The sequence below is a fragment of the Streptomyces parvus genome (assembly GCF_014648875.1).
In the GTDB taxonomy this organism is placed as follows: domain Bacteria; phylum Actinomycetota; class Actinomycetes; order Streptomycetales; family Streptomycetaceae; genus Streptomyces; species Streptomyces parvus.
This window is the reverse complement of the sequence record NZ_BMRY01000001.1, coordinates 231,304-288,974: the sequence shown is the minus strand read 5'-3', so window position 1 is coordinate 288,974 and position 57,671 is coordinate 231,304. Positions and strand designations below refer to the sequence as shown.

Sequence of the window (57,671 nt, the reverse complement as noted above, 5' to 3'; positions counted from 1 at the left end):
GAGGCCGATGACCACGACGCCGCTGATCCAACGGCCGACGTGGCGGACGGGAATGGCCTTGATGTTCTCCGGGGCCGTGGTGGCGGCCTTGGAGACGGACACCTGGCCGGCCGGTGCGGCGGCCGGTGTCTTGTCGAACTTGTCAGTCATCGTGACTGCCCTTCAGTGGAGCGTCCGGTCACTTGCCGCCGTTGATGGCGGCCTTGTCGATCGCTCCCGTACCGGCGCCCCACTTGTCGAGGACCTTCTGGTACGAACCGTCGGCGATGATCGCGTCGACGGCCTCCTTCAGGGCGTCCCGGAGGCCGGTGTTGCCCTTCTTGACGGCGATGCCGAACGGACCGGCGTCGACCTGCTCGCCCACGACCTCGAACGCGTTGCCGCCGTCGGCCTTGCGGGCCAGGTCGACCGCGACCGGGTAGTCGTTGACGCCGGCGACCGCACCGCCGGACTTCACGCGGGTCTGGGCCTCGGTGTCGTTCTCGAACGGCTCGATCGTGATGGCCTTCTCGCCGCCGTCCGTACAGGCCTTCGACTGCTTCTTGAGGGCCTCCTCGTACGTGGTGCCGCGCTGCACCGCCGCGCGCTTCCCGCACAGGTCCTCGATGGACTTGATGTTCTGCGGGTTGCCCTTCTTGGTGTAGACGGCGGTGCCCGCGAGGAAGTAGTCGACGAAGTCGACGCCCGGACCCAGCTTCTTGCCGGCGTCGTCCAGGCCCTCCTGGCGCTGCTTGTTGTCCGTGATCGACGACATCGCGATGTCGTGGCGGCCGGAGTTCAGGGCGGTGATGAGGCCGTCGAAGGAACCCGAGGTGAACTCGAACTTCACGCCGAGCTGCTTGCCGAGCGCGGCGGCCAGATCGGGGTCGACACCCACGATCTTCCCGTTCTCCACGGACTCCATCGGGGCGTATTCGGCATTCGTGCCGACCTTGATCACACCGGACTTCTGGTACTTCTCCGGCAGCTTCGAGAAGAGCGGAGCGCCGCTCTTGGTCTCCTTGCCGCTGCCGCTCTCCTGGGAGGCGCTGTCGGTCTGGTCGCCACAGGCGGTGAGGAGCAGTGTGCCGGCGACCGCGATGGCGCCGACCGCCGCGATCCGGGCCCTGGCGGTCGTACGACGCGTGGTGCTTGCGGTCATGTCGGGATCCTCCGGCAGGTGAGGGTGAGGTGCTGGTGGGGCGGCTTGGCACGCACCTTCGAGTGTCGCCACCTCGTGTGAACGGCATCCTGCCATTCGGACTGGCCCATTCAGGGGTCCTGCCATGTCAAAATCGGATAACGGGCGACCCCCGAACATCAACGGCCGGTACCTCGGGGCCGGACCTTCTTTGGGGATTCATTCCTCACGCCGGAGAATCTTCGGCACGTCTCGACTGGTGGACGGCATTTATGCCGGTTTGCCGACTTGTCCAGATATTCGACTATGAGTCACGTCACCGCGTCGATATGGACTCGTCCGTAACACCGTCCGTCCGGTAAGAAAGACGTTTACACCCCTCATCCGGGGCTCAGGGCGCGTGTGCGGCGCGCCCGCGCGTACGTACCTCTCCCTGCCAGGGCGGGCCAACCGCTCGGTGCGGGGCGCGTACGCGGTGCCCGCCCACCCCTCCTCAACCAGGAGTGGCCACCCTCAAACGATGAAGACTTAAGGGGTCAACACCATGGCAGCGGAGATCGTCAATCCTCGCAGCGACAGCACCATCGACAGCGCCACCGACCGTGGCATCGAGCGCACGAGCGCGGCGGACACGGGGGCCGACGAGCCCTTCGATCCGGCCTTCGCCCTCCACCGGGGCGGGAAGATGGCCGTGCAGGCCACCGTCCCGATCCGGGACAAGGACGACCTTTCCCTGGCGTACACGCCCGGAGTGGCGAAAGTGTGCAGCGCCATCGCCGACCACCCCGAGCTCGTCCACGACTACACCTGGAAGTCCCAGGTCGTGGCCGTCGTGACGGACGGCACCGCCGTGCTCGGCCTCGGCGACATCGGGCCCGAGGCATCCCTCCCCGTGATGGAGGGCAAGGCCATCCTCTTCAAGCAGTTCGGCGGCGTCGACGCGGTGCCGATCGCGCTCGCGACCACCGACGCCGACGAGATCGTCGACACCGTCGTCCGGCTCGCCCCGTCCTTCGGCGGCGTGAACCTGGAGGACATCTCGGCGCCCCGCTGCTTCGAGATCGAGCGCAAGCTCCAGGAGCGGCTGGACATCCCGGTCTTCCACGACGACCAGCACGGCACCGCCGTCGTCACCCTCGCCGCCCTGCGCAACGCCGCGAAGCTCTCCGGGCGGACGCTCGGCGATCTGCGCGGCGTCATCTCCGGCGCGGGCGCGGCGGGCGTGGCCATCGCCAAGTTCCTGCTGGAGGCGGGGATCGGCGATGTCGCGGTGGCCGACCGCAAGGGCATCGTCAGCCGCGACCGCGACGACCTCACCGAGGTCAAGCGCGAGCTGGCGGAGCTGACGAACAAGGCGGGGATCTCCGGCTCACTGGAGCAGGCGCTCGCCGGTGCGGACGTCTTCATCGGCGTCTCCGGCGGCACGGTCCCGGAGGCTGCGGTGGCCTCGATGGCGCCCGGCGCGTACGTCTTCGCGATGGCCAACCCGAACCCGGAGGTCCACCCGGAGGTCGCGCACAAGTACGCGGCCGTCGTGGCGACCGGGCGGTCGGACTTCCCGAACCAGATCAACAACGTGCTCGCCTTCCCGGGCATCTTCGCCGGCGCCCTCCAGGTCCGGGCCTCCCGGATCACGGAGGGCATGAAGATCGCCGCGGCGAACGCGCTGGCGGATGTCGTGGGCGATGAGCTGGCGGCGGATTACGTGATCCCGTCCCCGTTCGACGAGCGGGTCGCGCCGGCCGTCACGGCGGCTGTGGCCGCGGCGGCGCGGGCGGAGGGTGTGGCTCGGCGCTGAGGTTGTTGCCGAGCGATGCGTGAGGGGCGGGGCCTGTACTGGTACGGGCCCCGCCTTTGCGTTTCCGCCCTGCGGCGATCCCTGCGGCGATTGAGGCCCGCACATCAAGCCCCTGCGGCGATTGAGCAGCGGGGGCCCGAACCACCAGCCCCTGCGGCGATTGAGCAGCGGGGGTCTGGGGGCGGAGCCCCCGGGGCGCTGCCCCGGACCCCGCTCCTCAATCGCCGGAGGGGCTTAGGTGGTGCGGCCCAATCGCCGCAGGGGCTTGATGTGCCGCCGGAAGGGCTGAGTGGTGCGGGCCGTCGCTGCTCAATCGCAGCAAGGGCTAGTGCGGCCCGAGGCGCCGGGTGCGAGCACACCCGGTTGGTGTGCGTCACACGCGGAGGCGGTTTCGTGGGCGGGCCGGCCCGCCTATCGTCGACCCATGTTCGCCGCCTACGCAGCCCGCATCGACCCCGACCAGCCCCTCGACGGCCTGGAGCTGGGTGATCGCCCGGCCCCCGAGGCGCGCCCCGGGTGGTCCACCGTCACCGTCCGGGCCGCCTCCCTCAACCACCACGACCTCTGGTCCCTGCGTGGCGTCGGCCTCTCGCAGGACCGGCTGCCGATGATCCTCGGCTGCGACGCGGCCGGCGTCGATCAGGACGGCAACGAGGTCGTCCTGCACTCCGTCATCGGGCAGTCCGGGCACGGAGTCGGGCCCAAGGAGCCGCGCTCCATCCTCACCGAGCGCTACCAGGGCACCTTCGCCGAGCAGGTCACCGTTCCCACCTGGAACATCCTGCCCAAGCCGGCGGGGCTCAGTTTCGCCGAGGCCGCCTGCCTGCCGACCGCCTGGCTCACCGCGTACCGGATGCTGTTCACCAACGCCGGGGTGCGGCCCGGGGACTCCGTGCTCGTCCAGGGCGCCGGAGGCGGGGTCGCCACCGCCGCGATCGTGCTCGGGAAGGCCGCCGGGCTGCGGATCTTCGCCACCAGCCGGGACAAGGCCAAGCGCGAGCGGGCGGTCGAACTCGGCGCGTTGGAGGCGTACGAGCCCGGCGCCCGGCTTCCGCAGCGCGTGGACGCCGTCATCGAGACCGTGGGGGCCGCCACCTGGTCCCACTCGGTGAAGTCGCTGCGCCCCGGCGGCACCCTCGTCATCTCCGGGGCCACCAGCGGCGACCGGCCCACGCACGCCGAGCTGACCCGCATCTTCTTCCTGGAGCTGAAGGTCGTCGGCTCCACCATGGGGTCCAAGGACGAGCTGGAGGACCTGCTCGCCTTCTGCGCGACCACCGGGGTGCGCCCGGTCATCGACGAGGTGCTGCCGCTCGACCGGGCCCGCGAGGGGTTCCAGCGACTGGAGTCCGGCGACCTGTTCGGGAAGATCGTGCTCACGCCGACCGCTTAGGGCCTGTCGGAGGGCCGGCAAGAACTTCTCCGCTCCGCATACTTGAACAAGTCTCAGCTTTGCTGGTGAGATGCCGCCCATGCGAACGGGCAGAGCACTCATGGCACTTGTCGTCGCGTCCGTGCTCGCGGCGGGGGCCCTCGCCCCCGCCGCCTCGGCGCGCCCAGCACCCGGCTCCTCGTCCCCGATCCCGGATCCGGCCCCGTCCTCCTCCTCGTACGAACGCACCATCCCACCCCTCACCGACGACCGCGGGCGCACCCTCACCCTGCGCGGCTGGAACGTCGAGGACAAGGCGAACCGCGGCGAGGACGCCCTCAGCGCCATCACCGAGCGGCACTTCCGCGACCTGCGGGCGAACGGCTTCAACTTCGCCCGGCTGCTGGTCTTCTGGGACGACCTGGAGCCCCGGCGCGGCCAGTACAGCGCGCGCTACCTCCACAAGATCGAGCGGATCCTCGACTGGGCCCGCAAGCACCGCGTCCATGTCCTCATCGACGCCCACCAAGACGTCTTCGGGCCCGCGTTCGGCCACCGGGGCATCCCGGAATGGGCCACCAGGACCGACGGGCTGCCGTTCACCCCGAACCCCGACGACTGGTTCTCCGAGTATTTCCAGCCGGCCGTGCAGCGGGCCTTCACCCACCTCTACGAGGACCCCGACCTCCAGCGCGCCCAGGCCGCCATGTGGCAGGTCCTCGCCGAACGGTTCGGCCGCCACCCCGCCGTCATCGGCTACGACCTGATCAACGAGCCCATGGGGGAGCTGCGCGAGGGCGAGGACCTGCCGACCGCCGCCCGGCGGATCGAGGCCGAGCACCTCACGCCCATGTACAACCGGCTCGCCCGCGCCGTCCGGGCCGAGGACCGCTCCACCTGGATCTTCGTCGAGCCGACCCCCATCGTCGGGGAGGGGGTCCCCACCGGTCTCGGGCGCATCGAGGACAGCCGGACCGTGTACGCCCCGCACTTCTACAACACCGCCATGGAGGCGGGCGCTGACTACGACCCGGACGCGGGCTGGATCGAGGCGTACGAGGCCGCCGTCACCGCGTACCCGGCCCGCCACCGGATGCCCGTGGTCGTGGGGGAGTGGGGGCCTCTCAACAACGCCCTCCCCAACATGGGGCGCTTCTACCGTGAGGCCGTCGCCTCCCTGAACCGCTACAGCTCCGGCTGGGCGGGGTACGTCTGGTGCTACGGCGGCGGCTACTGCGCGGTCGACGAGCGCGGCCGTTTCCGTACGAACAAGGAGCAGACCGCCACCCCGTACGCCCCGGCCGTCGCCGGAACCGTCCGCTCCGACACGTACGACGCCGGTACGCGCACCTACCGCCTCGCCTACCGGGCTTCCGTCCGGCCCGGGGTGACGGAGCTGTCCCTCCCGCCCTCCTCCCGGGGGTGGCGTCTCTCCGTCACCGGCCCCGCCCGCGTCCTCGGCAACGGGGCACGCGGTGGGCGGCCGGTTGTCGTGGCACGGCCCGGTTCGGAGGTGGTGGTGACCGTGCGGGAAGCTGGCCCGTATGGACGAACTGACCACCCCTGAAGGGTTTCTGCTGCGCCCCTGGCTGCCCGACGACGCCTCGGCGGTGCTCCGGGCCTTCGCCCCGGCCGAGATGGACCGCCAGACGGACCGGCCCGTGGACGACCGGTCCGGGGCGCTCGCCTGGGTCGCGGAACGCGCGCGCGAACGAGGGGCGCGCACCGGCTACTCCTGGGCCGTCGTGGGGGAGGAGGGCGAGGCGCTCGGCTGTGTGGCGCTCAACGTCGTCAACCGGACGCACGACAGCGGCTGGGTCTCCTACTGGACCACCGAGTCGGCCCGCGGCCGGGGCGTCGCCCCGGCCGGGGTGCGGGCCCTCGCCCGCTGGGCCTTCGACGAGCTCGGGCTGTACCGGCTGGAGCTGGGACACCGCACCGACAACGTCGCCTCCTGCCGGGTCGCGACCCGCTCCGGATTCGCGTCCGAGGGCATCGAGCGGGCCAAGCTGCGGTACGGCAGGGTCCGGTACGACGTCGAGCGGCACGCGCGCCTCGCCGACGATGTTGTCAACTTTGATTGACGGGCGAGTGGTGTCAATGTAGGTTGACGCGATGACCGAAGCAACGGATCTGGCCGCGCGCGCCGGTGACCGCGACCCGCGCGTCGGGCTGCGGGCGGTGGCCGCGCTGCGGCGGCTGCTGGAGCAGCTCGAAGCCGTACAAGTAGGAAGTGCCCGCGTGCAGGGCTGGTCCTGGCAGGAGATCGCCGCCGAGCTGGGCGTCAGCCGACAGGCCGTGCACAAGAAGTACGGGAGGCGTTGATGTTCGAGCGATTCACCCGAGGGGCCCGCGCGACCGTGAAGGGAGCCGTGGCCCGGGCCGAGCGCACCGGGGCCGGCTCGGTCACCGAGGAACACCTGCTGCTCGCGCTGCTGGAACAGGACGGCGGCCGGGCCTCGTTCGCCGTCACGGCCCTCGGCCTCCACGACCGCCGGTCCTCCCTGGAGGCATCCTTCGCCGAGGCCCGCCGCCGCTCCGGGCTGACCAGGGCCGACACCGAGGCCCTCGCCGGCATCGGGATCGACGTCGACGCGATCGTCTCCCATGTCGAGGGAACCCACGGCGAGGGGGCCCTCGACGCCGACCGCGGTGGCCGCCGGTGGTGGCGGTCCGGGCACCGCCCCTTCACCCCGGGCGCGAAGACCGTGCTGGAGAACTCGCTCCGGTTGGCCCTCGGCCGCGGCGACCGGTTCATCGGCGAGGAACACCTGCTCCTGGCTCTCACCGCGAAGCCCGGATCCGTCGCCGACGTCCTCGCCGAGCACGGCGCGACCTACACGGCCGTGCAGCGCGCGCTGTACGGCTCCGACGACGGTGCGGCGGGCCGGGGGCGCGCCCAGGCCGGGTGAGCGGAGGGGTGGGGCCGCTGCCCCACCCCTCCTCAGCCCTGCTTGCCGTCCTCGTCCTCCGCCCTCAGCAGCGCCTCGATCTGCGTCGCCGCCTCGCCCAGGTGGCGGCGGGCCTCCGCGAGCCGCGCCTCCGTCACCCCGTGATCGCGAGCCGTGTCCCGGATGCCGTCACGGAACCGGTCCAGCAGGCGGTCCAGATCGCGCACGGGGTCGCCCGTCGTCGGCACGTCCTGCCACCGGTCCGCACCGGGAGCCGGGTCCTGGACGGGCGGCTCGGTCTCCGGCCCGGGCTTGCCGAACGGAGGCCAGGCGCCGGACCGGGCGAAACCGCCGAGCTGGCCGGTGATCTCCGCGAGGCCCTCCCTTACTCCGGAGGGCCAGTCGCCCCGGGCGAAGTGCTCCTGCACCTGGCGGGCGGCGTTCTGCATCTGCTCCCGCGCCCTGTCCTGGGCCTCCTTGGCCTGGCGGCGGGCCTGCTGGGCGTCCTCGCGGGCGCGCCGGGACTCGTCCTTCGCCCGGCGGGCCTGCTCCTTCCACGCCTCCTTCGCCGTGCGCCACGCCTCGCTGTCGCCGAGGTCGCCCAGATTGCCGAAGTCGCCGAAGTCCCCGAAGGGGGACGAGGATGCGCCCTTCCCCTTCGCCTTGCCGGACCCCGCCTTCGCGCCGTGCCGCGACTCCGACGCCGCCGCCCGCACATCGCTGCGGAGCCGGCCCGCCGCGCCCCGGACGTCGTCGCGTATCTCGGCGGCCAGCTCGGAGAGCGAGTCGCGGATCTCCAGCTCCAGATCGGCCAGTTCGCCGCTGCGGCCCGCCAACTCCTCGCGGCCGGCGTCGGTGATCGAGTAGACCTTGCGGCCGCCCTCGGTGGCGTGGGTGACCAGGCCCTCGGCCTCCAGCTTGGCCAGCCGCGGGTAGACCGTGCCGGCGGACGGGGCGTAGAGGCCCTGGAAGCGTTCCTCCAGCAGGCGGATGATCTCGTAGCCGTGGCGCGGGGCCTCGTCCAGGAGCTTGAGGAGGTACAGGCGCAGACGGCCGTGGGCGAATACGGGGGGCATGTCAGAGAACCTTTCCGGTCGGCTCGGCGGCGTACGCGTCGTCCTCGGCGGGCGGCCTGCGCAGGAGGGCGATCGAGCCGGACACGGTCGTCGCCCGCAGGGTCCCCGTTCCGGCGCCCAGCGTGCCGGTGATCTTCTTCGCGCCCCACTGCCCGCCGACCCGCAGGTCCTCGAAGGCGTTGGAGACGGCCCCGCTCGCGGTGTTCGCCTCGACCCTGGCGTCCGCCGGGTGCGGCAGCCGGATCGCGATCTCGCCGGACACCGTGGTCAGCCGGATGTCCGTGGGCTTCCCGGACGGGTCGACGTCCAGCACCATGTCACCGCTGACCGACTCGGCCCGGACCGAGGCCCCCGCCCCGTCGATCACCGTCAGATCACCGGCCACGGACTGGAAGCGGAGGTCCCCCGTGACGCTCTGGGCCTCCAGGCTGCCCGACACGGACTCCCCGCGCACCGCGCCCGTCAGCCCGACGAGCGTGGAGTCCCCCGTGATGCCGCGGACCTCGGTACGGCCGCTGATGCCCGAGACGACGGCCCCCGCGCCGATCACGCCGACCTCGACCGACGACGCGGCGGGCACGACGAGCGAGACGACGGCGCTGCGGCGGCGGCCCTTGGGGTCGAGCCAGCGCAACAGGTCCTGCCAGGGCAGATCCTCGTACGCCACGGTGAGCCGGCCGTCCTCCTGGGTCACGATCAGAGGCGGCCCCTCGATCGCGGAGACCTCCAGCCGGGCGCCCGGCTCGTCGGTCCCGACCACGTTGACCGTGCCGTCGACGACACGCACCTGGAGCGCCGTCACCGGATCGTCGAAGGAGAGCTTCCGCGGCTCATCGATGGTCCATGTCGACACAGGCATGGATATGACCTCCCGGGAGCGTGGCAACGCAACATATCGCGTCTCGTGAAGAACACGATATATCGCGGATGGGGGAAGTCAAGGGATGTCGTGCTCCGGGGGGCGGCGTGAAGGTCAGCACCATGCCTGCAAAAACGATCAAATGCGGAGATATTGCCCTAGCGTATGAGCCATGAACGCGACACCCACCGGGGCCCTCCTGCTGTGCCGGGCCGATCCCGAGACCGTACGGCCGCTCGCCCACCTGCTGCGCGAGCAGATGCTGCTGGCCCGCGCGGGCGCGGAGTGGAGCGTGCTCGTCCCGGAGGGGAAGCCCTGGCGGGCCGGGGGAGCGGAGCAGGACGCCGAGCCGGTCGACCGGGTCCTCGGCTGCTGGGCCACCGCGCTCGCCGTCGGCTCCACCTGGCCGGTGCTCGCCCTGTGGTGGGACGCCGACCGGGCCGGCTACACCCTCGCCGCCGGATTCCGCCGGACCGTGGGCTACGTCTGGCTGACCGACGGCACCCCGGTGGGCGAGGACGAGGCCATGCGCACCTTCGCCGTCCGGCTCGGCCTCGACCCGGTGCTCGACGTACAGGCGCTGGAGGCGCTGACCCGCCCCGATCCGGAGACGGACGCGGAGGCCCGGCTGCGCGGACTCCTCGCCGTCCTCACCGGCACCGGACTGGCCCTGCCCGCCGGACTCTCCCCGGGCGAGAGCGCCGACCGGCTGCGCAGCGTCGCGGCGGTGCAGCGTCAGGTGGACCGCGTCGAGTGGGCCGGCTGGCGCGATGCCGTACGGGTCGAACTGGACGCGGTAGAGAGCAGCCGGGTCGGCCCGTGGGTACGCGGCCCCCGCGCCCGGGCCGTCGCCGCCGTCCAGCTCGCGGCCGGGCTCCCGCTCCTGCTGTGGGGCGCGCGGCGCCGCAGCGGTGGCTGGGCGGCGGCCGGGGCGGTGCTGCTGGCGCAGGGCGCGCTGGGGCTCGCGTACGAGCGGGCCAGGGCGAGCGCCGAGAACTGAGGGCCTTTCGTTTGGATCAGGTCGGATCAGGGAGCAGGACCCGGACCTTACGCGTCCTCGTCGTCCTCGTCGTCCAGCCGGGCCAGCCAGGTCGCGAGGCGCTCGACGGGCACCTCGAAGTCGGGGTTGAGATCGACGAACGTCCGCAGCTGCTCGGCGAGCCACTCGAAGGTGACCTCCTCCTCGCCGCGCCGCTTCTCCAGTTCCTCGATGCCACGGTCCGTGAAGTACATGGGACAAGGATATCCAGCGGGGAAACGCCGGGGACCCGGCCCCGCGACAAGCGCGGAACCGGGTCCCCGGGTGTTCGGCGTTACGGTCCTCAGGCTTCGAAGACCTCGTTGACCAGCTGCGTCTGCTCCGCCTGGTGACGCTTGGCCGAGCCGACCGCCGGGGACGAGCCGTGCGGCCGCGAGATGCGGCGCAGGCGCTCGCCGTGCGGCACGTCCGCGCCGACCGCGAGGTCCAGGTGGTCGATCAGGTTGAGCGCGATGAACGGCCACGCACCCTGGTTCGCCGGCTCCTCCTGCGCCCACAGGTACTTCTCGGCGTTCGGGTACTTCGCGATCTCGGCCTGGATCTCCGCACCCGGCAGCGGGTACAGGCGCTCCAGCCGGATGATCGCGGTCTCCGTGTCGCCCCGCTTCTCCCGCTCGGCGTCCAGGTCGTAGAAGAGCTTGCCGGAGACGAAGACGACCTTGCGGACGTCCTCCGCCTTGACGCTGTCGTCGCCGATCACCGGGCGGAAGCCGCCGGAGGTGAACTCCTCGATGGACGAGGCCGCCGCCTTCAGACGCAGCATCGACTTCGGGGTGAAGACGATGAGCGGCTTGTGGTGCGGGTTGTGCACCTGCCAGCGCAGCAGGTGGAAGTAGTTCGACGGCAGGGTCGGCATCGCGACCGTCATGTTGTCCTGCGCGCACATCTGGAGGAAGCGCTCGGGGCGGGCGGAGCTGTGGTCCGGGCCCTGGCCCTCGTAGCCGTGCGGCAGGAGCAGCGTGACGCCGGAGGTCTGGCCCCACTTCTGCTCGGCCGAGGAGATGAACTCGTCCACGACGGTCTGCGCGCCGTTGACGAAGTCACCGAACTGGGCCTCCCAGATGACCAGCGACTCCGGGCGGGCCAGCGAGTAGCCGTACTCGAAGCCCATCGCCGCGTACTCGCTGAGCAGCGAGTCGTAGACGTTGTACCGGGCCTGGTCGTCCGCCAGGTACAGCAGCGGGGTGTAGTCCTCGCCGGTGACCTGGTCGACCAGGACCGCGTGGCGCTGGCCGAACGTGCCGCGGCGGCTGTCCTGGCCGGCGAGCCGGACCGGGGTGCCCTCCATCAGCAGCGAACCGATGGCCAGGGTCTCGCCCATGCCCCAGTCGATCGTGCCGTTCTCCACCGAGGCGGCGCGGCGCTGCATCTGCGGCAGCAGACGCGGGTGCACGGTGATCGAATCGGGGATGTTGACCTGGGACTCGGCGATCCGCTTCACGACCTCGGCGGAGACGGCCGTCTCCACGGCCACCGGGAACGCGGCCTGCGGCTCCGGGACGTGCGGGGACGCCGGCTGCGAGGTGGCCTCGCGGACCTCGGCGAACACCTTCTCCAGCTGGCCCTGGAAGTCCTGGAGCGCCTGCTCCGCCTCTTCCAGCGTGATGTCGCCGCGACCGATGAGGGACTCGGTGTAGAGCTTGCGCACCGAGCGCTTCTTGTCGATCAGGGTGTACATCTGCGGGTTGGTGAACTCCGGGTTGTCGCCCTCGTTGTGACCGCGGCGGCGGTAGCAGATGAGGTCGATCACGACGTCCTTGTTGAACGCCTGCCGGAACTCGAAGGCCAGCCGTGCGACGCGGACCACGGCCTCCGGGTCGTCGCCGTTGACGTGGATGATCGGCGCCTCGATCATGCGCGCCACGTCGGTGGCGTACATCGAGGAGCGCGAGGACTCCGGGGCGGCGGTGAAGCCGACCTGGTTGTTGATCACCACGTGCACGGTGCCGCCGGTGCGGTAGCCGCGCAGCTGCGACATGTTGAGCGTCTCGGCGACGACGCCCTGGCCCGCGAAGGCCGCGTCGCCGTGGAGCGCGACCGGCAGGACCGTGAAGTCCGTGCCGCCCTTGTTGATGATGTCCTGCTTGGCGCGGGCGATGCCCTCCAGGACCGGGTCGACCGCCTCCAGGTGCGAGGGGTTGGCGGCCAGCGAGACCTTGATCTGCTCGCCGTCCAGACCGGTGAAGGTGCCCTCGGCGCCCAGGTGGTACTTGACGTCGCCGGAGCCGTGCATCGAGCGCGGGTCGAGGTTGCCCTCGAACTCGCGGAAGATCTGCGCGTACGACTTGCCGACGATGTTCGCCAGGACGTTCAGGCGGCCGCGGTGGGCCATGCCGATGACGACCTCGTCGAGGCGGGCCTCGGCGGCGGAGTCGAGGACGGCGTCGAGCAGCGGGATGACGGACTCGCCGCCCTCCAGCGAGAACCGCTTCTGGCCGACGTACTTCGTCTGCAGGAACGTCTCGAACGCCTCCGCGGCGTTCAGCCGGCGCAGGATGCGCAGCTGCTCCTCGCGCTCGGGCTTCGGGCGCGGGCGCTCGACCCGGTCCTGGAGCCACTTGCGCTGCTTCGGGTCCTGGATGTGCATGAACTCGATGCCGGTGGTGCGGCAGTACGACTCACGGAGCACGCCGAGGATGTCGCGGAGCTTCATCATCGTCTTGCCGGCGAACCCGCCGACCGCGAACTCCCGCTCCAGGTCCCACAGGGTGAGGCCGTGCTCGGTGATGTCCAGGTCGGGGTGCTTGCGCTGGTGGTACTCCAGCGGGTCGGTGTCGGCCATGACGTGGCCGCGGACCCGGTAGGAGTGGATCAGCTCGAAGACCCGCGCGGCCTTGGTGACGTCGTCGTCGTGCGAGGCGTCGATGTCCTTGAGCCAGCGGACCGGCTCGTAGGGGATGCGCAGCGCCTTGAAGATCTCGTCGTAGAACTCGTTCTCGCCGAGCAGCAGCTGGGAGAGAACGCGCAGGAACTCGCCGGAGGCGGCGCCCTGGATGACCCGGTGGTCGTAGGTCGACGTGAGCGTCATGACCTTCGAGATGCCGAGCTTGTTGAGGGTGTCCTGCGAGGTGCCCTGGAACTCCGCCGGGTAGTCCATCGCGCCGACGCCCATGATGAGGCCCTGACCGGGCATCAGGCGGGGCACCGAGTGGACGGTGCCGATGCCGCCGGGGTTGGTCAGCGAGGCGGTGACGCCGGTGAAGTCGTCCATGCCGAGCTTGCCGATGCGGGCGCGCCGGACGATGTCCTCGTACGCCTGCCAGAACTCGAAGAAGTTGAGCGTCTCGGCCTTCTTGATGGCCGCGACGACCAGCTGGCGGTCGCCGTTCGGCTTCACCAGGTCGATGGCCAGACCCAGGTTGACGTGCTCCGGCTTGACCAGGGTCGGCTTGCCGTCCTTCTCCGCGAAGGAGTAGTTCATCGACGGCATGGCCTTGAGGGCCTGCACCATCGCGTACCCGATGAGGTGCGTGAAGGAGATCTTCCCGCCGCGGGCGCGCTTGAGGTGGTTGTTGATGACGATGCGGTTGTCGAAGAGCAGCTTCACCGGGACCGCGCGGACGGACGTGGCCGTCGGCAGCTCCAGCGAGGCGTTCATGTTCTTCGCGACGGCGGCCGAGGGGCCGCGCAGCGTCACGTACTCCGGTCCGGCCGGGGCTTCGGTGGACTCGTCCGCCTTGGCCTTGGCGGGCGCGGCGGCGGGCTTCGCAGCCGCGGGCTTCGCCGGAGCCGGGGCGGTCTTCGCCGGAGCCGGAGCGGCCTTGGCCGGGGCCGGCTGCGCGGGGGCGGCCGGAGCGGCGGCGGGCGCGGCCTTCGCCGGAGCCGGAGCGGCGGCCTCGGTCACCGGGGCCCCCGAGGCCCCGGGAGCGGGCTTGTCCGCCGTGCCGGAAGTACCCGGCTTGTAGTCGGCGAAGAAGTCCCACCAGGCGCGATCGACCGAACTGGGATCCTGGAGGTACTGCTGGTAGATCTCGTCGACGAGCCATTCATTGGCGCCGAAAGCCGCGGCCGGGTTGGTGCCCGGGCTGGCTTGGTCGGTCGAGACGCTTGAGTTACTGGGGGACTGAGACGACACGGCGGCAACCGCCCTCTTCCGCTTCACAAGGTGATGGACAGCGGAAATCAAGGCTACGCCCCCCGAACCGTTCCTTGCAGGCCGGGCCGGTGCTTCGTCGTGCACATCACATCGAAGGGCGGGTTTCGGCGCAGGAAATGGCGGGAAACAAGCGAGGTTCCACTGCACTTCGGGTACGCAGGACCGTGGACGCGGCCCTGTGACCGCATCCCCTTGAGGCCCCTTGCTGGAAGGACACGTATGAACGTGCCCTTCCGGTTCGACCCTATGCCAACACGACCGTCAACCGCGCTGCTCGGGGATTCCCGGAAGGGTGACCTGGATCCGGCAGCCTCGCACGGATTCGGCCACACCGATCCGGCCGCCGTGCAGATCGACCGCCCAGCGGGCGATGGCGAGGCCCAGGCCCGTACCGCCGTCGCTGCCCGGACCGTGCGGGGAGGGCGCCTGGCCCCGGTTGAAACGCTCGAACACCCGGTGGCGCTCCGCTTCCGGAATGCCGGGCCCCTCGTCCATGACTTCCAGCTCCAGCGACTCGGGGTGGGCCCCGCGCCGCGCCAGCACCGTCACCCGGCCGTGCGGCGGGCTGTGCTTGACCGCGTTGTCGATGAGGTTCGCGACCACCTGGTGCAGCCGCTCGGCGTCCGCGTGCGCGGTGAGCTCCGGCGGCGAGACGTCCAGATGCAGATGGACGTCCGTACGGGAGTGATTGCCCGAACCCGACGACAGGCGTCGCTGGGAGGCGGCGAGATTCGCCTCCTTCAGTACGCCCGACAGATACGGCCACACCTCGAAACGGCCTGCCTTGAGTGCGACGACCCCGTTGTCCAGGCGCGACAGGTCCAGCAGCGTCTCGACCAGCCGGCCGAGCCGCTCCGTCTGTTTCAGCGCGGTGCGCATCGTCTCCGGATCGGCGGCGGACACACCGTCCACCACGTTCTCCAGCACGGCTCTCAGCGCCGCGATGGGCGTGCGCAGTTCATGGCTGACATTGGCGACCAGCTCTTTGCGATGCCGGTCCTCCGCCTCCAGGTCGTCCGCCATGCGGTTGATCGTCTGCGCCAGATCGCCCAGCTCGTCCCGCCGCCCGGCGCCGCTCACCCGCCGCGTGTAGTCGCCGTGCGAGATGGACCGGGCCACCGCCCGCATCTCGTCCAGCGGCGCGGTCAGACCGTGCGCCACGAACTGGGTGATCAGCAGCGTCGCGATCACCGAGAACACGGTGATGAACTGGAACTCGGTCCGGGTCCGCAGGGCGACGATCAGCAGCCCGGTGGTGATGAACACCGAGACCACGACGAGCGTGCCCAGCTTGGCCTTGATGGAGAAGGGCCGCATTCCGGGCCCTGGCCAGGTCATGGCGCCGGAGTCTCCAGGGCGTAGCCCACGCCGTGCACCGTACGGATCCGCTCCGCACCGATCTTCCGGCGCAGCGCCTTGATGTGGCTGTCGACCGTACGGGTCCCCGAGGCGTCCGCCCAGTCCCACACCTCGGCCAGCAGCTGCTCCCGGGAGAGCACCGCGCGCGGGGTGTTGGCGAGGCAGACCAGCAGGTCGAACTCGGTCGGCGTGAGGTGGACGTCCTCGGCGCGCACCCGGACCCGGCGCTGCGCGTGGTCGATCTCCAGCTCACCCAGGCGCAGTATCCCGCTGCGCGGGGTGACGGCGGCGAGCGCGGCCCGCTCCACCCGGCGCAGCAGCACGTGCACCCGGGCGGCCAGCTCACGCATGGAGAACGGCTTGGTCATGTAGTCGTCGGCGCCGACCCCGAGCCCGACCAGCATGTCGGTCTCGTCGTCGCGTGCGGTGAGCATCAGCACCGGCACCGGACGCGCCGCCTGCACCCGGCGGCAGACCTCCAGGCCGTCGAAGCCCGGGAGCATGATGTCGAGCACCATCAGATCGGGCTGCCAGGCCTCGGCCGCGTCCACGGCCGCGGGGCCGTCCAGCGCGGTCTGCACCAGGAAGCCCTCCGCCCGCAGCCGGGCGGAAATGGCGTCGACGATCGTGGCGTCGTCCTCGACCACCAGCACCCGGCGCTGAGCCCCCGGGGTGGCCGCGACGCCGTTGTGGGTGGTGTGTGTCTGTTCCATCGCCCCGCCCCTGCCCGTTCTCGCGGGAGCCATTCCCCCGGAGGCACGGTCTTCGCTCGTGGTTTTCGTGGGTGATCCCGTGTGCCGGTCAGCAGCGTAAGGGCAGCGGAGGGCTCCCGGCTACGCAGGGTGTTGCCCCGGGACGACGAGTTCGGGCCGGGCGGGCGGCCGGATCGTCTGCCTTGTGCCGGTTGACCCGTGCCACCGCCGGGCCGTGCATACCGGGAGGGGGGTTCAGTTGGCCCGGAGTGCGAGATGGACCACGTCGGGCACACCTCGGGCAACGGCGACCTCTTCCGTCCGAACCCCGCTGAACCCGGCATTCCGCAACGCCTGTTCGAAGGCGGGCGACGGCTGCGCCGACCAGACGGCGAGCACACCGCCCGGGTTCAGCCGGTCGTGGCAGTGCGCCAGACCGGCGGGCGAGTAGAGGCTTTCGTTGCCCTCCGTGACCGTCCAGTCGGGCCCGTTGTCGATGTCCAGGCAGAGCGCGTCGTAACGCTCCGTGGCGGTACGGAGGTGGGCCACCAGGTCCGTGTGCAGGATCCCGGTCCTGGGGTCGGCCAGTGCCGGTCCGGAGATCCGGTCCAGCGGCCCGTCCCGGTGCCAGTCCACGATCGCCTGCTCCCGCTCCACGACCGTGATCCGCCCCCAGCGCTCCTCCGCGGCGGCCCGCACCAGGGAGAACCCGACGCCCAGGCCGCCGATGAGCACCGAGGGGCCGGTCCGGCCGGCGGGCAGCGCGGCCAGCGCGGCGTCGATCAGCAGCCGCTCGGAGCGCCCGTCGGAGGTGTCCATCAGGAAGCAGCCGTTGGCGATGATCTCGAAGTGCTCCCCGCGCTCACGCAGGACGACCTCGCCGAAGGGGCCCTCACGGCGGTCGAGGGTGACGGGGGCGTCGGGCAGCCGCGTCGGCAGCGATTCCATCGGTTCGGGGGCGGTCGTCGCGGACATGATGCGGCTCTCCGGTATCCGGTCGTGGTGGACGATGCCCGCCCATCCTGTCCCGCCGCGCGGGGCCGAGGCCAGCGCCTTTCCGGCTCCGGGCAGGGGAACAACTGCCCGCCGCCCGGCGCTCCCGTACGAGGGGGGCGCCCGGGAGGGAGGGCGCTGCGGGCGGTCTGATCGCTCAGGGCGAACACAGGGCGGGGAACATTCGGCGGCTCACAAGCATTGAGTCCACATAGCTCAACTTGCCTGCCGAAGGGGAGATCATGACTAACGAGTCCCAGGCGTTCACACCGATCGACCTGCCCGTGCTGCCGCTCGACGACGAGGTCGTCCTGCCCGGCATGGTGGTGCCGCTGGACCTGTCCGACACCGAGGTGCGCGCCGCCGTCGAGGCCGCGCAGGCCGCCGCCCGCCCCGGCGGCGGCAAGCCCCAGGTGCTGCTGGTCCCGCGGATCGACGGCACCTACACGGGGACCGGTGTCCTCGGCACCGTCGAGCAGGTCGGACGCCTGTCGGACGGCGATCCGGGCGCCCTCATCCGGGCCCGTGACCGGGTCCGCATCGGAGCCGGGACCAGCGGTCCCGGGCGGGCGCTCTGGGTGGAGGGGACCGTGCTGGAGACGGCCGCCCCCGACCCGCTGCCCGGATCCGCCGCCGAGCTGGTCAAGGAGTACAAGGCGCTCGCCACCAGCTGGCTGAAGAAGCGCGGCGCCTGGCAGGTCGTGGACCGGGTCCAGCAGATCGACGACGTCTCCGCGCTCGCCGACAACTCCGGATACTCGCCGTTCCTCTCCACCGCCCAGAAGGTCCAGCTCCTGGAGACCGTGGACCCGGTCGCCCGGCTGAAGCTCGCCATCCAGTGGCTGAGCGAGCACCTCGCCGAACAGGACGTGGCCGAGTCCATCGCCAAGGACGTCCAGGACGGCGTCGACAAGCAGCAGCGCGAATTCCTGCTGCGCCGCCAGCTGGACGCCGTACGCAAGGAGCTCGCCGAGCTCAACGGCGACCCGGAGGACGAGTCCGACGACTACCGGGCCCGCGTCGAGGCCGCCGATCTGCCCGAGCACGTCCGCGAGGCCGCGCTCAAGGAGGTCGAGAAGCTGGAGCGGTCCAGCGACCAGTCCCCCGAGGGTTCGTGGATCAGAACCTGGCTGGACACCGTCCTCGAACTGCCGTGGACCGAGCGCACCGAGGACGCCTACGACATCCGCGGCGCCCAGGCCGTCCTGGACGCCGAGCACGCCGGTCTCGCCGATGTGAAGGAGCGGATCACCGAATACCTCGCGGTGCGCAAGCGGCGTGCCGACCGGGGTCTCGGCGTCGTCGGCGGGCGGCGTGGAGGCGCCGTCCTCGCCCTCGTCGGCCCGCCCGGCGTCGGCAAGACCTCGCTCGGCGAGTCCGTCGCGCACGCCATGGGCCGCAAGTTCGTCCGCGTCGCACTCGGCGGCGTCCGGGACGAGGCGGAGATCCGGGGCCACCGGCGTACGTACGTCGGCGCGCTCCCCGGACGCATCGTGCGGGCCATCAAGGAGGCCGGTTCGATGAACCCGGTCGTCCTGCTCGACGAGATCGACAAGGTCGGCTCCGACTTCCGGGGCGACCCGGCCGCAGCTCTGCTCGAAGTCCTCGACCCGGCGCAGAACCACACCTTTCGCGACCACTACCTGGAGGTCGAGCTCGACCTCAGCGACGTCGTCTTCCTGGCCACCGCCAACGTCCTCGAAGCCATCCCGGAGGCCCTGCTCGACCGCATGGAGCTGGTCCGCCTCGACGGCTACACCGAGGACGAGAAGGTCGTCATCGCCCGGGACCACCTGCTGCCGCGCCAGCTGGAGCGGGCCGGTCTGGAGAAGGACGAGGTCGCCCTGGAGGAGTCGGCGCTGCGCAAGCTGGCCGGCGAGTACACCCGCGAGGCGGGCGTACGGAATCTGGAGCGGGCGGTCGCCCGGCTGCTCCGCAAGGTCGCGGCCCAGCACGAACTGGGCGACCGCGAGCTGCCGTTCACGGTGACCGACACGGATCTGCGCGGCCTCATCGGGCGTCCGCACCACGTGCCCGAGTCCGCGCAGGACCCGGCCGAGCGCCGCACCGCGGTGCCGGGCGTGGCCACCGGGCTCGCGGTGACCGGGGCGGGCGGTGACGTCCTCTTCGTGGAGGCGTCGCTCGCCGACCCGGAGACCGGGGCGTCCGGACTGACCCTGACCGGTCAGCTCGGGGACGTCATGAAGGAGTCGGCGCAGATCGCGCTGAGCTTCCTGCGGTCGCACGGCGCGGAGCTGGAGCTGCCGGTCGCGGACCTCAAGGACCGCGGCGTGCACGTCCACTTCCCGGCGGGCGCGGTCCCCAAGGACGGCCCGAGCGCCGGCATCACGCTGACGACGGCGCTGGCCTCGCTGCTCTCCGGACGCCTCGTCCGTACGGATGTGGCGATGACCGGTGAGGTGTCGCTGACCGGGCGGGTGCTGCCGATCGGCGGTGTCAAGCAGAAGCTGCTGGCCGCGCACCGGGCGGGCATCACGACCGTGGTGATCCCCCAGCGCAACGAGGCCGATCTGGACGACGTCCCGGCCGAGGTGCTGGAGAAGCTGGACGTCCACCCGGTCACCGACGTCCGCCAGGTGCTGGAGATCGCCCTCGCCCCGGCCACGGCTCCGGCCGGGGAGAGGATCCCGGCAGCTGCCTGACCGGTCGTACGACACCTGATCGTCGTACGACAACTGACCGTCGTGCGACGCCTGACGGCCCCACGGCGGCCTGAACGGCCCGCTTTCCGCTTCGGCGGGGGCGGGCCGTTCCGCGTGTCCGGGCCGCGGCGCGGGGCCACCGAGCTCAGGGGCGGTAGATCGTGCCGGGCTGCGGCTCGGCGGGGGCCATCAGCTCGGGGACGGTCACGAAGGTGTAGCCGTCCTTCTGGAGCGCGTCGATGATCCCGGGCACGGCGGGGACGGTGCCCTTGTAGATGTCGTGCAGCAGGATGACGCCGTCCTTGCTCGCCTGGTCCAGGATCCGCTTCTTGATCAGCGCGGAGTCGTTCGTCGAGTAGTCCTTGGCGGTGGCGCTCCACAGCACCTGGGAGAGCCCGAGGTCCTTGCTGATGTCCGAGACCGTGTCGTCGGTGCGGCCCTGCGGCGGACGCATCAGCCGGGGCTTCTTGCCGGTGATCTTCTCGATGGCCACCTGGGTCTTCTCCAGCTCGGCCCGTATCTCGTCCGGCTTCTGGTCGGTCAGGACCTTGTGCGTCCACGTGTGGTTGGCGACCTCGTGGCCTTCGTCCTCGATGCGCTGCACCACGTCGGGGTGCTTGACGACGTGGTGCTTGCCGAGCAGGAAGAAGGTGGCGTGCACCTTCTTCTCCTTGAGGATGTCCAGCAGCTTCGGCGTGTCCTCGCCCGGGCCCGCGTCGAAGGTCAGGGCTATGCACTTGGCCTTGCGGCAGTCGACCGGCCCGAACTCGCCCTTGGCGTCGGAAGCGGCCTCCCCACGCGCCGAGCCGGGCGCGGTCGTCTCCATCGAGCAGCCGCTCAACATCAGTGTGAGCGCCGTCACCAGCGCCGCAGTCAACCCCATGCCGGGCAACGGCATCTTTCCGGGCACGACACATCACTCCTCTGTGCGGAAAATCCGCACAGGTGTGCGGTGCAGCGATGACTATACAGAGTGCGTATACATCGAGTGCATAGTGGGGTCCGAATGACCGCGGACCCCGGATCGGGGCGGGTTCGGCGTGGTCGGTCCACTCCTGCGAAATACTGGCCGAGCTGCGACGATGACCGGTCGCGGCGGAAGCTTCCACCAGCTTTCATCGGCAGGGACCGTACGAGGGGTACTGACGTGCGCGGAGACGACAGCGAGCCGGAGCCGGGCACGTCCGGCGTGAGCGGCGTGGACCGCGCCTTCCTGGCGCTGGAGCGTGAGCTGGCCGTGTTCCTGCGCCGGGCCCGGGCCAGCTCGGGCGAGATGGCCCGGGAGGTCCACCCCGAACTGGAGCCCGCCGCCTACGGTCTGCTCGTCCGTCTGGAGGCGGCGGGCCGGCAGCGGGCCACCGAACTGGCCGCCTACTTCGGTGTCGGCAAGGCCACCATGAGCCGCCAGTTGCACTCCCTGGAGAACCTCGGCCTGGTCGCCCGCGAACCCGATCCGGCCGACGGGCGTGCCTGGCTCGTCCACCTCACCGAGGACGGACTGGCCCGCTTCCGCAGCGTCCGGGGCGCCCGCCGCGGGCGCTACGTGCGCAAACTGGCCGACTGGGACCGGGCGGAAGTCGCCGAGCTGGCCCGGCTCCTGCACCAGCTGAACGCCCGCGCGGAAAGCTGACCCGGCTCCCGCGCCGGCCGCGTACGGCTCATCCGGCTCCTGCCCCGGCCGCGCCCCGGCCGGCCCTCGCCCCGGTCTCCGGCCGTCAGTCCAGCTCCACCAGGAGCGCGGTCGCGTCGTCGTGCGTCTTGCTGCGCCGCAGCCGTACCCGCCCGGCCGCCGCGTCGGCCTCCTCCAGCTCCCGCACCCGGTCGATCAGCCCCTGCGGCCCCGCCTTCCGCAGCAGCCCCAGCGTGTCCGCCCAGTCGCCCTCGCCGAACACCTCCGTCCAGCGGGCCGCGCCGTCCGTGAGCGCGGCCAGCGCTCGGACACCGGCCGCCGGGACGCTGCCCGTCACCGCGCGCGAGGCCACGGCCGGATCGGCGGCGGCCGTGAAGAAGCCGCCCTCCTTGTTGCGCACCGTGGCGTCGGCGATCTCGTTCGAGGCGAGCGAGCCCGGCGGCAGCCGCGTCAGCCGGTCGTCCAGAACCGCCCGGACCGCGCCGTCGGGTGACTCCAGCAACAGGGCCGAGTCGGACAGCACCAGGTACTCGATCGCGCGTTCGTTCCAACGTGCCAGGGCCACCGTCGCCTGAGGCGTGCGTACGTGAGAAAGGTCACAGGTGACCCGGTGGGCTTCGGCTGTACGGGAGATGGCCGCGGCCAGGATCTCGGCCAGGGACAGATCGGGGCGGGAACCGGACAGTTCCACCAGCGCGCCGCCCAGTCGCGCGGTGAACCACGGGACCGAGTGCACACAACCGTCGTCCCCGAGCGGCGGAGTGACGCCGTCGAGCAGCACCAGCACACCACCCTGGCCGGACGCGGGAAGAGTCCCGGAGACCCAGTCCTCGTTGGGGCGTTCGGGACTGCCGGGAACGGTGGCGAGTTCGATGCGCATACCGCCAGTCTGCACGAGCCCTTCACCATCCCCGCACGCGGCCGGAGATGGCCTGTACCAGCAGGTCAACGCGGGCGCATGCGCCGGAAGGAGGGGCTCCGGGGGGCGTGCGGGCGGGCATCCTGCCAAAGGCGGAGCGGAAGTTCCACCCCGTGGTCCACGCATGGTCAGGGGTGCGGCGGGGGAAACTTGTTCGCCAACTCCGGAGTGATGTTCACTCCTTCGAGTGGCGGAGCGGTTGATGCGCGCCCCCCTCTCACAAGCGCTGGAATGGTCGGAAGCCGTACCAGGAGCGGGGCGCCCTTCCATGTGACCGTGCGTCACCTCTGCTTCAAGGGTGGACGAGTCAAGATTGCGAGCACCGGTGCAGAAGAAGCGGCCGCGGAGCAAGGGCACGACGCGCGACGGTTCCGGGGCGACGCCTCCGGCACCGGGTGCGGACAAGCGGACCGTGCGGGTGCGCAGCCGACTGGTCGCCGGGGTCGCGGTCGTCGGCGTCATCGTCGTCGCGGCGGGCACCCCCGCCGTGCTCGGGGCCTCCGCCGATCTCACCGAGTCCCAGCGGCTGGTCACCCTCGCCGAGCTGAACCAGCAGGCGGTCGTCCTCGGACACTCCCTCGCCGACGAGCGTGACGCCGTCACCGCGTACATCGCCGCCGGCCGGGCCGAGGAAGGCGACGGCAGCGAGGGCGCGAAGAACCGCGCCGCCCGCACCACCCGTGTCGACCAGCAGATCGACGAGATCCACGAGGCGGCCTCCGCGGCCCTGCGCCGGGACCTCTCGACGGTCCCCTCCCTGCGCCGTACCGCGCTGACCGGCAAGGGCTCCGCCCTGGAGGCGCACCAGGCGTACTCCGACCTCATCGCCAAGCTGCACGGCATCGCCGCCGAACTGGCGGAGAAGACCCCGCCGCGCGCCGCCGACGCCACCCGGGCCCCGCTCACCCTCGGCGGCGCCTCCGAACAGGCCTCCGCCACCCGCGGGCTCCTCCTCGCCGCGCTCGCCGTGCCGAGCCCCGAGCCGACGGCCCCGCAGACCGACCCCTTCACCGGGCTGCCCGTGCAGACCCAGGACGAGGGCGCCACCCGCGCCGCCCGCGAACGCGACGGGCTGAGCGCCGCCGCCCAGCAGGCCCGGGTGCGGGAGCTGGCCGCGCTCGCCGACTTCGACCAGGCGGCGGACCCGGAGGCCCGCGACAAGCTCTCCGCCACCGTCACCGGCCCCGAGGTCAACGACGCGGAGAAGTACCTCACCCGCCTCACCGACCGCCCCGAGCTGTCGGAAGCGGAGCGCGGGGTCAGCCCGCAGAAGCTGGAGGCCGCGCTCTCCGCCCGCGTCGACCGGATGCGCAGCGTCGAGTCCGCCCTGACCACCGGCCAGGTCCGGGACCTGGAGGGGCTGCGCGACGACGACGTCACCGCCCTCGAACTGGCCATCGCCCTGCTCGGCGGCTGCTTCCTGCTCGCCGTCGGCGTCTCCACCGCCGTCGCCCGCACCCTCACCCAGCCGCTCGCCGTCCTGCGCATCGGCGCCGCGCGTCTGGCCGAGGACCCCGAGAACGCCGAACCGGTCCGCTACACCGGCCGCAACGACGAGTTCGCCCAGGTCGTCCGGTCGATGAACGCCCTGCACGGCCGGCTCACCGCCCTCCACCAGGACCTCGGCGGACGCGTCGAGGGCCTCACCGCCGAACGGTCCGGCCTGATCAAGAGCCGCGAATCCCTGGCCGAGCAGCGGAGCGAACTCCAGGAGCGGACCGCCGAGCTGACCACCCAGCTGGGACAGCTGAAGAACACGGTCCACCACACCTTCGTCAACCTCTCGCTGCGCACCCTCGGCCTCGTCGAGCGTCAGCTCGGCGTCATCGAGGGCCTGGAGGAGCGCGAGCAGGACCCGGAGCGCCTGGCCACCCTCTTCAAGCTCGACCACATGGCCACGGTCATGCGCCGCCACAGCGAGAACATGCTCGTCCTCGCGGGCGCCGAGCACGGCCACGGCCACGCCGGGCCGATCCCGCTGGTCGACGTGGCGCGCGCCGCCGTCAGCGAGATCGAGCGGTACGAGCGCGTCACCATCCAGTCCCTGCCGCCGCACGCCCAGATCGCCGGGTTCGCCGCCGACGACCTCAGCCACCTGCTGGCCGAACTCCTGGAGAACGCCACCTCCTTCTCCCCGCCGGACTCCCATGTCGAACTCTCCGGCTGGCTGCTGGAGAACGGCGAGGTGATGCTCTCCGTGTCGGACGAGGGCATCGGCATGTCGTCCGTCCGGATGGACGAGCTGAATGCCAGGCTGGCGGACCCGGCCTCGTTCGAGGTCGGTGAGCAGAATGCCGACGGCGCCGGACTCGGTCTCCAGGTGACGTCGCTGCTGGCCGCCCGGCACGGGGTACGGGTCCAGCTGCGCGAGCAGAAGGGGAGTGGAGTGACGGCCGTCGTCGTCCTGCCGCAGGCCCTGCTGCCCAAGACGCTGCCCGCGGCCACCCCGCCCGCCGTGCAACTGCCCGGCGACGCGCCGACGCTCAACCTCCCGGGCTCGGTGGCGGAGGCCAACTCCAACGCGCTGCCGAGCCGTTCGCCGCAGCCGGTCACGCCGGCCGTCGACGCGGAGCCGGCCCCGGAGCCCGAGGCGGTGGCGACCCCGGTCGCCGAGCCGGTCGCCGAAACTGGCCCGGCCGACGCCGACGCAGACGCCGACCCGATGATCGCCGCCGCCGAGCGGACGATCCGGGAGAACGCCGCCGCGGAGAACGCCGAAGCCGCCGAGACGGCCCCGGCCGGGAACGCCGACGAGAGCCCGGAAGTCACCGCCGTACCGCCGCAGGAACAGGCGCAGGACACCCAGCAGCCGGTCGCGGAAGCCGAGTTCGCAGCCGGGCCCGACGCGGGCACCGACTCCCACTCCGACGCCGACGCCGACACCGACACCGACGCCGAGTCGGAGTCCGAGATCACGCTGCAGGTCCGGCTGCCGAAGCCGCCCTCCGCGCCGGTGGCCCCGCCCGCCCCCGCGACCGCCGACCCGTACGCCATCGGCCCCGACCGCCACGAGCGCCCGACCGAGACCGGACCCGGCGACCAGGACCCGGACGGACCAGCGTTCCGCCCCGCGCCCCGCGCCGAGGCGACCGGAGCGGCCGAGGCGGCCGAAACACCCGGGAGCGCCCCCGCCGAGACCGTCCCCGGCCCCCGCCGCCCCGAAGCCGGCCGTGTCACCGACAAGGGGCTGCCGAAGCGCACCCCCAAGGTGGTCCGGCCCGACTCGGCCCCCGCCCCCGGCCGCACCGGCAGCCTCGACCGGGACGCGCTGCGCCGCCGGCTCGGCAGCTTCCACCAGGCGGCCAAGGAGGGCCGGCGCGACGTCGAGGCGGAGATCGCCGAGACCGGCGGCATCGCCGTCGCCGGCCCCGGGGGCGTACCCACGGGACGTACGGGGCACGAGAGCACCACCGCACACGTCACCAGCGCCGCACAGGACACACGGAACGAAGAGACGGGGGACACAGTCGAGGAGGCACGCAGTTGACTGCGCCCAGCACATTCGGGCTGAGTACCGAGGCCCGGAACCTTCACTGGTTGCTGAGCAATCTCGTGGAGGAGGTGCCAGGGGTCCACTCGGTCACCGTCGTCTCGTCCGACGGCCTGATGCTGCTCTCCTCCGACCCCGGCCATCACGAGGCGAGGCCGGCCGGACCGTCGGACGGCCCCAAGGGATCCAGCGCCGACCTGGCCACGATCGTCTCCGGCATCGGATCGCTGACCGTCGGAGCCGCGAAGCTGATGGACGGCGGCGGCGTGAAACAGACCATGGTCGCCATGGACGAGGGCAGCGTCTTCGTCATGTCGATCAGCGACGGCTCCCTCCTCGGCGTCCACGCCACCCCGGACTGCGACATGAGCGTCGTCGCGTACCACATGGCCCTCTTCGTCGGCCGGGCCGGACACGTCCTCACCCCCGAACTCCGCAGCGAGCTGCGCAAATCGATGGAGAGCGCCCTGTGACCACCGCCGCAGCGGAACCCGCCCCCCGGCTCCCCGTCCGCGGGGCCGACAAGCGTCCCGCCCGGGTCCGCCCGTACTCCCTCACCGGCGGCCGCACCCGGTTCGGGCACGTCCTGCTGGTCGAGACGTTCGTCGCCGCCCTCGAAGCACCCGAGGAGCGCCGGGAACTCACCAACGGCAACCTCGCGTCCCGGGTCATGCCGGAGCTCCAGGCCATCGTCGAACTCTGCCGCCGCATGCGTACGGTCGCGGAGATCTCGGCCCTGCTGAAAATGCCGCTCGGAGTCGTCCGGGTGCTGCTCAGCGACCTGGCCGACCAAGGAAAGATCCGCGTGTACGGAACCGGTCACGGCACCGGCCAGCCCGACCGCGCACTGCTCGAAAGGGTGCTCAATGGACTCCGCCGTCTCTGAGGCGCCGCTCTTCGCCCCGCGCCAGCCGGGGCCCCGGGACGACCTGCCGTCGCGGCCCCAGGACCAGGCCGAGGAGTCCCTCCAGGCCTGGCAGCTCGACCACACCCGCGCCCCCACCGCCACCAAGATCGTGGTGGCGGGCGGATTCGGCGTCGGCAAGACGACGTTCGTCGGCTCGGTCTCCGAGATCACACCGCTCCAGACCGAAGCGCTGATGACCCAGGCCAGCGAGGAGACCGACGACCTCTCCGCGACGCCCGACAAGGTCACCACGACGGTGGCCATGGACTTCGGCCGCCTCACCCTCGACGACGACCTCGTCCTGTACGTCTTCGGCACCCCGGGCCAGCAGCGCTTCTGGTTCATGTGGGACGACCTCGTGCGCGGGGCGATCGGCGCGGTCGTCCTCGCCGACACCCGGCGCCTGGAGGACTGCTTCCCGGCGCTCGACTACTTCGAGAGCTGCGGCCTGCCCTACATCGTGGCGGTCAACCACTTCGAGGGGACGCCCGGTTACGAGGCCGAGGACGTCAGGGAGGCCCTGACCGTACCGCCGCAGGTGCCGATAGTGATCATGGACGCGCGTAACAGGATCACCGTCGTCGAGTCACTGCTGGCCCTCGTGGGCCATGCTCTCGACGTCACCCCCGCCTGACGCCTCGAATCAGAAACGACGGAGCACGGAGAGCCGCGATGCGGAAGATACTCATAGTCGGAGCCGGCCAGTCCGGGCTCCAGCTGGCCCTGGGACTGCAGTCCAGAGGCTACGAAGTCACCCTGATGTCCAACCGGACCGCCGACGAGATCCGCTCCGGCCGGGTCATGTCGACGCAGTGCATGTTCCACACCGCGCTCCAGCACGAGCGGGACTACCAGCTCAACTTCTGGGAGTCCCAGGCCCCGAAGATCGAGGGACTCGGCGTCTCCGTCGCCGCCCCCGACTCCTCCCGCGCCATCGACTGGGTCGGCAGGCTGGACGGGTACGCCCAGTCCGTCGACCAGCGCGTGAAGATGGCCGGCTGGATGGAGACCTTCGCCCAGCGCGGCGGACAGCTCGTCATCCACGGGGCGGCCGTCTCCGACCTGGACTACTTCTCCCGCACCTACGACCTGGTGATGGTCTCGGCCGGCAAGGGCGAGCTGGTCTCCATGTTCGGGCGGGACGCGGCCCGCTCCCCGTTCGACGCCCCGCAGCGCGCGCTGGCCGTCGCCTACGTCCACGGCATGGGCCCGCGCCCGGAGCACCCGGAGTTCGACGCGGTCCGCTGCAACCTGGTGCCGGGCGTCGGCGAACTGTTCGTCATGCCGACGCTCACCACCTCGGGCCGCGCCGACATCCTCTTCTGGGAGGGCATCCCGGGCGGACCGCTCGACGCCTTCCAGGGCATCAAGGACCCCTCCGAGCACCTGGCGAAGACGCTGGAGCTGATGGAGAAGTTCACGCCGTGGGAGTACGCCCGCGCCACCAAGGTCGAGCTGACCGACGCCAACGGCACCCTCGCCGGCCGCTACGCCCCCACGGTCCGCAAGCCGATCGGGCGGCTGCCCGGCGGCGGCCTGGTCCTCGGCGTCGCGGACGTCGTCGTCGCCAACGACCCGATCACCGGCCAGGGCTCCAACTCGGCGTCCAAGTGCGCCAACGCGTACCTGGACTCGATCATCGAGCACGGCGAGAGGGAGTTCGACGCGGCGTGGATGCAGTCCACGTTCGACCGTTACTGGGAGACCGCGCAGCACGTCACCAAGTGGACCAACGCGATGCTCGGCGTCCCGCCGGAGCACGTGCTGAACCTGATCGGCGCCGCCGGTCAGCTCCAGCCGGTCGCGAACCGCTTCGCCAACGGGTTCAACAACCCGGCGGACTTCGAGAACTTCTTCTACGAGCCCGAGAAGACGAACGCCTACCTGGCCTCGGTCGCCGGGGCCTGAGCGCCCCGACCACCGCTTCGGCGGCCGGACCCGCACCGCCGGTCCGGCCGCCGGAACCTACTCGGGTGCCGCGTCCGTGCCGTACCCCGTGTCCGCACCGTCGCGTGCGCCCTCGGGCAGCTCCGGGCGGGTGTACGAGGACAGCGGGGCGCCGCCGGGGTCGGGGCGTACGGCTCCCAGCAGCGGGTTCGACGCCAGAGGTGAGACCTTGACCTTCGCGCCGGGGCGGGGAGCCTGCACCACCAGGCCGTCGCCGATGTACAGCGCCACATGGGTCGCCTTCGGGAAGTAGATCACCAGGTCCCCGGGGCGCAGCGCGGACACCGGCACCCTCGGGAGCCGCTTCCACTGCTCCTGCGAGGTGCGCGGGATCGTCCGCCCCGCCGCCGACCAGGCCTGGGAGGTGAGCCCGGAGCAGTCGAAGGAGTCGGGGCCCTCGGCCCCCCACACGTAGGGCTTGCCGATCTGCCGGACCGCGTACGCCACCGCGTCGCCGCCCTGCCGGGTGGGCGGCCGGGTGGAGCTGAGCGCCCCGGAGGCCACCAGCTCCCGCTGGGCCTTGTCCACGCCCTGCTGCTCCAGGCCGGCGAGCTGGTCGATCTGCTCCTCGGAGAGGGTGGCCAGCAGCCCTTCGACCTCCCTGAGCTTGCCGTTCACGGCATCGCGCTGCTTCTTCTGCCGTGCGGCCAGCTTCTTCTGCTGGTCGAGCGCCTTGCGGGACGCGGCGGCCAGCCGGTCGGCCCGCCGGGCGGCGTCGGTGAGCCGGTCCACCGTCGCCGCGCGGTTCGCCGCCAGCCGGCCCACGACATGGCTCTGGTCCAGGGCCTGCTGGGGATCGTGGGCCAGCAGCAGCCGGAGGTACGCGGAGAATTCCGTACGCCCCTGGTACTGCTCCCGGGCCAGCCGCCCGGCGTCCCCGCGGCTGACCTCCAGCGCGGATCGCGCCTTCGCCAGGTCCGCGTTCACCTTCTTCAGCCGGGCCGTGCGCTCCTTCAGCTTCTCGGCGGTGGCGTTGTAGGTCTCGCTCGCCTCCTCCGCCGCCTGGTAGCGGGTCTGCAGTTCGCGCAGCAGGGCGGCGACGCTCCGGGGCGCCTCGGGGGCGGCGAGGGCGGTCCCGGCGTCGACCTCTGCCGCGTCCTGGTCCGTTGTCTCCGCGTCCGCTGCCTCTTCGTCCGCTGCCTCTTCGTCCGCCGGGTCCGCGTCCGTTTCCGTGTCCGCGTCCGTCGTGTCGGTCTCCGCCGACGGTACGGGGCCCGGCTCGTCCGCCGCGACGGTGGCGGGCGAGACCGTGAGCGCCGTGGTCAGCACGGTCGTGCAGACCGCGCGCAGGATCCTGCCTGACACGACATCACCTCCGTGACGGAGACGTGGCCCGGCAGCGGACCCGTCCATAAGTGAGCGAATCCTATTAATCCGGTCACTCGGCGTCGGGTGATGCAAGCACCGCGCGGCGTGCCGTCCGGGGCATCCCCCGGACGGCGGCCCGCCTCAGGCCACCGGGAAGGCGTAGAAGGACCGGTCCCGCTGGACGACGACCGTCTCGCCGAAGGCGAGCGCCCGGTACGACGCGCGGACCGTCTCCCCCTTCGGGTCGGCCGACCCGATGTCCTGGAACTTCCACAGCCGTTCGCCGTCGGCCGCCGCGAACACGGTGACCTGGACGGCATCGGCGGCGATCAGGGTCTTCTCGCTGCCGCTCAGCGTGAGCGAGGGGGCGGGGCCGGTGCCCGGCACCTCGGTGGAGCGCCGCCACACGAGCCGGCCGCTCTCCCGCTCGACCGCGCCGACCAGCCGGCTGCGTTCGGTGGTGTGGATCAGCGGCCCGGCGATCAGCGGGGTGCCGAACCACGAGTCCTCGCTGCCCTCGACGCGCCACAGCGGCTTCGTCGAGTCCGCCTCGAAGGCCTGGAGGTCCTGGCCGACCGCCGCGTACAGTGCCCCGTCCTCGTCGCCCGTGGTGGCGGCCTCCAGGGAGGCGGCGCCGTACTGCTTGGCCCACAGCAGCTTGCCGGTCTTCTGGTCGAACGAGCGGACCGACCCCTTCCCCTTGGCCTTCTTGACCTCGGCCGCCGTCAGACTGGCCGCGTCCTGCCGTACGAGGACGTCGGCGGAGCGTTCCGCGACCACCCGGTAGGCGGGGGTGCCGGGGTCGCGGCCCGCGGGCACGGAGGTGCGCCACAGCTCCTTGCGCTGCACGATGTCGTACGCGAAGAAGTAGGCCTCGACGACTTCCTTGTCCTTGCCCCTCTTCTTGCCCTTCTTCGGCTTCGGGGCCTTCTCGACGACCGTGTGCGAGCCGGTGAACCAGATGACCGGACCGGAACTCCCGGCCAGCCGTCCGACGGTGAGACCCGGCAGGTCCTCGAAGGCCTCCGTGTAGCGCACGCGGTGCACGACCTTGCCGTTCTTCGGCGACAGCCACAGGAACTCCGTCGGGCTCGCCACGAAGACCAGATCCGCGCCGGCCGCCAGCGCGGCCTGCCCCTTCGCCCCGTCCGCGCGCTGCCACAGCCGCTTGCCGGTGCGCAGGTCCACGGCGCTGGCCTGGCTCTCGCTGGTCACCACGAGCAGCTTGTCCTGCCAGAGGGCAGTGGTGAGCGGGGACGACTCGGAGGCCGGGTGCGCGTAGATCCAGCGAGGCTCGGGGGCCTGCCCGGGGAGCGTGCGGCGGGGCTTGGGCGCGGGCTTGTCGTCCGTCGCCTCGGCGGTGCCCCCGGACCCGAGCGCGGCGACCGAACCGCCGCCCACGATCAGCCCGCCGACGGCCGCCGCCGCGATGGTGAGCAGGGTCCGGCGGCTCGCGGCGGGGTCGGGCGCCGGGGCCGGTGCGGGGGGCAGCGGCAACGACACCATCGGCCCTCCGCCGGGACCGCCCGGACCCGCGGGCCCGGCCGGGAGCGCGGCCGCGGGGTACGGGGCGGGGCCGCCGTGCGTGTGACCCGGCTGCTGCGGGGCGACGGGGCCGGCGGGCAGGGCGAGCGGAGCGGCGGGCTGTGCGGGGGGCGCGGCCGGGAGGGCGTCCGGGGCCCGGGGCGCGGTGAGTTCGTGGGGGAGGGCGAGCTGGGTGGTCGGGCGGTCGTTCTGCGGCGGGCGCGGCCCGGTGTTGAGGAAGCGGGTGGTGCCCCGGTCCTCACCGATGTCCCCGTTCCCCGGATCGGCGTCCCCGGAAGGCGCGGCGACATCGGCGGGCTTCCCGAGCGCGGGCGCGTCCACCGGCCGGGCGTCCTCGGGTTCCGGCGCCGTGCGCGCGTCCTCCGGCTCCCGGAATGTCCGGGGGTCCTCGGACCGGGCGTCCTCAGGGGCGGCAGGGGCATCGGCCTCGCCGGCCTGGGCCGCCTCGGCCTCCCCCTCCTCCGGCACCTCCAGGGCCAGGACCCGCGCCTCCTGGTCCGCGACCGCCGCCGCCAGCGGTTCGGGCAGCCAGCCGCCCCGGGCGAGGCCCGCCGCACCCTCCAGGGCCAGTTCGGCGGCGACCGTTCCGGCGGTGGGCCGCTGATCCGGGTCCTTCGCCAGGCAGTTCGCGATCAGCTCGCGCAACTCCTCCGGTACGGCGTCGAGTTCGGGCTCGCCCTCGGCGATCCGACGGGTGGCCTCCTCGGCCGGGCCCTCCGTGAACGGGGTCGTCCCGGTCGCCGCGTACGCCAGGAGAAGCCCCAGCACGAACAGGTCGGAGGCGGCGGACACCTCCTTGCCCTCGATCTGCTCGGGCGTCAGATAGCCGAGCCGAACCGAGAGCTGGCCACCCGGGCGGGCCTCCGCCGAGGCCGCCGCGCCCAGCGGGCCGAAGGCGGTGAGGCGGGGGCCGTCGGCGGCCAGCAGCACCGTGCCGGGGGCCAGGCCCTGGAGCACGGACCCGGCGGCGTGCACCCGGGAGAGGATCTCGGCGATGCCCGCGCCCAGTATCCGCAGGGCGCGCTCGGGCAGCGGACCGGCGATCGAGATCGCCTCGGCCAGCGGCAGCGCGGGGACGTAACCCGCCGCCGTCCACAGGGGTTCCGCCTCGTCCGCGGGCGTCTCCGCCGTATCGCCGGGGTCCAGGGGCGGGGCGACCCAGCCGCCCGCGAGGCGTTCGGCGGTGCGGGCCTCGGCCTGGAAGCGGCGGCTGAAGACGGGGACGGCGGCCAGCTCGGGGCGCGCGGCGGTGATGAGGGCGCTCTCGCCGGACGCGAGGTCCCGGGCCACGTACCGCACGGCGCTCGCGCCCTCGTCGAAGCGGGCCAGCGCGGTGAAGCGACCGAAGCGGCGTGGATCGTCCTGACGCAGCGCCTCCATGGCGCACCCCCTTGTGACCGTTGTACGGCGGCCGGATGGCCCGTCCCCGGCGCCTGACCGTCGATCTTAGGGCCTGTGCCGTACGCGGGGACCGCCCGCCGTCGTTCAGTCGCGGCGCGGCGGCTTGGACCAGGGCCACTTGAGCGTGCGGTGCTCACGGCCGCCGGGGGCGTACTCGTACACCCAGCCGCGCTGGAGCCCGAGCCGCTTGGTGTAGCCGGCCGGGACCCGCTGGTAGGCGTACACCGTGGCGGGGCCGCCGTCGGGGGAGGGCACCGGGACCTCGTACCACTTCGGCGGGTGGCCGGTCGGGCCCAGCAGGATCGGCAGGACCCGGCCGTCCAGGGGGCCGCCGCGGAAAGGGGTGTTCTCGCTCTTCACCCGGTCAGTCTGACGCAGGGGGCGCGGGCAGCAGGTGCGCCGCCTCCGCGACGACCGGAATCACCCGTTCCGCGAGCTGTCCGGCCGGGCCCTCGGAGGTCTCCAGGGCCAGCAGGTCGTTCACCACCGCCGCGGTCTCCGGGTCGGTCGCGGCGGTCGCGGCGAGCAGGGCGATCAGATGGTCGACCAGCCAGCCGCGCAGCTCGGCCGCGGCCGGCTGCTTCCCGTCGTCCAGCCACATCAGCGACGCCGCCTCGACGGCCGCGATCCAGCTGCGCACCATCATCCGCAGCCTCGGCCCGGCGGGCTGCTCCCCGGCCCCGCCCATGCGCCCGAGGTGCCGCAGGATCTCGTCGGCGGCCGCCCGGCGCACCCCGTCCACGATCGTCGTCGTCCGGGAGGTCTCCACGACGCTGCCGCCGCGCAGCAGGGCGCTGAACCCGGTGTCGTGCTCGTCGACGAAACGCAGATAGCGGTCCAGGACCCGGGCGACCCGCTCGGTCGGCGGGCCCACCGGCGGTTCGGTGAAGCACAGCGTCAGCTCGTCGGCCGCCGAGCCGAGCGCGGCCTCGTACAACTGCTGCCGCCCGCCCGGGAAGTAGCGGTAGACGAGCGGCCGGGACACCCCGGCCGCCACCGCCACCTCGTCGAGCGACACCTCGTCGGGCGCCCGGTGGGCGAAGAGACCGAGCGCGGCGAGCAGCAGCTGGGCGCGGCGCTCCTCGACGCTGAGCCTCCGGTACGTCGCCCGGGGCGGCGGGACTGCGGCGGTGGACGTCATGCCCCCGAGCCTAGACCGTGCCGGCTGATACACCTCAGGCCAGCAGACCGGAGCTTCGCCACAGCCGGCGGCCGACGCCGTTCAGCAGCCCGATGTCGTCGAAGAAGTCGGTGAGCCGTTTCGCGCCGGACTGCATGACCTCGGCGCGGTGGCCGCTCGCCTTCACCTGGGCCACGGCCTCCCGGCGGTCCAGGCCGACGTTCTCGTACACCTGCGGGTTCACGAAGCAGACGGAGAACACCCGGGCCGCCTCGCCGCAGCTGACCTTGGTCAGCTCCCGCTCCCAGCGCGGGGCGGTCACCATCTGGCGGCGCAGCTCCTCCCGGGCGTACCGGACGTGCCGGGCCTCCTCGATGACATGGATCCGGGTCACTCCGCGCACCAGGGTCTGCACCCGCTCGTCCGGGAAGGTCAGGCGCTGCATCCAGTCGAGGATCTCCTCGCCGAGCAGGGTCGCGGCGAACGAACCGGGGGTGGTGGAGACGGTCTTCAGGACCCGCGCGAGGTTGTGGTAGACGCGCGGCACCGGGTACGTCGGGGCGCCGCCCCAGTCGATCATGCGGCCGAACATCATCGAGTGCCGGCACTCGTCGGCTATCTCGGTGAGCGCGTAGCGGACGTGGTTGCTGGTGACGGGCTTGTCGTAGATGTGCCGGACCAGCAGCTGCATCAGGATGATCTCGAACCAGATGCCGAGCGAGGCCAGCGCCGCCGCCTCGTGCCGGGAGAGGTCGAGCCGCTGCTCCTCGGACATCCGGTCCCACATCGGGGTCCCGTACAGCGAGAGCAGCTCCGGCGGCCAGAACCACTTGCCGTCCTCGACGGCGGCGTCCCAGTCGAGTTCGGTGTCGGGGTCGAAGGAGTGCTTGGCCGAGGATTCGAGCAGCCGCAGGGCGATCTGCTCGCGGTCGCGGAGCGGCCCGAGCGCGTCGCGGAGCACGGTCGCATCGCGAGCGGTGACGGTCGTCATGGCGGGAGCACCTCACACAGGGGTTGCCGGGAGCGGCTGTTACTGGCGGTCACCCTTTATGAGACTGACTGTCAGTAAGGGTGTCAATCCCCTGGGCGCGACTCCGTCCGACTTGTTGACCCGATGTCTACCAACGTGTGAACCTGCCGGGGAGGCGGCTGACGCACGCGCTCAACTGCCTTCGACGTCACGGAACTTGTCGATCACGTCCCGCTGTCCGAGGCGAAGGAGCCGTCCGTGTCCACCCATGAGCTCTACACCACCCCGCCCGCCGAACCGATCTGGCAGGTCCCCGCCACCGGGGCCGCCCGGTTCAGCTGGGACTACGACGACGGCCGCGAACGCCTCCTCGCCCTCTACCAGAAGGGCAAGGACAAGCAGTGGGACGGCAACAAGCGCATCGACTGGTCCCTGGAGGTCGACCCCACCGACCCGCTCGGCACCCCCGACGAGGCGCTCACCCTGTACGGCACACCGCACTGGGCGAAGATGACGGAGAAGGACCGGGGCGAGCTGCGCAAGCACTACACGTCCTGGCAGTTCAGCCAGTTCCTCCACGGCGAGCAGGGCGCGATGGTCTGCGCGGCGCGCATCGTGGAGTCCGTCCCCGACCTGGACGCCAAGTTCTACTCCGCCACCCAGACCATGGACGAGGCCCGGCACGCCGAGATCTACGGCCGGTTCCTGCACGAGAAGATCGGCATGCTCTACCCGGTCAACGACAACCTCCAGGGACTGCTGGGCGACACCCTGCGCGACTCCCGCTGGGACATGCCCTACCTCGGCATGCAGGTCCTCATCGAGGGCCTGGCGCTGGCCGCCTTCGGGATGATCCGCGACACCACGACCAAGCCGCTGCCCAAGCAGATCCTCGCGTACGTCATGCAGGACGAGGCCCGGCACGTCGCCTTCGGGCGGATGGCGCTGCGCGACTACTACAAGCAGCTGAGCGACGCCGAACTGCGCGAGCGCGAGGAGTTCGTCATCGAGGGCTGCTACCTGATGCGCGACCGGCTCAGCGGGGTCGAGGTCCTGGAGAACTTCGGCATCGGCAAGCAGGAGGCGAAGGACCTCTCGGAACACTCGGAGTACCTCCAGCTCTTCCGGAAGCTGCTCTTCAGCCGCATCGTCCCGTGCGTCAAGGACATCGGCCTGTGGGGCCCGCGCCTCCAGAAGGCGTACGTCGACATGGGCGTCCTCGAACTCGGCGACTCCGACCTCGACCTGCTGATGTCCCAGGACGAGGAGATAGCCGAGCAACTGGACCGCGACCGCTTCGCCGCGGAGGAGGAGGCCCGGGTGGCGGAGGTCGCGGAGGCGATCGAGGAGGGAAGCGAGGCGGCCGCCTGAGGCGCGGAAGACGGCGAGGCGCCCGCCTGAGACGCTTTGCTCTCGGCGTTTTCAACGCTCTCAACGCTTTCGACCTGGTACCGATCTCGGCCGCGTCGAAATCCTGTTCGCGTACCTGCCGTACCGTGAGCGCATGACCACCCCGCCCCACCCGCCGCAGGGCCCGTACGGGCCGCCGCACCCGCAGAACCCGTACGGCGGCCCGCCGCCGGCCGCGCCGGGCGCCGTGCCGCACCAGCAGCCCTACGGCTACCCGCAGCAGCCGCCGCCCCCGCCCCAGCAGGGCGGCTGGGGGCAGCCCGGCCCGCCCGGCGCGGGTGGCGGCTGGCCGCCCCAGGGCCCGCAGGCCCCGCGCCGGAAGCGGACCGGGCTGATCGTCGGAATCGCGGTCGGCGCGGTCGTGGCGGCGGGCGGGATCGTCTTCGGGGTCACCCAGCTCGCCGACAAGGGCGCCGACCTGGTGTACCCGAAGGCGGAGTACGAACTCGTCGTGCAGCAGAAGCTCCTGGACGACGAGTTCAGCCTGGAGCAGGACCTCTCGGAGACCGAGGGCGATGAGATCGAGAAGACCCCCGACGCGAGCATCCGGGACGCCGAGGCGGTCGTCGCGCACTACACCTCGGCCAAGGGCGGCGCGTTGGTGCTCTCCGGGATGTACGGGCGGCTGGCCAGCCCCGACTTCATGCGCGGCAAGATCATGGAGGGGGCGGCGGAGGCCGACGGCGCGACCCTCGTCGTGCCCCCGAAGAAGTTCCGGCCCGAGGGGTACTCGATCACGATCGAGTGCCAGGTCGTGCGGTCGAAGGAGTCCGGCGGCATCGTCAGCATCCCCATGTGCGCCTGGGGTGACGACAACACCGCCGCGATGGTCGGGGTGATCCGCCCGGAGACCCTGCTCAAGGATCCCAAGTCCATCGACCTGGCCGCGGTCGCGGCGGAGACGGCCAAGGTCCGCGAGGAGGCCCGCCGGCCGCTCGGCTGACCCGCCGCTCAGTCCCGCCCGGCCGGGGGAGGCGTCCGCGCCGGGGGCAGGGCGTCCTCCACCGCGCGGGCCGCGGCGAGCAGCACCGGGTCCGCCCTGCGCGGCGCCACCATCTGGAGCCCCACCGGGCAGCCGTCCCCGGTGAACCCGGCGGGCAGGCTCGCCGCCGGATGCCCGCTCAGGTTGAACGCCCAGGTGAGCGCCGTGGAGTAGCGGGTGCCCGGGCCCTCGTGGCCGTGCGGCCGGTTCGGGGTGGCCGGGGTCATCAGCAGGGCCCCGCCGGAGAACAGCGTCTCCAGCCGCTCGTCGTTCGTACGCCGCACCCGCACCGCCGCCGGGTCGTCCGGCGCTCCGCCCCGTACCGCCGCCCAGGCGCCCGCCGGGTCGAGCAGCCCGGCATCGCGGTCCACCAGGCGTACGGTCCCCGCCGCGACGAGCCGGTCCACGGCCGCCCGGACGACGGCCGCCACCTCCGGGTCCACCGCCGCGAACCCGAGGTCCTCGCTGTACACGACGGGCAGCGGGAGAGGCGGCGGAAGCCGGTCCGAGGCGGCCTCCGGCGTGCCGCCACCGCCCAGCACCCGGCGCAGAAACGGCTCCGCTGCCGCCGCCGACCGGGCGAGCACCCCGGCCGAGGCCAGGCCCGTCCGGTCGGGGGAGGGGAGCAGCCCGTTCGTCGTCTTCAGCCCGAACACCCCGCACCAGGCGGCCGGGATGCGGACCGAGCCGGCCCCGTCGCTGCCCGTCGCCGCCTCCACCATGCCGGCCGCCACCGCGACCGCCGACCCGGCCGAGGACCCGCCCGGCGTACGGTCCGCCCGCCACGGGTTGACCGTACGGCCGTGCGCACCCTGCCCCCAGGTCTGCCAGGCGGTGCCGGGGCCGGGTACCGAGGTCGCGCCCACCGGGACCCCGCCCGCCGCGATCAGCCGGCGGGCCGCGTGCGACCGGATGCCGGAGGGACCCTTCACCGCGAACGGCAGCCCGCCCAGGGGGAGTCGCCGGGCCACGGCCTCCCGCTCCCGGGCGAGCGCTTCGTCCGGCCAGACCTCGATGAACGCGTGCAGCGCCGGGTCCAGGCGCTCGATCCGCTCCAGCGCCCGTGCCACGGCGGAGTTCGCAGGTGTCATACGGGCAGTCTGCCCGCACCGCCCGACGTCGGGCGGGTCACTCCTCCAGCGCCGCCTCCATCACGGCCCGGGCGATCGGGGCCGCGCTGCCGCCGCCGCTGATGTCGGCCCGGTCGGCGGCGGCGTCCTCCACCACCACCGCCACCGCTACGGCGGGGCGGCCCGAGTCGGGGGCCTGGGCCCAGGAGATGAACCAGGCGTACGGCAGACCGGAGTTGTCGACGCCGTGCTGGGCGGTGCCGGTCTTGCCGCCGACCCGGACCCCGTCGATCGCCGCGTTCGACCCGGTGCCGTTCTCCACCACCTCGACCATCATCCGCTGGAGCTGCACCGCGGTCGCCGGGTTCATCGGCCGCTCGTACGACTCCGACCGCTCCTGCCGGACCGTGTCCCCGGTGTTCGTGGTCACCCGGTCCACCAGATGCGGGCGCCGCAGATCCCCGCCGCCCGCGACCGCCGAGGCGACCATCGCCATCTGGAGCGGGGTCGCCGTGGTGTTGAACTGCCCGATCGAGGACAGGGCCAGCTGGTCCTCGCTCATGTCCGTGTCGAAGTTGCTCCTTGCCACCCCCGACGGAATGCGCAGCCCGGTGTCGTTGAAGCCGAACTTCTCCGCCGTCTCCACCATCCCGCCGAGGCCGACCTCCACCCCCAGATGGGCCATCACCGTGTTGCAGGAGACCCGGATCGCCTCCGCCAGTGACGCGTTCTCGCAGCCCCTCGCCTCGTTCGGCAGAGTTGTCCGCGTCCCCGGCAGGACGTACGGCGACGGGGTGTCCGTGGCCGCGTCGGGGTCCGTCACCGCCCGGGAGTCCAGCGCCGCCGCGGCCGTCACGATCTTGAAGGTGGAGCCCGGCGGATAGGTCTGCCGGATGGCCCGGTTGAGCATCGGCATGCTCGTGGAGGCGTTCAGCCGGGACCACGCGTCGGTCACCGCAGCCCCGGTCCCGGACAGCCGCTCGGGGTCGTACGACGGGGTCGAGACCAGCGCCAGAATCGCGCCCGTCGACGGATCCAGGGCCGCCACCGCGCCCCGCCGCCCGCGCAGCCCCTCGTACGCCGCCTGCTGCATCGACGCCTTGATGGTCGTGACGACATCGCCGCCCGGCTGCCGCCCTCGCGTGAACTCGTTCCAGAAGGGCAGCGGCGCCAGCAGCGAGTCCGTACCGGAGAGCACGGCGTCCTCGGCGTTCTCGATCAGCGTGGTGCCGTACGTCTGCGAGGCGTATCCGGTCACCGGCGCGTACAGCGGGCCGTGCAGATAGGTGCGCTCGAAGCTGAGCTGTTCGCCCGTCTCCTTGTTGCCGGTCACGGGCCGGTCGCCGACCAGGATGTTCCCGCGCGGCTGGTCGTAACGGACGATCGCGTCGCGGCGGTTGGCCGGGTTGTCGTCCAGCTCGTCGGCCTCGAAGAGCTGGACGCGGGCCGCGTTGACGAGCAGCGCCACGAGCAGCAGCAGACAGAAGGCGGCGGCCCGCCTGATGTAGCGGATCACCGGTTCTCCTCCTCCACGGCCGCCGCGACGACTCCGGTCTCCACCTGCTCGGGGTGGGGCCGGCGCGCGACGTCGCTGAGCCGGATCAGCAGCGCCACGATGATCCAGTTGGTGACGACCGAAGAGCCGCCCTGCGCGAGGAACGGCATCGCCATCCCGGTCAGCGGGATCAGCCCCATCACCCCGCCCGCGATCACGAACACCTGGAGCGCCAGGATCGAGGCGAGACCGATGGCGAGCAGCCGCCCGAACGGGTCGCGCAGGGCGAGCCCGGCCCGGTAGCCGCGCGCCACGAGCAGCGCGTAGAGCAGGAAGATCGCCGTCAGCCCGCTCAGCCCCAACTCCTCACCGGCCGTCGCCAGGATGAAGTCGGACTTGGCGGCGAAGCCGATCAGGATGGAGTTCCCGGCGCCGAGCCCCGTCCCGAGCATCCCGCCCGCCGCGAACGCGAACAGCGACTGGGCGAGCTGGCCCGGTCCCCGCCCCGCGTCGATCGAGGCGAACGGGTCGAGCCAGTCCTCCACCCGGCTGTGGACATGCGGTTCGAACGTCCCGACGACGAACGCCCCGACGGCCGCCAGCAGCAGGCCCACCGCGATCCAGCCGGTCCGGCCCGTCGCCACGTACAGCATGATGACGAACAGCCCGAAGAAGAGCAGCGAGGTTCCGAGGTCGCGCTCCAGCACCAGCACGCCGACGCTCAGCAGCCAGATCGCCACGATCGGCCCGAGCACCCGGCCCGCGGGCAGTTGCAGCTTCCACACCCTGCGGCCGGTGTACGCGAGCGCGTTGCGGTTGGCGGCCAGATAGGCGGCGAAGAACACCGCGAGCAGGATCTTCGCGAACTCCCCGGGCTGGAAGGAGAGTCCGCCGATCCGGATCCAGATCTTCGCCCCGTTCACCGCCGGGAAGAAGATCGGCACGATCAGGAGCACCAGCGCCGTGGCCACCGAGAGATACGCGTACCGCTGGAGCACCCGGTGGTCGCGCAGCAGCACCACCACGGCGGTGAACAGCGCGACGCCGAGCGTGGACCAGACGAGCTGGGTGGGCGCGGCCTGGTCCCTCGGCGTCTCCAGATCGAGCCGGTAGATCAGCACCAGGCCGAGGCCGTTGAGCAGGACGGCGATCGGCAGCAGCAGCGGATCGGCGTACGGGGCCCGGAAGCGGACCGCGACATGGGCGAGCAGCGCCAGCGCCCCGAGCCCGGCGCCGTACCCGGCGACGTCCGGCGGCACGGCGCCGTCGTGGGTCAGCCCGACCGCCGCGTAGCCGAAGACGGCGATCAGGACGCCCCCGACGAGGAGGGTGAGCTCCACCCCGCGCCGCTTGGGCAGGCGGAGCTCGGGCGGGGGAGCGTCCGCCGTCGTTGCGGTCATGCTCCGCAACGTAGCAAGAGGAGGGCGTTATTTCCCTTATGTCACACCTTGCTGGGTCACGCCTTCGTCGATTGCGGAGCCCCCTTCGCACCTGCGCCCGCCCGTGGAGCGCGCGGCGACAGGGGCCGGGCTCCACGGGCGGGCGCGGGTGCGGATGTGCGGGTGACGCGAGGTCAGCGCTCCTGACGCGAGGTCAGCACCACTTCGGCGCGGCGCCGATGTTCTCGATGTAGCGGGCCGAACCCCAGGCCCAGGTGCCGTCGGTCAGCAGGTACCAGCGGTTGTTGCCGTCGACGTTGTCGCCCTTCGTCTTGCAGAAGATGTTGACGTACGAGCCGTACTTGACCGAGCCGACGATACGGCTGCTGCGCGTCGGCTTGTCACGGAGCAGCAGGTACGGCTTGGCGATGACCCGTCCCTTGTACATCCGCTTCGGCGCCTGGGGCCGCGCCTGGCCCTGCTGCTGCGCCTCTTGGCGGGCCTCCTTCTGCTGCGCCTCGTGCTCGCGCTGGAGCGCCGAGGCGGACAGCTCGTCGGACGTCGGGTCCGGAGCGCTTGCCTCCGCACGCTGGCCGACGGGCTGGGGGTCGGCCGCCATGGCGGCGGGAGCGGCGGCCGTGAGCGCCGCGAGCGTGCCGGTGGCGACGCAGAGACCGAGCCGGCGGAGCCGCGAGGGGCGGGACAGGGGGGACATGCTGCCTCCATGCGATGGGGAAAGCGGAACGTGGGGGACACGAGCTGGGCTCGTGATCGTCACGCTAAAATCGCCACTCACGGTCTGCAACGCGTCACGATGCGTGAGGGGCGTTCCCTGTTGAGCCGTCCGGGTCGTCCGAGCCCCGCCGACCCCTGTCCCCACCGGGATTCTCGTCGGAATCACCGTCGTCGAGCCGCACGTACTCCGGCAGGGTCAACCGGGCGAGCGCCCCGCCGTCCGGCGCGTCGCCGAAGTCCAGCCGGGCGCCGATGACCTGGGCCTGGCCGAGCGCGATGGTCAGCCCGAGACCGTGCCCCTTGCCCGCGCCGTCCGTACGGAACCGCTGCGGTCCGCCGTCCAGCAGATACGCCGGGAACCCCGGCCCGTGGTCCGTCACGGTGACCACCGCGCCGTCCACGTCCAGCACCACCGGAGGCGCCCCGTGCCGGTGGGCGTTGGCCACGAGGTTGCCGAGCACCCGCTCCAGCCGCCGCCGGTCGGTCTCCACCCGGGCCGCGCCGCTCACCCGTACCTCGGTGTCGGTGCCCGACGCCCGGACGACCCGCTCCGCGATCGGCGCGAGATCGTGCACGGCGAGGTCGACCTGCTCGGTACGGGCGTCGAGGCGCGAGATCTCCAGCAGGTCCTCGGTCAGCGCCCGCATGGCCTGCACCCGGTCGCGCACGAGCTCCGCCGGGCGGCCCGGTGGCAGCAGTTCGGCGGCGGCCGACAGACCGGTCAGCGGGGTGCGCAGCTCGTGCGCGACATCGGCGGTGAACCGCTGCTCGGTCTGGAGCTTGCGCTGAAGGGTCGAGGCCATCGTGTCGAGAGCGCCCGCCACGATCGCCACCTCGTCCTGGGCGCGGACCGGGCGCGCGGTCCGCGGGTCGTTCACCCGGGCGTCGAGATCGCCCGCGCTGATCCGGCGGGCCACCCGGGCGCTCTGGTGGAGCCGGCGGGTCACCCGGCCGACGGCGAACAGTCCGACGAGCAGGGTGGCGGCGATGGCCAGCAGCGAGGAGCCGATGATCGCGCGGTCGAGGCCGCCGATGGTCCGGGCGCTGTGGCTGTAGTCCGTCCAGGTGGCGAGCGCCCGCCCGTCCGCCGGGCCCGCCGCCCACATGGCCGGGCCGCCCCGGCCGTCCGGGTCGCCCGGCCGGTGCGGCCCGTCGGCGACGACCGTGCCCCGCTCGCCGCCGGCGGCGAGGGCGCGCAGCGATGCGGGCAGGCCGGGCGGGTCGATGCCGGACCCCCGGGGCAGCGGCTCCCCGGCCTCGTACGCGTCGGTGACCACCTCCAGCCGGGCCAGCGCCTTCTCGCGGGCGTGCTCGACGGTCTGCCGGGTGACCGCGGTGTGCACGAGGACGCCGAGGAGGGCGGCCAGGGTGCAGCACATGGCGGTCAGGAAGACCGCGGACTTCCAGGTGAGGCTCGCGGTCCAGGAGGGCGAGCGGAAGCGGCGCCGCCGTCTCATCGCGTCCCCGCGGCGGAGTCGGAGGGCGTCGATGTTCCCGGGCTTGCGGTGGTGCCGGCGGACGGGGTCGGGGCCGATGTGCCCGTCGGCGTGCGCCCCGGCCTCGGGGCCTTCCGGTGCTCGGGCGTCCGCAGGATCTCGTCCCGGGTGGGCAGCATCGCGCGCTGCCGGTCGTCCCAGGACCACGCGGTGCGGTACTCGTACCCCGGGATCACCGAGGGAGCCCGCATGATCAGGTCCCGGCCCGCCAGCTCCACGCTGATCACGGCGTCGTAGGTGGACATGATCCGGGTCAGCCCGCCCCCGTCCGGCATGTAGACGCGGACGGCGAGCTGCTGGTCGGGCATCCGGATGCCGAGCACCAGTTCGTCCCGGCCGTCGCCGGTCAGATCGCGGTAGTACGGGGGGAGGACCGGGCAGTCGTCCGGGGCGGTCCGGCACGCCTCGATCTGCCGCACTGTGGAGTCCGGCAGTTCGTCCAGGCCGCTGTCGCGGTCCGTCTTCGCCTTCAGCCCGGCCTGTGCCACGGTCACCGGGTCCAGCCGCCGCACATCACCGCCGGTGACCCGGATCCCCGGGATCCGAGCGGTCTCGCCCTCCCCGTAGTCGTACGGGGCGGAGGAGGCGGGCGGCAGCTCGGGCCACAGGCCCTTGGGCTCGACGGCCGACGGCGCGTCCCCCGCGCTCTTCAGCCCGCCCGCCGTGCCGCAGCCGGACAGCAGGGTGAGCGCGGCGACGGCGGACGCGGCGGTGCGGGTCGCCGCCGGGGCGCGGTGCGGACGCAACTCTCGCCTCCTCCTCGACGACAGAGGCTTCACACCCTAATGGGGTGGCCGCGCGCAATGCCCGGTTCGCACCACTGCGTAACGTTGCGTGGCCCCGCGGTCGCCGCAGGGGCCGCACGGGCCGGACCGCCGACGGGTCAGCGCTGGTACGGGTTCTGGCCGGGCGGCGTGACGCCGGGCTGCGGGGCCTGACCGTAGGCGTTGCCGTCCTGCCCGGCCGCGGCCTGGGCGAGCAGCAGGTCCGCCTCCTCCTTGGGTATCTGCCGCTCCCCGCCGCAGAACGTGCACTGCGTGGCGTACTTCGTCGAGAACGGGAACAGCGGCACGAAGAACAGCGTGAACTTCGTGACCCGCTTGCGCAGGGTGTGCGCCGCCGGGTTGCCGCACCAGCCGCACACCATCGTCAGGACGGCCAGCTGATAGAGGTAGCCCTTGGTGCCGAAAATGATCATGGAGTGCTTCCTTTCCCCGCCCCCCGGAGCGCCTGCCGGCACAGTGCCAGGAGCTTTTCGTCCTCGTGGATGTCATGACTGCCGTACCCGCCGTCCATCGCGTTGTGACGGCGTACGGAGACGAGTTCGCTCCGCAGGACGTGTGCCGCGGCCGACCCCTCGGGGACCGGCCCCATCCGTGCCAGGCATTCTGCCACCCGGACCCGGACATGGCGGTTCTGTTCCCAGGCGGTGAGCAGCGCCGCGACGGTCTCCCGGGTCCGCCCGGACACCTCCCACAGTGCGATCGCCGCGTCGACCCGCAGCCACAGCTCGTCGTGCGCCAGGAGCCCGCGCAGCCGGGGTGCGACCACCGCGGCGCGCGGCCCGAGCGCCCCCAGTGCCACCGCCGCCGACCGCCGGTCGTGCACCTGGTCCGACTCAAGGCCCTCGATCAGCACCGGCAGCACCGTGTCCGCGTCCCCGGAGGCCGCCCACAGGGCCTCGGCCGCCTCCGTCGCGGACGCCGTCCCCGGACGGCGGACCAGCGCCCGCAGCTCGGGGACGGCCTCCCGCGCGGCGGGCCCGAAGGCTCCCAGCGCCCGCAGCGCCGCCGTACGCAGCCACGCGCCCCGGTACTCCGGCGCCCCGCGCAGCACCCGCAGCACCTCGGGGGTGGCCTCACCCGCCCGCAGCGCGGTCAGCCCGGCCAGCAGCGGGCTCGCCCGGTCGTAGGCGTTCTCGTCCAGCTCCACGTCCGCGAGCCTGCGCCGCAGCACCCCGGCGAGCGGCCGGGCCGCCGCCCCCAGGCACCCCACCGCGAACCCCACGTCGTGCGCCACCTGCTCCCGCTCCAGGGCCGCCGCCAGCGCGGGCACCGCACGGGCGTCGCCGAGCCGGGCCAGTGCCTTCACGGTGGAGCCGAGTCCGGGCGGACCGCCGGCCCAGGTCTTCACCCAGCCCCCGGGATCGGCGGCCAGCCGGGCGGCCAGGGCGTCCGCCGCGGGCGCGGCGAGTCCGAAGAGCTCCTCCAGCACATGGGACGCGGCCTCGGCCAGCCGGGGCTCGGGGTCGGCCAACTGCTCGCCGACGAGCGCCACCAGCTCCTCGTAGGGGCCGCGCCAGGCCCGTATGAGCCCGCCGCTCATCCGTACGGCGTCGATGCGCTGATGGCGGTCGGGGCTGCGCAACTGGTCGGCGAGCAGCGCGGTGCGGTCGCCCACCCGGTCGTCAAGGCCGACGTGCAGGGTGCGCAGCAGATCCGCGGCCCAGGGGGCGCCGCGCCCGGCGTTCTCCTGGGCGTACAGCGAGCGCAGCTGCCCCACGAGCGTCGGCGTCACGACATGCTCGCCCCGCCCGGCCTCCGCCGAGGCCACGGGCTCGGGGTCCACGGCCTGTACCGGCTCCACGGGTTCGATGGGCTCCACGGGCTCGGAGTCCGCCGCCGGGGCCTGGGCCGACGGCGCTGTCGTGTCCGAGCCGGGCTCCGGCTCGTCGTCCTCCCGCGCGGGGATCCCTCCGGGAGGGGCACCCGTTCCCGGACCGGCGGGCTCCACCCGGCCGTCGGACTCCTCCGGGGCCGAACGCATCTCGCGCAGCAGCCCCGAGACCACCGGCACCACGTCGCCGGGCAGCCCGTCGGGCGAACAGCGGGCCAGCTGGGCCAGGGCCGCGAGGCGCAGTCCCGGGGAGTCGGCCCGGGACGCCAGCAGGCCCAGCCACTTCCCGACCCGCTCGGCCAGCGGCCGGTGCCGCAGGGCGACCCGTCCGGCCGCCTCCACGAGGGCGAGCCGCACCTCCTCGTCGGGCTCCACCGGCAGCCGCTCGCGCAGCAGCGCGAGCACCCGCACGGGGTGCCGGTGCAGCGTGGCGAGCGCCAGCGGGGCCGCGAGCCGTACCCCGGGGTCCTCGTCGGCGATCAGCTCGAAGAACACCCCGGCGCCCGCGGTGACCGCGGCCGCCGCCATCGCGTAGTTCGCGGCGCCCTCGATCTCGTCCTCGTCGATCTCCGCCTCGTCGTCCTCGTCGAGGTCGAAGCCCCCGATGCTGGTGAGCAGTTCGACGACGCCGCCCCGGTCCTGCACTCCCGGATCCACGACCAGCTCGAACAGGAACGGGATGCACGCCAGCGTGCACGCGTACACGTCGCCCTGGTGGTGCACCGCCCCGTACATGCCGTCGAGCGCGGCCTCCCGCTCCGCCGGATCGTCCGACGCGAGCCCCCGCAGGAGCTCCGGTACGTCGTCGGCCGGCCCGTAGGCATGCTCCATCGAGGCCCAGTCGACCTCGTCGATCCCCGAGAACACGCCATCCCCTCCCCGTGATCACGACAGCGCCCGGACCGGCACGCCACGCGGCGCACCCTGCCCGTCACACCCCTCCCGGCGCGCCCCGTAGAAAGCGCCTGCGCAGAGTGTGCACCACGGCTCCGACAATCCACCCGCCACTTGTGGCCTTTCCTCGGGCCCGTAACGAGGTCATGACCGGGTCAAGATGATTCGGCGGTGCGGGGGAGCGGACGGCCCTGCCCCGGGTCGTTCAGCGGGGCGAGCAGATCGCCGTGCCGGTCCAGCCGGGCGGCCATGTCCCCGGCGCGGAACACCAGGGCCCCGGCCTCCCGGCAGTCCGCGATCTCGTCCCAGGTCACGGGGGCCGAGACGGTCGGCTCGGGGCGGGCGCGCAGGGTGTAGGGCGTGGCGGTCGTCTTCGACGCGGAGTTCTGGCTGAAGTCGACAAAGACCTTGCCCGGCCGCAGGGAGCGCTTCATCCGGTGCAGTGCCAGCGCCGGAAGGGCCTCCTCCGCCTCCAGCGCGAGCCGCTTCGCGTACGCGGACACCTCGCCGGACGGCGTGGGCTCCAGCGGGACCAGCAGATGCAGCCCCTTGGACCCGGACGTCTTCCCGTACGCCGTCAGCCCGTCGTCCGCGAGCCGTTCCCGAAGCCAGAGCGCCACCGCGCAGCACTCCACGACCGTCGCCGGGGAGCCGGGGTCCAGGTCGAGGACCATCCGGTCGGCGACCCCCGGCGCGCCGGTGCGCCACTGCGGCGTGTGGAACTCCACCACCAGGTTCGCCGCCCACATCAACGAGGCCAGACCGCCCACGACCACCTGCCGGGCACCCCGGGCCTCGCTGCGGGGGACCGGGGTGGTCTCCACCCAGGCGGGCGTACCGGGTGGCGGATTCTTGGTGAAGAAGAGCTGGCCGCCCGGCCCGTCCGGATACCGCAGGAAGGACACGGGACGGTCGGCCAGCTGGGGCAGGATCACGCCGCCCACGGTGGCCGCGTAGTAGTGCAGCACCTCGCCCTTGGTCGTTCCGGTGGCCGGATACAGGACCTTGTCGAGATTGCTGAGCGTGACCCGTCGCCCCTCCACCTCGGTGATCGGCGTCATACGATAAGAGTCACACGAAAACCCTCCAAACTGTGCTTCACGGCCAAAAGGGGTGAACGGTGAGGTCCATATGGAACGGCGCGATCTCCTTCGGGCTGGTCAGCATCCCGATCAAGCTGGTCAACGCCACCGAGAACCACTCGATCCACTTCCGGCAGATCCATCTCGCCGACGGTGGCCGGATCCGGTACCGCAAGGTCTGCGAACTGGACGAGGAAGAGGTCCAGGGCGGCGAGATCGGCAAGGCGTACGAGGACGCCGACGGCACGATGATCCCGATCACCGACGAGGATCTCGCCCAGCTCCCGCTGCCCACCGCGAAGACCATCGAGATCGTCGCCTTCGTGCCCGCGGACCAGATCGACCCGCTCCAGATGGACGCGGCGTACTACCTCTCCGCCAACGGCGTGCCCGCCGCCAAGCCGTACACCCTGCTCCGCGAGGCCCTCAAGCGCAGCAACAAGGTCGCCGTCGCCAAGTACGCCCTGCGCGGCCGCGAACGGCTCGGCATGCTCCGCGTCGTGGACGACGTGATCGCCATGCACGGACTGCTCTGGCCCGACGAGATCCGCGCCCCCGAGGGCGTCGCGCCCGACGGTGACGTCACGGTCCGCGACGCCGAACTCGACCTGGCGGACGCCCTGATGGACACCCTCGGCGAGGTCGACATGGACAGCCTCCACGACGACTACCGGGAGGCCGTGGAGGAACTCATCGCCGCGAAGGCCTCCGGCGAGACCGTGCGCCCGGCCGAGTCCGGGGACGCCGGCGGCGGCAAGGTCATCGACCTGATCGCGGCCCTGGAGAACAGCGTGCAGGCGGCGAAGAAGTCCCGGGGCGAGGAGGGGGCCGGGGCGGAGGGCGAGGGCGACGGCGAGATGGCCGACGTACACCCCATCAAGAGGACGTCCGGAAAGTCGGCCGGGAAGTCGTCCCCGCAGCCCACGAAGAAGAGCACCGCGGCAGCGAAGAAGTCCACCGCGGCAGCGAAAAAGTCCACCCCCAAGTCCACCGGCGCGAAGAAGTCCACGTCGACGACGAAGAAGGCCACCGCGAAGAAGACGGCGACGAAGAAGCAGACGTCGTCGAGCGGCGGCAGCGGGACGACGAAGAAGACGGCGTCATCCCGCAAACGCACCTCGGCCTGACAGGGCTGCGGCCCTCGGGCCCCGCCCCCGCTCCCCGCTGTCCGACGCCCCCCGTACGCTACGGCCCATGAGCGAAGAGGTCCCCTCGGGACGGGTGATCGACGGCCGTTTCACGCTGGTCGAGCGACTCGGCAGCGGCGGCATGGGCATGGTCTGGCGGGCCCGCGACGAGGCGCTCCACCGCGACGTCGCGCTGAAGGAAGTACGGCCCCCGGACCCGGCGCTCGCGGAGTACGACCCCGAGGGCGCCCGCACCCTGCGCGCCCGGGTCCTGCGCGAGGCCCGCGCCCTGGCCCGGGTCGACCACCCCAACGTGGTCACCGTCCACCACATCGTCGACCCCGGCGAGGACGGCTACCCGTGGATCGTGATGGAGCTGGTGGCCGGCTCCTCCCTGCACGACCGGCTCGCCACCGGGCCCATGGCGCCCGCCGACGCCGCCGAGCTGGGGCGCGGCATCCTCTCCGCCCTCCGTGCCGCCCACGCGGTGGGTATCCAGCACCGTGACGTCAAGCCCGCCAACGTCCTGCTGCGCCCCGACGGCCGCCCCGTCCTCACGGACTTCGGCATCGCCGCCATCCGCGAGTCGACCAGCCTCACCATGACGGGCGCCCTCATCGGCTCGCCCGACTACATAGCCCCCGAGCGCATCCGGGGCACGGAGGGCGACCCGTCCTCCGACCTCTGGTCGCTCGGCATGATGCTGTACGTCGCCGTCGAGGGCCGCCACCCGCTGCGCCGGGCCACCACCCTGGCCACGCTGGCCGCCGTGCTCGACGAGGAGATCCCGCCGCCGGTACGGGCCGGGTCCCTGGCCCCGGCGCTGAACGCGCTCCTCACCCGGGACATCCCGGCCCGCCCGGACGCCGAGACCCTCGACCGCCTGCTGGCCGAGGCAGCGCGGGGCGGCGGGAGCACGACCCCGACGCCCACGGAGCCGGTACGGGAACGCCCCGCCTCCGCGCACCCCGCCTCCGCGCACCCCGGATCCGCGCACCCCGGATCCGTACACGTGGCGCCCACGCAGTCGGCCGCCACGCCACCGCCGCGACCGGGGCCCGGGTTCGCGCCCTTCGGAGCCCCGGAGGACCGCGTCCCGACGGGATACGCCACGCCGCCCCCCACTTCCGCCGCCACCCGGGACGAGCGCGGACGCCGCATCGAGCGCCGCGTCTGGCGGATCAGCGCCGCGTCGTCCGTCGTCTCGGCCGTGGTGATCGCGGGCGCCATCCTCTGGACGTCCGGCGCCTTCTCCTCCGAGGGCTCCGGCGGCGACGACCTCCCGCGCGACCGGGCGAGCGCACCGCAGGTCTCGGCCTCGGCCCCGGCGCCCGACCCGGTCGCCGACGGACCCGACGAGCAGGACGCACCGGAGGCGGAGGCGGTGAACCTCCTGACCCCGGACGGAGCGCGGACCGCGATCGACGCGCTGAAGCCGCTCATGGGCGGAACGAAGGTCACCGACTTCACCCTCTACGGCGAACACGCCTCCGCCGAGGCGCCGTTGAAGTCCAACGCCGCGCTGTACGACCGCTTCAGCTACCGCGACGGCCGGGCGAAGAACGACGACATGGGCGGCACCCTGACCTCCGGCTCCACGACGATCGACCTGGACTCCGTCGACTGGGACGCGCTGCCCGCCCTGCTGAAGACGGCGGAGAAGACGCTCAACGTCGACAATCCGGAGAGCAGTTACGTGATCGTGGACCCCTCGTCGCCCTTCCACGGCGACCGCCCGGTGGTGCGCGTGTACGTCTCCGACTCGCACGGCGGCGCCTTCCTCACCGCCGAACTGGACGGCCGGGTCATCGAGAAGAACCCGCGCCCCAAGGGCTGACCACCGGCTGGATCGGATCCGGGAGCTGCGGCAGGTCCAGGCCGAACGGGCCGCGCTCGATGACGTACGTGCAACTGGTGTAGGTGTAGCCCGGCTGGACCCGGGTCCCGGAGGAGTAGCTGTCCACGCGGGAGGTCGCGCCCGTGCCGTGCTTGTAGAGGAAGTGGTACTCCCCGGCGGGCAGTTGGAGCCGTGCCTTCGGGTAACTCCTGCCGCTCGCCCTGCAGGCCCGCCGCGGGCCCTCGGAGGCGCTGTACCGCTCGCAGCCGGCGCAGGCCCTCAGCGTGACGGTGCCGGTGACCGGACCGGTGTAGAGCACCTCGACCGTGTTCGGCGCGTCATTGCTGATGACCAGCTCCATCCGGGCCCCGCCGGGCCGCTTCGACGGCGGCAGCCGTTTGCCCGCGGCCGGCCGGTCGTCGGCTATCTCCGCGGCTATCGCGATGTCCCGGGCCTGCCCCGCCCGCCCGTCGCTCCTGTACGTCCGTGCGAAACCGGTGAGCGTCGTGCGCGCGGCACCGAACTTCTCGTCCTCGAACTGGTCGACCCCGCAGGCGTACACCCCGTCCACGACGCCCTTGTCGGCATCGGCGCGCAGCTTCTTCACGCTGTCGTCGGGCAGCCGGGACGCGGTGGCGCCGAGGCCGCGCAGCACCTCGGTGGCCGCACACGGCTCGGCGCCCTTCAAGGCCGCGACCTGGTCCTTGATCCGCTCGTCGATCGCGGGTGCGACCCGCCGCGCGGAGGCGGAATCGGGGAACGTACGCAACAACTGCCCCAGCTCCGCACCACCATCACCGCTACCACCACCGCCGCCGCCGGTCCCACCGAGACGGGAGACACCGCACGCGTACAGAGACTCGGCGAGCGGGGTGTCGGGCCAGGCGGCCAGATCACCCAGCAGCTGCCCGTCCACCGAGTCCGGCAGCGTCCGCAGATACGTCAGCGGCGCGACGGCCTCGCAGTGCCGCTTCTTCGCGTACGGGGCGGAGACGGCGTCGTAGTAGGCCTTCAGCCGGTCAGGGACGAGCTTCGCGGCCCGGGAACCGGGATGGTCCTCGTCGAGCGCGCGATAGACGGCGAGAGCCTTCCCGTACTCGTCCTTCGCCGCGTCGAACGGCTGCCCCGAGGCGGTGGCGACCCGCTCGTCCCCGTCCTCCAGCCGCTCCAGCAGCATCTGCTCCCGCGCCTCGTCCCGCGCGGAGCCGTACACCACGGCCCCGCCCGCCGGCACGGCCAGCAGCACCACGCCGAGACCGACCGCAAGCCCGGGCCGCCACGCCCCGCCCACCGCCGAACGCCGGGCGATCCGTCCTCCGTCGACGGCGGCGGCCACGAGAACGAGCACGTACCCGACGAGCACACCCGCGGCCACCCCGTCCGGATCGGCGGGCAACGCCACCCACAACAGCACCGCCGTGGCCGCCCAGCACACCGCGGCCCGCCCCCAGCGCCCCAACAGGGCGTAACCGAGCCCGAGCCCGGTCAGGTTGAGCAACGCCGCGGCGACCGCCCGCAACGCCGCACCGGGCGGCGGCGGCCCGACGGACGGCGCCTGAGAAGGCGGCGGCACGGCCCCGCCGCCCCCGGCTCCGTCGCCTCCGTACCCCGCAACGCCGTAACGATCACCGGACTCCATAACGGTCCCCCACCGCCGAGCCGAAAAGTCACCGGGAATCTGCCCACTTCGGGCACCGGCCACGCACGGTCGCGGCAGCCTCTTCGGGCGCCGGGCCACCGCCGCCCCGGCCCACCCTCTAAACTGCCGAACGCCGCGACTGGCGCGCGCCCCGGCAGGGGCGCTCCGTGGAACCGACCACGAGGAAGCGGCGCACCCCGGGCGTGCCCGGGGCGTCATCTCCGGAGAGCCGTCCGCCTGGGCATCCGGGTCCACGCCGCGTACAGCGGCCGACCCGGAAGGCCTCTTCCATGACCACCCGCGCCACCACGACCACCACGGCTACCGCTGCCGCGACCGCGCCCCGCCACCCGGCCCTTCTGGCGTCCGACCCGGAACTGGCCGCCCTGATCGGCGCGGAGGAGCGGCTCCAGGCCGACACCCTGCGCCTGATCCCCAGTGAGAACTACGTCTCCGCCGCCGTGCTCGAAGCCTCGGGCACCGTCCTCCAGAACAAGTACTCCGAGGGCTACCCCGGCAAGCGGTACTACGAGGGCCAGCAGGTCATCGACCAGGTCGAGACCCTGGCGATCCGCCGCGCCCAGGCCCTCTTCGGGATGGACCACGCCAACGTCCAGCCCTACTCCGGCTCCCCGGCCAACCTCGCCGCCTACCTGGCCTTCCTCCAGCCCGGTGACACCGTCCTCGGCATGTCGCTCCCGATGGGCGGCCACCTCACGCACGGCTGGGACGTCTCGGCCACCGGCCGCTGGTTCCGCGGTGTCCGGTACGGGGTCCGCCGGGACACCGGCCGGATCGACCTGGACGAGGTCCGCGACCTGGCCCGCGCCGAACGACCCAAGCTCATCTTCTGCGGCGGTACGACCGTTCCCCGCACGATCGACTTCGCGGGCTTCGCGGAGATCGCCCGCGAGACGGGGGCCGTCCTGGTCGCGGACATCGCCCACATCGCCGGCCTGATCGCGGGCGGCGCGCACCCCTCGCCCGCCGGTCACGCGGACGTCGTCTCCACCACCACCCACAAGACCCTGCGCGGCCCGCGCGGCGCGATGCTGCTCTCCACCGCCGAACACGCCCGCGCCATCGACCGCGCGGTCTTCCCCGGCCTCCAGGGCGGCCCCCACAACCAGACCACGGCCGCCATCGCGGTCGCCCTCGGCGAAGCCGCCACCGCCGGCTTCTGCTCCTACGCCCACCAGGTCGTGGCCAACGCCCGAGCGCTGGGGGAGGAGTTGGCGGCCCGAGGCTTCGACCTGGTCTCCGGCGGCACCGACAACCACCTGCTGCTGATCGACCTCACGAACAAGGACGTCCCCGGCAAGACCGCGGCCAAGGCCCTCGACCGCGCGGGCATCGTCGTCAACTACAACACCGTCCCCTACGACCCCCGTAAGCCCTTCGACCCCTCCGGCATCCGGATCGGCACCCCGGCCCTCACCTCCCGGGGCGTCCCCGCCTCCGCGATGGGCGCGGTCGCCACCTGGATCACCACGGCGGTCGACGCGGCCCGCACGGGCGACGAGGCGGCGATCAGGAAGGTGCGGGGAGAGGTGAAGGAACTGATGGACGCCCACCCGGCACCGGGGCTGCCGGTCGGCTGACGAGGCACTCTGCGCGCCTTCTTCACCTGTTCTCCGCCCGCCCAACCCCCCTCTGTGGCACCGTGGATCGACTGATGACCCGGGTGTCCGGGCATCCGCGTAGGGGGGATTTGCATGCGACTTCGTACCGCCGCGGCTTCGGCCGCCCTCGTCCTGTGCGCGACAGCGGGTCTGGCGGCCTGTTCGTCCTCGCCGGACACCACGGAGGCCGAGCGGCCCGCCGCCCCCACCGGACCGGCTTCCGTGAAGGAACTCGCGGAGAACATCGAGACGGGCAAGCTCGCGACGGAGCCGCCCGAGCTGAACGAGCAGAGTGTGCCGGGCCCCGAGAAGTGCGCCCGCTCCGCCGCCGACATCCCCGCGGAGTGCGCCGTCGACCCCTCGTTCGCCGAAGTCACCGAGGGGGAGCGGGCCGCCGAGCCGCCCACCCTGCCGTGAGCGCATCCCCGGTGAGCGGGTGAGAGATCCGGAACGGGAGGGCGGGCACACAACCGTGTGCCCGCCCTCCCGTTCCGCGTACCGTACGGCCTTCCTGGCCGGTGATCCTGCCCGTGCGACGGTCAGGATCACGGGCACCGTCAACCACTTGCGTCACAGGGGCCCCTTCCTTCCGTCACAGCGATCTCTTAGTCTCACACCCTGTTCACATTTGATAATTGATGATCTCGCCACAGAGGTCAGGCGCGGGGGTAGTGAAGCATGCGTGAAAACTGGCGCTCGAAGTTGAGCGTTCTCGCCGGGGCGTCGGCACTCGCCCTCTCGGCCGTCACCGCGACGCCGGCGCTCGCCGACGACGCCCCGGAGACCCCCGTGGAAATCCAGCTGCCCGCCGGCGTGAAGATCGTCGAAGGCCTCGCCACGGAACCGGGCACGGAGATCCCCTTCCCGGCGGACGAGGACGAGACGACGGGACCGGTGGGCGCGATGGCCGCCAAGGCCGCCCCGCCGTCGAACACCTGCCTGGGTGCGACCGCCGCCTACGGCTCCAGCGGGTGCTTCCAGCACAACGGCGACATCATCTGGGCCGGCGACACCAAGAAGGACGGCATGTCCGCGGCCGTCGGGGTCTACACCGACTACGGGCGCGCCGAGGAGGTCTGCGTCAACAAGCTCGGCGTGAACACCTGGGCGACCTGCAACAAGGACTACCGCGAGAACGGCAACGTACGCCTGCGGATCCTGCGCTACGACGGCGACACCGGAAAGTTCTACCAGCCCGAGACCTGGTCCGGCTGGATCCCGGTCGACGGGAAGTTCTGATCACGCCCCGCTGTGAGGGCGAGCCGGACCACATGTCGCTCGCCCTCACCCGGCCACGACAGGACCTAGGGGGCCGGTACGGATGACGGTGGGAGCAGGCGCTCGAAGCAGAGGGAGTCAGGCACCTGGGCGTACGCACCGAAGTTGGGGATCCGCCGGTAGCCGGAGCGCGTGTAGAAGCGGACGGCGTCGGGCTGCGCGGGGCCGGTTTCCAGCCGCAGCCGGGTCCAGCCCCTGGCCTCCGCCCACTGCTCCAGCGCCGCCAGGACGGCGGGAGCCACACCGGTGCCGCGCCGGTCCGGCACCACGAACATCCGCTTGACCTCGCCCGACCGCTCGTCCAGGGCGCGCAGCCCGCCGCAGCCGACGGCGGTCCCGTCGGCCGTCCGGGCCACGACGAACACCTCGATGTCGGATGCGGAAGGCACGCTGCCCGACTCGCTGTCAGGGGTGCCGTACCGCTCGGCCATCTCGGCGCGCTGCCGGGCGCGCAGCATTGCGGCGTCGGGGTGGTCCCAGGCGACGGGTTCGATGTCCATGCGAGGATTCTGCACCCCGGCGAGAGTTGACGAAGTCGGCCGGGACCTGACGGCGTCGGGTACGGAGCGTGTCGCGTCCCGCGTCCTGTCCCTAGCCTCAAGGAATGATCAGTGCTGAAGCCGGCCGCGTGCTCGCCGACCTGGCCACGGAGGGGGTGTACCCCTGGCTGGTGTGGGACGACGCGCTGCCTCCCGGCCCCGAGGTGACCCGGCAGGGGTGGCGCGGTATGCGCATGTCGCCCGGGGCGCCGCTCGCCGCGGTGCGGGCCGCCTGCGACGTCCATGCCGCCATAGGGCGGCCGTCAGAGACGGGGCCGCTGCGTCTGGCCGAAATGGCAACGACTAACCAGGCCGCAAGGACGTGCATACAGTCCGCAAGACAGGCGACGCGAAACCGGGAAAGAAGGCCGCCCCCGCCACCGCGGCGGAAGGCGGCCATCAGCCGTGCGGGATCAGCTCGTGTATATCGACGCGCCCGCAGTGCTGCGGATCTCCGGCAGTGCAGAGTAGAGCGTGGCACCTGGGCAGAGCGTGGCGTAGCCGTCGCGGTGACCGGAAATCGTGTTGAGAGTGGCCTTGTCGCCGGTGTTCCAGACGCCGGTGTCACCCGCGGCGGTGAGCGTCACCTTCGCCTCCGGGGCGACGCCGTGCAAGCCGAGCTTCCACGCGGAGATGTCGGCGATCGCCTGCTTGGCCGCAGCCGTCGGCGTACCGCCGTTCTCGTAGTCGCCGAGGAGCGAGACGCCGGACGAGTAGCCGTTGAAGCCGTAGGTGTGGGCTCCGCGGACGGGCTTGTCGACGCCGCCCGCGCGGCCCTCGAAGACCGTGCCGCACTTGTCGACGAAGAAGTTGTAGCCGAGGTCGTTCCAGCCGTTGGTCTTCACGTGGTACGTGAGGATGGCCCGGATGATGGCGGGCGACTCGGCGCAGTCGTAGTTGTTCGTGCCGGCGGTGTGGTGGACGAAGACCGCGTCGACCTTGTCCAGGTAGGAAGGCGGGTCCGCGACGAGCGACTCGTCCGCGCCCCAGTCGGCCCGGCTGACGATCGTTGGTTCGGCAGGGGCGGTCGGCTGCGGCGGATCCTGTGTGGCTGTCTCGGAGGGCGCCGGTGTCGTGGGTTCGGTGGTCGGGGCGGTGCTGGGTTCGGCGGTCGGCTCCTGGCTGGGGGCGGGAGCGCTCGGCTCGGCGGTCGGCTGCGGCGGATCCTGTGTGGCTGTCTCGGAGGGCGCCGGTGTCGTGGGTTCGGTGGTCGGGGCGGTGCTGGGTTCGGCGGTCGGCTCCTGGCTGGGGGCGGGAGCGCTCGGCTCGGCGGCC

Annotated in this window: 49 protein-coding genes (1 of these 49 running past the window's edge); 21 read left to right on the top strand and 28 right to left on the bottom strand. The window is 72.4% G+C overall.

Annotated elements, in window-relative coordinates:
* Both IE140_RS01195 and IE140_RS01190 read right to left on the bottom strand, forming a co-directional pair.
* On the bottom strand, nt 1-150 hold the 5' portion of the coding sequence (locus tag IE140_RS01195) for an amino acid ABC transporter permease (protein ID WP_093440275.1). It extends 819 nt beyond the left edge of the window; the window shows 150 of its 969 coding nt (coding positions 1-150); its start codon is at nt 148-150; the stop codon falls past the left edge of the window.
* Nucleotides 151-178: 28 nt separating this feature from the next.
* Nucleotides 179-1,141: an ABC transporter substrate-binding protein gene (locus tag IE140_RS01190; RefSeq protein WP_032778892.1), complete on the bottom strand. Its 963-nt coding sequence runs from the start codon at nt 1,139-1,141 to the stop codon at nt 179-181.
* 523 nt (nt 1,142-1,664) lie between these two features.
* On the opposite strand from IE140_RS01190, the gene IE140_RS01185 reads away from it, so the two are divergent.
* The 6 genes from IE140_RS01185 to IE140_RS01160 all read left to right on the top strand — a co-directional run bounded on the left by IE140_RS01185 (nt 1,665) and on the right by IE140_RS01160 (nt 7,202).
* The gene (locus IE140_RS01185) at nt 1,665-2,918 is read left to right on the top strand and encodes an NAD(P)-dependent malic enzyme (protein WP_093440279.1); all 1,254 of its coding nucleotides are present in this window, start codon (nt 1,665-1,667) and stop codon (nt 2,916-2,918) included.
* Nucleotides 2,919-3,342: 424 nt separating this feature from the next.
* A complete protein-coding gene (locus IE140_RS01180; protein WP_150194677.1) occupies nt 3,343-4,311 on the top strand; it encodes a zinc-binding dehydrogenase in 969 nt (322 codons plus the stop codon).
* Nucleotides 4,312-4,411: 100 nt separating this feature from the next.
* Nucleotides 4,412-5,857, top strand: coding sequence for a cellulase family glycosylhydrolase (locus IE140_RS01175; RefSeq protein WP_093438107.1), 1,446 nt, complete (start codon nt 4,412-4,414; stop codon nt 5,855-5,857).
* Entirely contained in the window at nt 5,835-6,374 is a 540-nt protein-coding gene (locus IE140_RS01170; RefSeq protein ID WP_150194675.1) for a GNAT family N-acetyltransferase, read from the top strand. Before IE140_RS01175 ends, IE140_RS01170 begins: the two co-directional genes overlap by 23 nt.
* Before the next feature lie 31 nt (nt 6,375-6,405).
* Nucleotides 6,406-6,615: an RNA polymerase sigma factor sigma-70 region 4 domain-containing protein gene (locus IE140_RS01165; protein WP_032763160.1), complete on the top strand. Its 210-nt coding sequence runs from the start codon at nt 6,406-6,408 to the stop codon at nt 6,613-6,615.
* Nucleotides 6,615-7,202 carry a Clp protease N-terminal domain-containing protein gene (locus IE140_RS01160; protein WP_150194672.1) on the top strand — a complete coding sequence of 196 codons (588 nt, stop codon included), beginning with the start codon at nt 6,615-6,617 and terminating at the stop codon, nt 7,200-7,202. The genes IE140_RS01165 and IE140_RS01160 overlap by 1 nt, the downstream gene beginning before the upstream one ends.
* A 32-nt stretch (nt 7,203-7,234) precedes the next feature.
* On the opposite strand, the gene IE140_RS01155 is transcribed toward IE140_RS01160, so the two are convergent.
* Nucleotides 7,235-8,257, bottom strand: coding sequence for a PadR family transcriptional regulator (locus IE140_RS01155; protein ID WP_150194670.1), 1,023 nt, complete (start codon nt 8,255-8,257; stop codon nt 7,235-7,237).
* 1 nt (nt 8,258) lies between these two features.
* A complete protein-coding gene (locus IE140_RS01150) occupies nt 8,259-9,116 on the bottom strand; it encodes a DUF4097 family beta strand repeat-containing protein (RefSeq protein WP_032778899.1) in 858 nt (285 codons plus the stop codon).
* Between the two features lie 172 nt (nt 9,117-9,288).
* Between IE140_RS01150 and IE140_RS01145 the strand changes: the two genes are divergently transcribed.
* Nucleotides 9,289-10,116 (top strand): hypothetical protein, encoded by an 828-nt coding sequence (locus tag IE140_RS01145; protein WP_150194668.1) that lies wholly within the window; start codon nt 9,289-9,291, stop codon nt 10,114-10,116.
* Nucleotides 10,117-10,163: 47 nt separating this feature from the next.
* On the opposite strand, the gene IE140_RS01140 is transcribed toward IE140_RS01145, so the two are convergent.
* The 5 genes from IE140_RS01140 to IE140_RS01120 form a co-directional block, all read right to left on the bottom strand.
* Complete coding sequence (locus IE140_RS01140) at nt 10,164-10,349, bottom strand: DUF6104 family protein (protein ID WP_003966321.1); 186 nt, start codon at nt 10,347-10,349, stop codon at nt 10,164-10,166.
* An 89-nt stretch (nt 10,350-10,438) separates the two neighbouring features.
* On the bottom strand, nt 10,439-14,230 hold the full coding sequence (locus IE140_RS01135) for a multifunctional oxoglutarate decarboxylase/oxoglutarate dehydrogenase thiamine pyrophosphate-binding subunit/dihydrolipoyllysine-residue succinyltransferase subunit (RefSeq protein ID WP_167533484.1): 3,792 nt from the start codon (nt 14,228-14,230) through the stop codon (nt 10,439-10,441).
* Between the two features lie 282 nt (nt 14,231-14,512).
* A complete protein-coding gene (locus IE140_RS01130) occupies nt 14,513-15,589 on the bottom strand; it encodes a HAMP domain-containing sensor histidine kinase (protein ID WP_032763150.1) in 1,077 nt (358 codons plus the stop codon).
* A complete protein-coding gene (locus tag IE140_RS01125; protein ID WP_006127534.1) occupies nt 15,586-16,323 on the bottom strand; it encodes a response regulator transcription factor in 738 nt (245 codons plus the stop codon). The genes IE140_RS01130 and IE140_RS01125 overlap by 4 nt, the downstream gene beginning before the upstream one ends.
* A gap of 234 nt (nt 16,324-16,557) precedes the next feature.
* Entirely contained in the window at nt 16,558-17,277 is a 720-nt protein-coding gene (locus IE140_RS01120) for a spermidine synthase family protein (RefSeq protein WP_093440962.1), read from the bottom strand.
* Between the two features lie 260 nt (nt 17,278-17,537).
* Here IE140_RS01120 and lon point away from each other — a divergent pair, with 260 nt between their 5' ends.
* Nucleotides 17,538-19,958, top strand: coding sequence for an endopeptidase La (gene lon / locus IE140_RS01115; protein WP_150194664.1), 2,421 nt, complete (start codon nt 17,538-17,540; stop codon nt 19,956-19,958).
* Between the two features lie 145 nt (nt 19,959-20,103).
* Here the strand turns inward: lon and IE140_RS01110 are convergent, their stop codons facing one another.
* Complete coding sequence (locus IE140_RS01110; RefSeq protein WP_189460141.1) at nt 20,104-20,856, bottom strand: polysaccharide deacetylase family protein; 753 nt, start codon at nt 20,854-20,856, stop codon at nt 20,104-20,106.
* 249 nt (nt 20,857-21,105) lie between these two features.
* Here IE140_RS01110 and IE140_RS01105 point away from each other — a divergent pair, with 249 nt between their 5' ends.
* Nucleotides 21,106-21,588 (top strand): MarR family winged helix-turn-helix transcriptional regulator, encoded by a 483-nt coding sequence (locus IE140_RS01105; protein ID WP_150194660.1) that lies wholly within the window; start codon nt 21,106-21,108, stop codon nt 21,586-21,588.
* Nucleotides 21,589-21,673: 85 nt separating this feature from the next.
* On the opposite strand, the gene IE140_RS01100 is transcribed toward IE140_RS01105, so the two are convergent.
* A complete protein-coding gene (locus IE140_RS01100; RefSeq protein WP_150194658.1) occupies nt 21,674-22,468 on the bottom strand; it encodes a protein phosphatase 2C domain-containing protein in 795 nt (264 codons plus the stop codon).
* A gap of 364 nt (nt 22,469-22,832) precedes the next feature.
* On the opposite strand from IE140_RS01100, the gene IE140_RS01095 reads away from it, so the two are divergent.
* From IE140_RS01095 to IE140_RS01075, 5 genes are read left to right on the top strand one after another with little or no spacing between them, the layout of a single operon-like run.
* Nucleotides 22,833-25,994, top strand: coding sequence for a sensor histidine kinase (locus IE140_RS01095; RefSeq protein WP_189459985.1), 3,162 nt, complete (start codon nt 22,833-22,835; stop codon nt 25,992-25,994).
* Nucleotides 25,991-26,470, top strand: a complete 480-nt coding sequence (locus IE140_RS01090) for a roadblock/LC7 domain-containing protein (protein ID WP_093440973.1) — start codon at nt 25,991-25,993, stop codon at nt 26,468-26,470. Before IE140_RS01095 ends, IE140_RS01090 begins: the two co-directional genes overlap by 4 nt.
* Nucleotides 26,467-26,883: a DUF742 domain-containing protein gene (locus IE140_RS01085; RefSeq protein ID WP_006127542.1), complete on the top strand. Its 417-nt coding sequence runs from the start codon at nt 26,467-26,469 to the stop codon at nt 26,881-26,883. The genes IE140_RS01090 and IE140_RS01085 overlap by 4 nt, the downstream gene beginning before the upstream one ends.
* Entirely contained in the window at nt 26,864-27,538 is a 675-nt protein-coding gene (locus IE140_RS01080) for a GTP-binding protein (RefSeq protein ID WP_109180093.1), read from the top strand. The genes IE140_RS01085 and IE140_RS01080 overlap by 20 nt, the downstream gene beginning before the upstream one ends.
* Nucleotides 27,539-27,576: 38 nt before the next feature.
* The gene (locus tag IE140_RS01075; RefSeq protein ID WP_150198221.1) at nt 27,577-28,812 is read left to right on the top strand and encodes a styrene monooxygenase/indole monooxygenase family protein; all 1,236 of its coding nucleotides are present in this window, start codon (nt 27,577-27,579) and stop codon (nt 28,810-28,812) included.
* Nucleotides 28,813-28,869: 57 nt separating this feature from the next.
* Here the strand turns inward: IE140_RS01075 and IE140_RS01070 are convergent, their stop codons facing one another.
* From IE140_RS01070 to IE140_RS01050, 5 genes are all read right to left on the bottom strand, one after another.
* Complete coding sequence (locus IE140_RS01070; protein ID WP_150198223.1) at nt 28,870-30,156, bottom strand: C40 family peptidase; 1,287 nt, start codon at nt 30,154-30,156, stop codon at nt 28,870-28,872.
* A gap of 144 nt (nt 30,157-30,300) precedes the next feature.
* The gene (locus tag IE140_RS01065) at nt 30,301-33,084 is read right to left on the bottom strand and encodes an outer membrane protein assembly factor BamB family protein (RefSeq protein ID WP_189459983.1); all 2,784 of its coding nucleotides are present in this window, start codon (nt 33,082-33,084) and stop codon (nt 30,301-30,303) included.
* Between the two features lie 105 nt (nt 33,085-33,189).
* Nucleotides 33,190-33,465, bottom strand: coding sequence for a DUF8847 domain-containing protein (locus IE140_RS01060; RefSeq protein ID WP_010060248.1), 276 nt, complete (start codon nt 33,463-33,465; stop codon nt 33,190-33,192).
* Nucleotides 33,466-33,469: 4 nt separating this feature from the next.
* A complete protein-coding gene (locus IE140_RS01055) occupies nt 33,470-34,246 on the bottom strand; it encodes a TetR/AcrR family transcriptional regulator (RefSeq protein WP_006127549.1) in 777 nt (258 codons plus the stop codon).
* 34 nt (nt 34,247-34,280) lie between these two features.
* Nucleotides 34,281-35,216: an AurF N-oxygenase family protein gene (locus IE140_RS01050; RefSeq protein ID WP_032763123.1), complete on the bottom strand. Its 936-nt coding sequence runs from the start codon at nt 35,214-35,216 to the stop codon at nt 34,281-34,283.
* Nucleotides 35,217-35,453: 237 nt separating this feature from the next.
* On the opposite strand from IE140_RS01050, the gene IE140_RS01045 reads away from it, so the two are divergent.
* Nucleotides 35,454-36,566, top strand: a complete 1,113-nt coding sequence (locus tag IE140_RS01045; protein ID WP_150196990.1) for a ferritin-like domain-containing protein — start codon at nt 35,454-35,456, stop codon at nt 36,564-36,566.
* A gap of 133 nt (nt 36,567-36,699) precedes the next feature.
* On the top strand, nt 36,700-37,548 hold the full coding sequence (locus tag IE140_RS01040; RefSeq protein WP_093445169.1) for a hypothetical protein: 849 nt from the start codon (nt 36,700-36,702) through the stop codon (nt 37,546-37,548).
* A gap of 8 nt (nt 37,549-37,556) precedes the next feature.
* Here the strand turns inward: IE140_RS01040 and IE140_RS01035 are convergent, their stop codons facing one another.
* The 9 genes from IE140_RS01035 to ligD form a co-directional block, all read right to left on the bottom strand.
* On the bottom strand, nt 37,557-38,678 hold the full coding sequence (locus tag IE140_RS01035) for an amidase family protein (RefSeq protein WP_150196991.1): 1,122 nt from the start codon (nt 38,676-38,678) through the stop codon (nt 37,557-37,559).
* Between the two features lie 37 nt (nt 38,679-38,715).
* Nucleotides 38,716-40,173, bottom strand: a complete 1,458-nt coding sequence (locus IE140_RS01030; RefSeq protein ID WP_150196992.1) for a peptidoglycan D,D-transpeptidase FtsI family protein — start codon at nt 40,171-40,173, stop codon at nt 38,716-38,718.
* Nucleotides 40,170-41,552, bottom strand: a complete 1,383-nt coding sequence (locus IE140_RS01025; protein ID WP_093445166.1) for an FtsW/RodA/SpoVE family cell cycle protein — start codon at nt 41,550-41,552, stop codon at nt 40,170-40,172. The genes IE140_RS01030 and IE140_RS01025 overlap by 4 nt, the downstream gene beginning before the upstream one ends.
* A gap of 193 nt (nt 41,553-41,745) precedes the next feature.
* Nucleotides 41,746-42,246 carry an SH3 domain-containing protein gene (locus IE140_RS01020; RefSeq protein ID WP_093445165.1) on the bottom strand — a complete coding sequence of 167 codons (501 nt, stop codon included), beginning with the start codon at nt 42,244-42,246 and terminating at the stop codon, nt 41,746-41,748.
* Nucleotides 42,247-42,340: 94 nt separating this feature from the next.
* The gene (locus IE140_RS01015; protein WP_150196993.1) at nt 42,341-43,723 is read right to left on the bottom strand and encodes an ATP-binding protein; all 1,383 of its coding nucleotides are present in this window, start codon (nt 43,721-43,723) and stop codon (nt 42,341-42,343) included.
* Nucleotides 43,720-44,508, bottom strand: a complete 789-nt coding sequence (locus tag IE140_RS01010; protein ID WP_150196994.1) for a hypothetical protein — start codon at nt 44,506-44,508, stop codon at nt 43,720-43,722. The genes IE140_RS01015 and IE140_RS01010 overlap by 4 nt, the downstream gene beginning before the upstream one ends.
* A gap of 137 nt (nt 44,509-44,645) precedes the next feature.
* Nucleotides 44,646-44,960 (bottom strand): zinc ribbon domain-containing protein, encoded by a 315-nt coding sequence (locus IE140_RS01005; protein ID WP_093442093.1) that lies wholly within the window; start codon nt 44,958-44,960, stop codon nt 44,646-44,648.
* Entirely contained in the window at nt 44,957-47,245 is a 2,289-nt protein-coding gene (locus tag IE140_RS01000; RefSeq protein ID WP_150196995.1) for a HEAT repeat domain-containing protein, read from the bottom strand. The genes IE140_RS01005 and IE140_RS01000 overlap by 4 nt, the downstream gene beginning before the upstream one ends.
* 182 nt (nt 47,246-47,427) lie before the next feature.
* Nucleotides 47,428-48,333: a non-homologous end-joining DNA ligase gene (ligD, locus tag IE140_RS00995; RefSeq protein WP_150196996.1), complete on the bottom strand. Its 906-nt coding sequence runs from the start codon at nt 48,331-48,333 to the stop codon at nt 47,428-47,430.
* A gap of 59 nt (nt 48,334-48,392) precedes the next feature.
* Between ligD and ku the strand changes: the two genes are divergently transcribed.
* Nucleotides 48,393-49,481, top strand: a complete 1,089-nt coding sequence (ku, locus tag IE140_RS00990; protein ID WP_150196997.1) for a non-homologous end joining protein Ku — start codon at nt 48,393-48,395, stop codon at nt 49,479-49,481.
* A gap of 67 nt (nt 49,482-49,548) precedes the next feature.
* Nucleotides 49,549-51,318: a serine/threonine-protein kinase gene (locus IE140_RS00985; protein ID WP_229826660.1), complete on the top strand. Its 1,770-nt coding sequence runs from the start codon at nt 49,549-49,551 to the stop codon at nt 51,316-51,318.
* On the opposite strand, the gene IE140_RS00980 is transcribed toward IE140_RS00985, so the two are convergent.
* Nucleotides 51,287-52,957, bottom strand: coding sequence for a hypothetical protein (locus tag IE140_RS00980; protein WP_229826659.1), 1,671 nt, complete (start codon nt 52,955-52,957; stop codon nt 51,287-51,289). The genes IE140_RS00985 and IE140_RS00980 overlap by 32 nt on opposite strands.
* A gap of 290 nt (nt 52,958-53,247) precedes the next feature.
* Between IE140_RS00980 and glyA the strand changes: the two genes are divergently transcribed.
* The 3 genes from glyA (at nt 53,248) to IE140_RS00965 (ending at nt 55,818) form a co-directional block, all read left to right on the top strand.
* Entirely contained in the window at nt 53,248-54,558 is a 1,311-nt protein-coding gene (glyA, locus tag IE140_RS00975; RefSeq protein WP_150195415.1) for a serine hydroxymethyltransferase, read from the top strand.
* Nucleotides 54,559-54,672: 114 nt separating this feature from the next.
* Entirely contained in the window at nt 54,673-54,996 is a 324-nt protein-coding gene (locus IE140_RS00970) for a hypothetical protein (RefSeq protein ID WP_032763104.1), read from the top strand.
* Nucleotides 54,997-55,257: 261 nt separating this feature from the next.
* Nucleotides 55,258-55,818 (top strand): hypothetical protein, encoded by a 561-nt coding sequence (locus IE140_RS00965; protein WP_150195413.1) that lies wholly within the window; start codon nt 55,258-55,260, stop codon nt 55,816-55,818.
* 65 nt (nt 55,819-55,883) lie between these two features.
* On the opposite strand, the gene IE140_RS00960 is transcribed toward IE140_RS00965, so the two are convergent.
* Both IE140_RS00960 and IE140_RS00955 read right to left on the bottom strand, forming a co-directional pair.
* Nucleotides 55,884-56,357 carry a GNAT family N-acetyltransferase gene (locus tag IE140_RS00960; RefSeq protein WP_093442076.1) on the bottom strand — a complete coding sequence of 158 codons (474 nt, stop codon included), beginning with the start codon at nt 56,355-56,357 and terminating at the stop codon, nt 55,884-55,886.
* A gap of 452 nt (nt 56,358-56,809) precedes the next feature.
* On the bottom strand, nt 56,810-57,671 hold an 862-nt coding region (locus tag IE140_RS00955; RefSeq protein ID WP_189459981.1), incomplete at its 5' end, for a peptidoglycan recognition protein family protein.

Coding starts and splice junctions, on each gene's coding strand:
- IE140_RS01050 (WP_032763123.1), bottom strand. CDS start 35,216: ATGACGACCGTCACCGCTCGCGATGCGACCGTGCTCCGCGACGCGCTC.
- IE140_RS01165 (WP_032763160.1), top strand. CDS start 6,406: ATGACCGAAGCAACGGATCTGGCCGCGCGCGCCGGTGACCGCGACCCG.
- IE140_RS01175 (WP_093438107.1), top strand. CDS start 4,412: ATGGCACTTGTCGTCGCGTCCGTGCTCGCGGCGGGGGCCCTCGCCCCC.
- IE140_RS01155 (WP_150194670.1), bottom strand. CDS start 8,257: ATGCCCCCCGTATTCGCCCACGGCCGTCTGCGCCTGTACCTCCTCAAG.
- IE140_RS01140 (WP_003966321.1), bottom strand. CDS start 10,349: ATGTACTTCACGGACCGTGGCATCGAGGAACTGGAGAAGCGGCGCGGC.
- IE140_RS01170 (WP_150194675.1), top strand. CDS start 5,835: ATGGACGAACTGACCACCCCTGAAGGGTTTCTGCTGCGCCCCTGGCTG.
- lon (WP_150194664.1), top strand. CDS start 17,538: ATGACTAACGAGTCCCAGGCGTTCACACCGATCGACCTGCCCGTGCTG.
- IE140_RS01160 (WP_150194672.1), top strand. CDS start 6,615: ATGTTCGAGCGATTCACCCGAGGGGCCCGCGCGACCGTGAAGGGAGCC.
- IE140_RS01005 (WP_093442093.1), bottom strand. CDS start 44,960: ATGATCATTTTCGGCACCAAGGGCTACCTCTATCAGCTGGCCGTCCTG.
- IE140_RS01110 (WP_189460141.1), bottom strand. CDS start 20,856: ATGCCGTTGCCCGGCATGGGGTTGACTGCGGCGCTGGTGACGGCGCTC.
- ligD (WP_150196996.1), bottom strand. CDS start 48,333: ATGACGCCGATCACCGAGGTGGAGGGGCGACGGGTCACGCTCAGCAAT.
- IE140_RS01180 (WP_150194677.1), top strand. CDS start 3,343: ATGTTCGCCGCCTACGCAGCCCGCATCGACCCCGACCAGCCCCTCGAC.
- IE140_RS01190 (WP_032778892.1), bottom strand. CDS start 1,141: ATGACCGCAAGCACCACGCGTCGTACGACCGCCAGGGCCCGGATCGCG.
- glyA (WP_150195415.1), top strand. CDS start 53,248: ATGACCACCCGCGCCACCACGACCACCACGGCTACCGCTGCCGCGACC.
- IE140_RS01125 (WP_006127534.1), bottom strand. CDS start 16,323: ATGGAACAGACACACACCACCCACAACGGCGTCGCGGCCACCCCGGGG.
- IE140_RS01145 (WP_150194668.1), top strand. CDS start 9,289: ATGAACGCGACACCCACCGGGGCCCTCCTGCTGTGCCGGGCCGATCCC.
- IE140_RS01020 (WP_093445165.1), bottom strand. CDS start 42,246: ATGTCCCCCCTGTCCCGCCCCTCGCGGCTCCGCCGGCTCGGTCTCTGC.
- IE140_RS01075 (WP_150198221.1), top strand. CDS start 27,577: ATGCGGAAGATACTCATAGTCGGAGCCGGCCAGTCCGGGCTCCAGCTG.
- IE140_RS01035 (WP_150196991.1), bottom strand. CDS start 38,678: ATGACACCTGCGAACTCCGCCGTGGCACGGGCGCTGGAGCGGATCGAG.
- IE140_RS01100 (WP_150194658.1), bottom strand. CDS start 22,468: ATGCGCATCGAACTCGCCACCGTTCCCGGCAGTCCCGAACGCCCCAAC.
- IE140_RS01055 (WP_006127549.1), bottom strand. CDS start 34,246: ATGACGTCCACCGCCGCAGTCCCGCCGCCCCGGGCGACGTACCGGAGG.
- IE140_RS01065 (WP_189459983.1), bottom strand. CDS start 33,084: ATGGAGGCGCTGCGTCAGGACGATCCACGCCGCTTCGGTCGCTTCACC.
- IE140_RS01130 (WP_032763150.1), bottom strand. CDS start 15,589: ATGACCTGGCCAGGGCCCGGAATGCGGCCCTTCTCCATCAAGGCCAAG.
- IE140_RS01120 (WP_093440962.1), bottom strand. CDS start 17,277: ATGTCCGCGACGACCGCCCCCGAACCGATGGAATCGCTGCCGACGCGG.
- IE140_RS01185 (WP_093440279.1), top strand. CDS start 1,665: ATGGCAGCGGAGATCGTCAATCCTCGCAGCGACAGCACCATCGACAGC.
- IE140_RS00970 (WP_032763104.1), top strand. CDS start 54,673: ATGCGACTTCGTACCGCCGCGGCTTCGGCCGCCCTCGTCCTGTGCGCG.
- IE140_RS01150 (WP_032778899.1), bottom strand. CDS start 9,116: ATGCCTGTGTCGACATGGACCATCGATGAGCCGCGGAAGCTCTCCTTC.
- IE140_RS00980 (WP_229826659.1), bottom strand. CDS start 52,957: ATGGAGTCCGGTGATCGTTACGGCGTTGCGGGGTACGGAGGCGACGGA.
- IE140_RS01040 (WP_093445169.1), top strand. CDS start 36,700: ATGACCACCCCGCCCCACCCGCCGCAGGGCCCGTACGGGCCGCCGCAC.
- IE140_RS01015 (WP_150196993.1), bottom strand. CDS start 43,723: ATGAGACGGCGGCGCCGCTTCCGCTCGCCCTCCTGGACCGCGAGCCTC.
- IE140_RS01080 (WP_109180093.1), top strand. CDS start 26,864: ATGGACTCCGCCGTCTCTGAGGCGCCGCTCTTCGCCCCGCGCCAGCCG.
- IE140_RS01025 (WP_093445166.1), bottom strand. CDS start 41,552: ATGACCGCAACGACGGCGGACGCTCCCCCGCCCGAGCTCCGCCTGCCC.
- IE140_RS00960 (WP_093442076.1), bottom strand. CDS start 56,357: ATGGACATCGAACCCGTCGCCTGGGACCACCCCGACGCCGCAATGCTG.
- IE140_RS00985 (WP_229826660.1), top strand. CDS start 49,549: ATGAGCGAAGAGGTCCCCTCGGGACGGGTGATCGACGGCCGTTTCACG.
- IE140_RS00965 (WP_150195413.1), top strand. CDS start 55,258: ATGCGTGAAAACTGGCGCTCGAAGTTGAGCGTTCTCGCCGGGGCGTCG.